The sequence below is a fragment of the Ectobacillus ponti genome (assembly GCF_024294785.1).
Taxonomy (GTDB): Bacteria; Bacillota; Bacilli; order Bacillales; family Bacillaceae_G; genus Ectobacillus; species Ectobacillus ponti.
This window is the reverse complement of the sequence record NZ_JANCLT010000019.1, coordinates 1-55,829: the sequence shown is the minus strand read 5'-3', so window position 1 is coordinate 55,829 and position 55,829 is coordinate 1. Positions and strand designations below refer to the sequence as shown.

General features: G+C 48.9%; 71 protein-coding genes and 2 other annotated features (1 of these 73 running past the window's edge). All 71 genes read right to left on the bottom strand.

From position 1 onward, the window contains the following. A protein-coding gene (salA, locus tag NK662_RS21730) for an iron-sulfur carrier protein/transcriptional regulator SalA (RefSeq protein ID WP_254761074.1) crosses the window boundary here: on the bottom strand, positions 1-429 show its 5' end (the start). The gene continues 624 nt to the left of window position 1, outside the view; 429 of the gene's 1,053 nt are visible here — the first part of the coding sequence; it begins with the start codon at positions 427-429; its stop codon lies beyond the left edge, outside the window. Positions 430-505: 76 nt separating this feature from the next. Then, positions 506-1,219: an N-acetylmuramoyl-L-alanine amidase CwlD gene (cwlD, locus tag NK662_RS21725; RefSeq protein ID WP_254761073.1), complete on the bottom strand. Its 714-nt coding sequence runs from the start codon at positions 1,217-1,219 to the stop codon at positions 506-508. 100 nt (positions 1,220-1,319) lie between these two features. Beyond that, complete coding sequence (locus NK662_RS21720) at positions 1,320-1,760, bottom strand: DUF2521 family protein (protein ID WP_254761081.1); 441 nt, start codon at positions 1,758-1,760, stop codon at positions 1,320-1,322. A 182-nt stretch (positions 1,761-1,942) separates the two neighbouring features. Continuing rightward, positions 1,943-2,335, bottom strand: a complete 393-nt coding sequence (gene rpsI, locus NK662_RS21715; protein ID WP_254761072.1) for a 30S ribosomal protein S9 — start codon at positions 2,333-2,335, stop codon at positions 1,943-1,945. Between the two features lie 20 nt (positions 2,336-2,355). After that, complete coding sequence (gene rplM / locus NK662_RS21710; RefSeq protein WP_254761071.1) at positions 2,356-2,793, bottom strand: 50S ribosomal protein L13; 438 nt, start codon at positions 2,791-2,793, stop codon at positions 2,356-2,358. A gap of 150 nt (positions 2,794-2,943) precedes the next feature. Continuing rightward, a complete protein-coding gene (truA, locus tag NK662_RS21705) occupies positions 2,944-3,687 on the bottom strand; it encodes a tRNA pseudouridine(38-40) synthase TruA (protein WP_254761070.1) in 744 nt (247 codons plus the stop codon). Between the two features lies 1 nt (position 3,688). Next, on the bottom strand, positions 3,689-4,495 hold the full coding sequence (locus tag NK662_RS21700) for an energy-coupling factor transporter transmembrane component T family protein (RefSeq protein WP_254761069.1): 807 nt from the start codon (positions 4,493-4,495) through the stop codon (positions 3,689-3,691). Beyond that, complete coding sequence (locus tag NK662_RS21695; RefSeq protein ID WP_254761068.1) at positions 4,495-5,361, bottom strand: energy-coupling factor ABC transporter ATP-binding protein; 867 nt, start codon at positions 5,359-5,361, stop codon at positions 4,495-4,497. Before NK662_RS21695 ends, NK662_RS21700 begins: the two co-directional genes overlap by 1 nt. Next, complete coding sequence (locus NK662_RS21690) at positions 5,337-6,116, bottom strand: energy-coupling factor ABC transporter ATP-binding protein (protein WP_254761080.1); 780 nt, start codon at positions 6,114-6,116, stop codon at positions 5,337-5,339. Before NK662_RS21690 ends, NK662_RS21695 begins: the two co-directional genes overlap by 25 nt. Positions 6,117-6,282: 166 nt before the next feature. Continuing rightward, on the bottom strand, positions 6,283-6,645 hold the full coding sequence (gene rplQ, locus NK662_RS21685) for a 50S ribosomal protein L17 (protein WP_254761067.1): 363 nt from the start codon (positions 6,643-6,645) through the stop codon (positions 6,283-6,285). A 48-nt stretch (positions 6,646-6,693) separates the two neighbouring features. After that, positions 6,694-7,638, bottom strand: coding sequence for a DNA-directed RNA polymerase subunit alpha (locus tag NK662_RS21680; protein ID WP_254761066.1), 945 nt, complete (start codon positions 7,636-7,638; stop codon positions 6,694-6,696). A gap of 177 nt (positions 7,639-7,815) precedes the next feature. Continuing rightward, positions 7,816-8,208 (bottom strand): 30S ribosomal protein S11, encoded by a 393-nt coding sequence (gene rpsK / locus NK662_RS21675; RefSeq protein ID WP_254761065.1) that lies wholly within the window; start codon positions 8,206-8,208, stop codon positions 7,816-7,818. A gap of 25 nt (positions 8,209-8,233) precedes the next feature. Further along, positions 8,234-8,599, bottom strand: coding sequence for a 30S ribosomal protein S13 (gene rpsM, locus NK662_RS21670; protein WP_254761064.1), 366 nt, complete (start codon positions 8,597-8,599; stop codon positions 8,234-8,236). A gap of 19 nt (positions 8,600-8,618) precedes the next feature. Next, entirely contained in the window at positions 8,619-8,732 is a 114-nt protein-coding gene (gene rpmJ / locus NK662_RS21665; protein WP_000868344.1) for a 50S ribosomal protein L36, read from the bottom strand. Between the two features lie 35 nt (positions 8,733-8,767). Continuing rightward, the gene (gene infA / locus NK662_RS21660) at positions 8,768-8,986 is read right to left on the bottom strand and encodes a translation initiation factor IF-1 (RefSeq protein ID WP_254761063.1); all 219 of its coding nucleotides are present in this window, start codon (positions 8,984-8,986) and stop codon (positions 8,768-8,770) included. A 66-nt stretch (positions 8,987-9,052) separates the two neighbouring features. After that, positions 9,053-9,799, bottom strand: a complete 747-nt coding sequence (map, locus tag NK662_RS21655; RefSeq protein ID WP_254761062.1) for a type I methionyl aminopeptidase — start codon at positions 9,797-9,799, stop codon at positions 9,053-9,055. After that, positions 9,799-10,449, bottom strand: coding sequence for an adenylate kinase (locus NK662_RS21650; protein WP_254761061.1), 651 nt, complete (start codon positions 10,447-10,449; stop codon positions 9,799-9,801). The genes map and NK662_RS21650 overlap by 1 nt, the downstream gene beginning before the upstream one ends. A gap of 53 nt (positions 10,450-10,502) precedes the next feature. Further along, positions 10,503-11,801, bottom strand: a complete 1,299-nt coding sequence (gene secY, locus NK662_RS21645; RefSeq protein WP_254761060.1) for a preprotein translocase subunit SecY — start codon at positions 11,799-11,801, stop codon at positions 10,503-10,505. After that, entirely contained in the window at positions 11,801-12,241 is a 441-nt protein-coding gene (gene rplO, locus NK662_RS21640; RefSeq protein ID WP_254761059.1) for a 50S ribosomal protein L15, read from the bottom strand. The genes secY and rplO overlap by 1 nt, the downstream gene beginning before the upstream one ends. A gap of 34 nt (positions 12,242-12,275) precedes the next feature. Continuing rightward, positions 12,276-12,458 carry a 50S ribosomal protein L30 gene (rpmD, locus tag NK662_RS21635; protein ID WP_254761058.1) on the bottom strand — a complete coding sequence of 61 codons (183 nt, stop codon included), beginning with the start codon at positions 12,456-12,458 and terminating at the stop codon, positions 12,276-12,278. Positions 12,459-12,477: 19 nt separating this feature from the next. Then, positions 12,478-12,978: a 30S ribosomal protein S5 gene (rpsE, locus tag NK662_RS21630; protein WP_254761057.1), complete on the bottom strand. Its 501-nt coding sequence runs from the start codon at positions 12,976-12,978 to the stop codon at positions 12,478-12,480. Between the two features lie 21 nt (positions 12,979-12,999). Further along, the gene (gene rplR / locus NK662_RS21625; RefSeq protein ID WP_254761056.1) at positions 13,000-13,362 is read right to left on the bottom strand and encodes a 50S ribosomal protein L18; all 363 of its coding nucleotides are present in this window, start codon (positions 13,360-13,362) and stop codon (positions 13,000-13,002) included. A 34-nt stretch (positions 13,363-13,396) separates the two neighbouring features. Continuing rightward, positions 13,397-13,936 (bottom strand): 50S ribosomal protein L6, encoded by a 540-nt coding sequence (gene rplF, locus NK662_RS21620; RefSeq protein WP_254761055.1) that lies wholly within the window; start codon positions 13,934-13,936, stop codon positions 13,397-13,399. 29 nt (positions 13,937-13,965) lie between these two features. After that, entirely contained in the window at positions 13,966-14,364 is a 399-nt protein-coding gene (gene rpsH, locus NK662_RS21615) for a 30S ribosomal protein S8 (protein WP_254761054.1), read from the bottom strand. A gap of 29 nt (positions 14,365-14,393) precedes the next feature. After that, positions 14,394-14,579: a type Z 30S ribosomal protein S14 gene (locus NK662_RS21610; RefSeq protein ID WP_254761053.1), complete on the bottom strand. Its 186-nt coding sequence runs from the start codon at positions 14,577-14,579 to the stop codon at positions 14,394-14,396. A 33-nt stretch (positions 14,580-14,612) separates the two neighbouring features. Continuing rightward, positions 14,613-15,152 (bottom strand): 50S ribosomal protein L5, encoded by a 540-nt coding sequence (gene rplE / locus NK662_RS21605; protein WP_254761052.1) that lies wholly within the window; start codon positions 15,150-15,152, stop codon positions 14,613-14,615. Positions 15,153-15,177: 25 nt separating this feature from the next. Continuing rightward, entirely contained in the window at positions 15,178-15,489 is a 312-nt protein-coding gene (rplX, locus tag NK662_RS21600) for a 50S ribosomal protein L24 (protein ID WP_254761051.1), read from the bottom strand. A gap of 38 nt (positions 15,490-15,527) precedes the next feature. Then, positions 15,528-15,896: a 50S ribosomal protein L14 gene (gene rplN, locus NK662_RS21595; RefSeq protein ID WP_254761050.1), complete on the bottom strand. Its 369-nt coding sequence runs from the start codon at positions 15,894-15,896 to the stop codon at positions 15,528-15,530. 44 nt (positions 15,897-15,940) lie between these two features. Beyond that, positions 15,941-16,204, bottom strand: a complete 264-nt coding sequence (rpsQ, locus tag NK662_RS21590; protein ID WP_254761049.1) for a 30S ribosomal protein S17 — start codon at positions 16,202-16,204, stop codon at positions 15,941-15,943. 22 nt (positions 16,205-16,226) lie between these two features. Beyond that, the gene (gene rpmC, locus NK662_RS21585) at positions 16,227-16,427 is read right to left on the bottom strand and encodes a 50S ribosomal protein L29 (RefSeq protein WP_254761048.1); all 201 of its coding nucleotides are present in this window, start codon (positions 16,425-16,427) and stop codon (positions 16,227-16,229) included. Next, the gene (gene rplP, locus NK662_RS21580; RefSeq protein ID WP_254761047.1) at positions 16,417-16,851 is read right to left on the bottom strand and encodes a 50S ribosomal protein L16; all 435 of its coding nucleotides are present in this window, start codon (positions 16,849-16,851) and stop codon (positions 16,417-16,419) included. Before rplP ends, rpmC begins: the two co-directional genes overlap by 11 nt. A gap of 1 nt (position 16,852) precedes the next feature. Further along, positions 16,853-17,512: a 30S ribosomal protein S3 gene (rpsC, locus tag NK662_RS21575; protein ID WP_254761046.1), complete on the bottom strand. Its 660-nt coding sequence runs from the start codon at positions 17,510-17,512 to the stop codon at positions 16,853-16,855. 3 nt (positions 17,513-17,515) lie between these two features. Beyond that, entirely contained in the window at positions 17,516-17,860 is a 345-nt protein-coding gene (gene rplV, locus NK662_RS21570; protein WP_254761045.1) for a 50S ribosomal protein L22, read from the bottom strand. A gap of 17 nt (positions 17,861-17,877) precedes the next feature. After that, positions 17,878-18,156, bottom strand: coding sequence for a 30S ribosomal protein S19 (gene rpsS, locus NK662_RS21565; protein WP_254761044.1), 279 nt, complete (start codon positions 18,154-18,156; stop codon positions 17,878-17,880). Positions 18,157-18,213: 57 nt separating this feature from the next. Further along, the gene (rplB, locus tag NK662_RS21560) at positions 18,214-19,044 is read right to left on the bottom strand and encodes a 50S ribosomal protein L2 (protein ID WP_254761043.1); all 831 of its coding nucleotides are present in this window, start codon (positions 19,042-19,044) and stop codon (positions 18,214-18,216) included. 27 nt (positions 19,045-19,071) lie between these two features. Beyond that, complete coding sequence (rplW, locus tag NK662_RS21555; protein WP_254761042.1) at positions 19,072-19,362, bottom strand: 50S ribosomal protein L23; 291 nt, start codon at positions 19,360-19,362, stop codon at positions 19,072-19,074. Beyond that, positions 19,362-19,985, bottom strand: a complete 624-nt coding sequence (rplD, locus tag NK662_RS21550) for a 50S ribosomal protein L4 (RefSeq protein ID WP_254761041.1) — start codon at positions 19,983-19,985, stop codon at positions 19,362-19,364. The genes rplW and rplD overlap by 1 nt, the downstream gene beginning before the upstream one ends. Positions 19,986-20,011: 26 nt before the next feature. Beyond that, a complete protein-coding gene (gene rplC, locus NK662_RS21545) occupies positions 20,012-20,644 on the bottom strand; it encodes a 50S ribosomal protein L3 (RefSeq protein WP_254761040.1) in 633 nt (210 codons plus the stop codon). Between the two features lie 34 nt (positions 20,645-20,678). After that, positions 20,679-20,987: a 30S ribosomal protein S10 gene (gene rpsJ / locus NK662_RS21540; RefSeq protein ID WP_254761039.1), complete on the bottom strand. Its 309-nt coding sequence runs from the start codon at positions 20,985-20,987 to the stop codon at positions 20,679-20,681. 362 nt (positions 20,988-21,349) lie between these two features. After that, on the bottom strand, positions 21,350-22,555 hold the full coding sequence (locus NK662_RS21535; protein WP_254761038.1) for an acyltransferase family protein: 1,206 nt from the start codon (positions 22,553-22,555) through the stop codon (positions 21,350-21,352). Between the two features lie 143 nt (positions 22,556-22,698). Beyond that, positions 22,699-23,886, bottom strand: a complete 1,188-nt coding sequence (gene tuf / locus NK662_RS21530; protein WP_254761037.1) for an elongation factor Tu — start codon at positions 23,884-23,886, stop codon at positions 22,699-22,701. Between the two features lie 120 nt (positions 23,887-24,006). Then, positions 24,007-26,085, bottom strand: coding sequence for an elongation factor G (gene fusA / locus NK662_RS21525; RefSeq protein ID WP_254761036.1), 2,079 nt, complete (start codon positions 26,083-26,085; stop codon positions 24,007-24,009). Positions 26,086-26,286: 201 nt separating this feature from the next. Next, positions 26,287-26,757 (bottom strand): 30S ribosomal protein S7, encoded by a 471-nt coding sequence (gene rpsG / locus NK662_RS21520; protein WP_254761035.1) that lies wholly within the window; start codon positions 26,755-26,757, stop codon positions 26,287-26,289. 32 nt (positions 26,758-26,789) lie between these two features. Further along, positions 26,790-27,215, bottom strand: a complete 426-nt coding sequence (gene rpsL / locus NK662_RS21515; RefSeq protein WP_254761034.1) for a 30S ribosomal protein S12 — start codon at positions 27,213-27,215, stop codon at positions 26,790-26,792. Between the two features lie 310 nt (positions 27,216-27,525). After that, positions 27,526-31,137 carry a DNA-directed RNA polymerase subunit beta' gene (gene rpoC, locus NK662_RS21510; RefSeq protein ID WP_254761033.1) on the bottom strand — a complete coding sequence of 1,204 codons (3,612 nt, stop codon included), beginning with the start codon at positions 31,135-31,137 and terminating at the stop codon, positions 27,526-27,528. Positions 31,138-31,174: 37 nt separating this feature from the next. Further along, positions 31,175-34,708: a DNA-directed RNA polymerase subunit beta gene (gene rpoB, locus NK662_RS21505; RefSeq protein WP_254761032.1), complete on the bottom strand. Its 3,534-nt coding sequence runs from the start codon at positions 34,706-34,708 to the stop codon at positions 31,175-31,177. Positions 34,709-34,990: 282 nt separating this feature from the next. Next, positions 34,991-35,590, bottom strand: a complete 600-nt coding sequence (locus tag NK662_RS21500) for a class I SAM-dependent methyltransferase (protein ID WP_254761031.1) — start codon at positions 35,588-35,590, stop codon at positions 34,991-34,993. Between the two features lie 83 nt (positions 35,591-35,673). After that, positions 35,674-36,033 (bottom strand): 50S ribosomal protein L7/L12, encoded by a 360-nt coding sequence (gene rplL / locus NK662_RS21495; RefSeq protein WP_254761030.1) that lies wholly within the window; start codon positions 36,031-36,033, stop codon positions 35,674-35,676. A gap of 63 nt (positions 36,034-36,096) precedes the next feature. Then, complete coding sequence (gene rplJ, locus NK662_RS21490) at positions 36,097-36,597, bottom strand: 50S ribosomal protein L10 (RefSeq protein ID WP_254761029.1); 501 nt, start codon at positions 36,595-36,597, stop codon at positions 36,097-36,099. Positions 36,598-36,634: 37 nt separating this feature from the next. Continuing rightward, positions 36,635-36,776: a sequence feature (ribosomal protein L10 leader region), on the bottom strand. A gap of 49 nt (positions 36,777-36,825) precedes the next feature. After that, on the bottom strand, positions 36,826-37,518 hold the full coding sequence (gene rplA / locus NK662_RS21485) for a 50S ribosomal protein L1 (protein ID WP_254761028.1): 693 nt from the start codon (positions 37,516-37,518) through the stop codon (positions 36,826-36,828). 177 nt (positions 37,519-37,695) lie between these two features. Beyond that, positions 37,696-38,121: a 50S ribosomal protein L11 gene (gene rplK, locus NK662_RS21480; protein ID WP_165350875.1), complete on the bottom strand. Its 426-nt coding sequence runs from the start codon at positions 38,119-38,121 to the stop codon at positions 37,696-37,698. 166 nt (positions 38,122-38,287) lie between these two features. After that, positions 38,288-38,821 carry a transcription termination/antitermination protein NusG gene (gene nusG / locus NK662_RS21475; protein ID WP_254761079.1) on the bottom strand — a complete coding sequence of 178 codons (534 nt, stop codon included), beginning with the start codon at positions 38,819-38,821 and terminating at the stop codon, positions 38,288-38,290. A gap of 114 nt (positions 38,822-38,935) precedes the next feature. Next, positions 38,936-39,115, bottom strand: a complete 180-nt coding sequence (secE, locus tag NK662_RS21470; protein ID WP_254761027.1) for a preprotein translocase subunit SecE — start codon at positions 39,113-39,115, stop codon at positions 38,936-38,938. A gap of 30 nt (positions 39,116-39,145) precedes the next feature. Next, positions 39,146-39,292: a 50S ribosomal protein L33 gene (gene rpmG / locus NK662_RS21465; protein ID WP_254761026.1), complete on the bottom strand. Its 147-nt coding sequence runs from the start codon at positions 39,290-39,292 to the stop codon at positions 39,146-39,148. 115 nt (positions 39,293-39,407) lie between these two features. Beyond that, positions 39,408-40,070: an RNA polymerase factor sigma-70 gene (locus NK662_RS21460; RefSeq protein ID WP_254761025.1), complete on the bottom strand. Its 663-nt coding sequence runs from the start codon at positions 40,068-40,070 to the stop codon at positions 39,408-39,410. Between the two features lie 61 nt (positions 40,071-40,131). After that, positions 40,132-40,644 (bottom strand): NYN domain-containing protein, encoded by a 513-nt coding sequence (locus NK662_RS21455; RefSeq protein WP_254761024.1) that lies wholly within the window; start codon positions 40,642-40,644, stop codon positions 40,132-40,134. A gap of 6 nt (positions 40,645-40,650) precedes the next feature. Further along, positions 40,651-41,391, bottom strand: coding sequence for a 23S rRNA (guanosine(2251)-2'-O)-methyltransferase RlmB (rlmB, locus tag NK662_RS21450; RefSeq protein WP_254761023.1), 741 nt, complete (start codon positions 41,389-41,391; stop codon positions 40,651-40,653). Then, on the bottom strand, positions 41,388-41,795 hold the full coding sequence (locus tag NK662_RS21445) for a Mini-ribonuclease 3 (RefSeq protein WP_254761022.1): 408 nt from the start codon (positions 41,793-41,795) through the stop codon (positions 41,388-41,390). The genes rlmB and NK662_RS21445 overlap by 4 nt, the downstream gene beginning before the upstream one ends. Before the next feature lie 2 nt (positions 41,796-41,797). Continuing rightward, a complete protein-coding gene (cysS, locus tag NK662_RS21440) occupies positions 41,798-43,198 on the bottom strand; it encodes a cysteine--tRNA ligase (RefSeq protein WP_254761021.1) in 1,401 nt (466 codons plus the stop codon). Next, a complete protein-coding gene (cysE, locus tag NK662_RS21435; RefSeq protein WP_254761020.1) occupies positions 43,179-43,847 on the bottom strand; it encodes a serine O-acetyltransferase in 669 nt (222 codons plus the stop codon). The genes cysS and cysE overlap by 20 nt, the downstream gene beginning before the upstream one ends. A 52-nt stretch (positions 43,848-43,899) precedes the next feature. After that, positions 43,900-44,111 (bottom strand) — a binding site (T-box leader). Between the two features lie 52 nt (positions 44,112-44,163). After that, positions 44,164-45,621: a glutamate--tRNA ligase gene (gltX, locus tag NK662_RS21430; RefSeq protein WP_254761019.1), complete on the bottom strand. Its 1,458-nt coding sequence runs from the start codon at positions 45,619-45,621 to the stop codon at positions 44,164-44,166. Positions 45,622-45,661: 40 nt separating this feature from the next. Continuing rightward, complete coding sequence (gene ispF / locus NK662_RS21425) at positions 45,662-46,141, bottom strand: 2-C-methyl-D-erythritol 2,4-cyclodiphosphate synthase (RefSeq protein WP_254761018.1); 480 nt, start codon at positions 46,139-46,141, stop codon at positions 45,662-45,664. A gap of 12 nt (positions 46,142-46,153) precedes the next feature. Then, the gene (gene ispD / locus NK662_RS21420) at positions 46,154-46,831 is read right to left on the bottom strand and encodes a 2-C-methyl-D-erythritol 4-phosphate cytidylyltransferase (protein WP_254761017.1); all 678 of its coding nucleotides are present in this window, start codon (positions 46,829-46,831) and stop codon (positions 46,154-46,156) included. 10 nt (positions 46,832-46,841) lie between these two features. After that, positions 46,842-47,942, bottom strand: coding sequence for a PIN/TRAM domain-containing protein (locus NK662_RS21415; RefSeq protein WP_254761016.1), 1,101 nt, complete (start codon positions 47,940-47,942; stop codon positions 46,842-46,844). Between the two features lie 155 nt (positions 47,943-48,097). After that, entirely contained in the window at positions 48,098-49,171 is a 1,074-nt protein-coding gene (gene disA, locus NK662_RS21410; protein WP_254761015.1) for a DNA integrity scanning diadenylate cyclase DisA, read from the bottom strand. Further along, positions 49,172-50,554 (bottom strand): DNA repair protein RadA, encoded by a 1,383-nt coding sequence (gene radA, locus NK662_RS21405; protein ID WP_254761014.1) that lies wholly within the window; start codon positions 50,552-50,554, stop codon positions 49,172-49,174. It lies immediately after the preceding gene. A gap of 97 nt (positions 50,555-50,651) precedes the next feature. Then, positions 50,652-53,087 carry an ATP-dependent protease ATP-binding subunit ClpC gene (gene clpC, locus NK662_RS21400; protein WP_254761013.1) on the bottom strand — a complete coding sequence of 812 codons (2,436 nt, stop codon included), beginning with the start codon at positions 53,085-53,087 and terminating at the stop codon, positions 50,652-50,654. 14 nt (positions 53,088-53,101) lie between these two features. Next, the gene (mcsB, locus tag NK662_RS21395; RefSeq protein ID WP_254761012.1) at positions 53,102-54,175 is read right to left on the bottom strand and encodes a protein-arginine kinase McsB; all 1,074 of its coding nucleotides are present in this window, start codon (positions 54,173-54,175) and stop codon (positions 53,102-53,104) included. A 4-nt stretch (positions 54,176-54,179) separates the two neighbouring features. Next, the gene (mcsA, locus tag NK662_RS21390) at positions 54,180-54,731 is read right to left on the bottom strand and encodes a protein-arginine kinase activator protein McsA (protein WP_254761011.1); all 552 of its coding nucleotides are present in this window, start codon (positions 54,729-54,731) and stop codon (positions 54,180-54,182) included. Between the two features lie 23 nt (positions 54,732-54,754). Further along, positions 54,755-55,216, bottom strand: a complete 462-nt coding sequence (locus NK662_RS21385; protein WP_254761078.1) for a CtsR family transcriptional regulator — start codon at positions 55,214-55,216, stop codon at positions 54,755-54,757. A gap of 248 nt (positions 55,217-55,464) precedes the next feature. Further along, positions 55,465-55,829, bottom strand: a 365-nt coding sequence (locus NK662_RS21380) for a hypothetical protein (protein ID WP_254761010.1), incomplete at its 5' end; no start/stop codon positions are given.

Genomic DNA, 55,829 nt, shown 5'->3' with positions numbered 1-55,829 from the left:
GGCATCCAGAATGCCCACCTTTTTGCCCAAACGCGCCAGAGCGACAGCCAGGTTGACGGAGACCGTAGACTTGCCGACACCGCCCTTGCCGCTGGCTACTGCCAGGAATACTGTTTTGGATCCAGGGGACAGCAGTGTCTGCACTTCCTTTTGCGGAGCGACATGCTTCGCGAGCTCCTCCGGCTCCAGCTCTGTAAAGCGCAGCCCCACTGTTGCCGCTCCCAGCTCCTTCACCAGCTTTACGATTGTACCCTGCAGCTGCATCTGTTCGCCTGTTCCTGTCTTTGCCAATGCGATTTTAATGCTCACGTGAGCCTTTTCCGGCTTCACACTCACTTCTTTGATGGCATTTGTCTCTTTCAGTGTTTTATGTAAAAGCGGATCTGTCAGCTGCTCAAGCGCTTCCACGATTTGTTCTCTTGTAATCATATTCAGTCACCTACCTGTTAGTTAGAATCAATACACTCCTATTAGTATAGCACAGAACACAAAAAATCCTCCGCATTTAGTCCGGAGGATTCCCCTTTTCTGTGAAGTAGCGCAGTGCTCCACGGTATATAGCAGCCGCCACCTTCTTTTGATATTCTTCGGAGTTTAATAAGTAGCGTTCATTGACATTTGAGAGAAAGCCAGCCTCCACCAAAACCCCGGGCACCTTTGAATGCTTCAGCAGATAGACATGGTTGATGGTCTTGGCCAGACGGTGTGTATTTTCCAGACTCGTCCGCAGCTCCGCCTGCACAAATTTGGCCGCCCGCTCATTCTCCACCAGAGAGCGGTAGTAGAAGGTCTGCGCCCCCTTGGAATCGCTGATTGGAATGGCATTCAAGTGAATGCTGATAAAGAGGTCTGCTTTCGAATTGTTAATCAGCTCCACCCGTTCTTTTAAATCCTGTGCTTTCCTGCGGCTATAGCTTTTTGTATCTTCTTCAGCCAGATCTTCATCTTTAATTCTTGTCATAATGACAAGCGCCCCCTGCTCCTGCAGATAATCCCGCAGGTGCTTGGCAATTTCCAGGTTAATATCCTTCTCCACAATATCCTCTCCGCCGACCGCGCCTCCATCAGGTCCGCCATGTCCGGCATCCAGCACAATAATCTTGCCTGACAGCGGCAGGTTCCATGCCCTCCATGACTTGGATAAGTTAAACTCATACCTGACCAGAACGATTAAAATCACGGCCGCCAGCACAAAGGAAATCAGCTTGATCCGCCTCATGTCATCTCCCCTTCGGCCCGTCCTCTACTTAAGATATATGGGACAAGTGGAGGGAATATGAGCGAAAAAGAAAACTTCCCCCAGCCGGGGGAAGCATATGTTAATGAAGCCGCAGCCGATAACGGCGCTCTCCTTTTTCGTAGCCCTCTGTCCACCAGGAAGTGATGAAGCTTTGACAGAGCTCATATAATTGATGCCGCTGCTCCTCTTCCATCTCGGCAATCGGGACATTCTGCATGAAATGGAACAGCAATTCCGTTAAGTCCTGCTCTTCATGACAAGCACGGTCCCGCACCTGCATCAGCGGCTCGCCATAGTAGCCGAATTTGCTGTAGCGGGCACCCAGCAGATAAGATTCAATAGCTAATTCAATACAATATTCCTCACAGTGCCGGCTGAACAGCACACTGTCCGTATAATTTTCAAAGCACTGCTGTATATGTTTGCGGAGCGCTGTCAGTGAAATTTCCTTCAGCATTCTCCGTTCGTATTTCAACTGCTTTTCGCGTCGTTTGTCCTTGAAGGTAGTGATAACATTCATCAATGAGAAACCCTCCCTACTAGCTAGTCTGAGCGTCCGGAAAGGGAACATGCGGCTTAAAATATTCCAAAGCGGCATGAAAAAGACCCTGGAATAAGATGAGGGCCGTTGTTTGATGATATGCAAAACGAAATAAAAAGACTCCCGGGCCAACATGGCCGGGAGTCTCCTGATCGCCAAGATTAACGCTTGGAGAACTGAGGTGCGCGACGAGCGCCTTTGAGACCGTATTTCTTACGCTCTTTCATACGTGCATCACGAGTCAGAAGACCTGCACGCTTCAGAGTCAGACGGTACTCAGGATCAGCTTTCAGCAATGCTCTTGCGATACCGTGACGGATTGCACCAGCTTGGCCAGTGTAGCCGCCGCCGTTTACATTTACAAGAACATCGTAGCCGCCCAAAGTTTCAGTTGCAACAAGAGGTTGCTTTACAACTTCACGCAATGCTGCGAATGGAATGTAGTTTTCAAACTCACGACCGTTGATGATTACGCGGCCTTCGCCTGGAACGAGGCGCACGCGCGCTACTGAACTCTTACGACGTCCAGTGCCATAGTATTGAACCTGTGCCAAATTAAACCCTCCTTAGTAGATTATCCGCGAAGTTCGTAAACTTCTGGTTGTTGTGCTTGGTGTGGATGCTGAGCGCCAGCATACACTTTCAGCTTCTTGATCGTTTGACGGCCAAGGCTGTTCTTTGGAAGCATGCCTTTAACTGCAAGCTCGATCATTTGAACTGGGTAGTTTGTACGCATTTCCAAAGCAGTACGCTGCTTCAGACCGCCTGGATGTTGGCTGTGACGGTAGTAGATTTTATCGTTCAGCTTGTTGCCTGTTAATTGAATCTTCTCAGCGTTGATGATGATTACGTGATCACCAGTGTCAACGTGTGGTGTAAAAGTCGGTTTGTTCTTACCGCGTAAAATAGCAGCAACTTCGCTAGCAAGGCGACCTAGAGTCTGGCCTTCCGCGTCGACAACGTACCATTTACGCTCAACTTCAGTAGCTTTTGCCATAAAAGTCGTACGCATGTGTTTCCCTCCTGCTTAATATAAATAGTTCGCATTTCATTGTTTATCTCTAACACGATAGTTTTCGGGGCTATTCGTGGTTTTAGAAACAATACCATATGTTATGATATCTTGTTGGCAATCCAATGTCAAGCACATGTTACACCAGGATTAGTTGTTATAGTTTACCTGCCATAGATATAGACCGTGGCCTGGTGCAGTATCACCGGAACGGCTGCGATCCCGCTGCTCCAGTATGCTTGGAAGCTCATCCGGTTTAATCTTGCCCCGTCCCACCTCAAGCAGAGTGCCGGTCAGAATGCGGACCATATTATATAGGAAACCATTTCCTACAAAGCGAAGCACAAGCTTGTCCGCCTCCTCCACAATCTCAAGCTCGTAGATGGTGCGAACCTTATCCTCCACTTCTGAACGCGCCGAACAGAACGCGGTAAAGTCATGTGTCCCCACCAAATGGCCGGCTGCCTTCTGCATGGCCGGCAAATCCAATGGAAGCGGATAATAGTAGGCGTAGTGCCGCTGAAACACGTTTCGCTGTGGTGTACGCAGAATATGATAGCGGTACTCCTTGCTCACTACGTCAAAACGGGAGTGGAAATTCGGCTCCACCTTTTCCGCATGCTTCACCACAATGTCAGGCGGCAGCTTGGCATTCAAGGCTGTCGGCCAGCGCTCCGGCGGAATATTGAGCGGAGAATCAAAATGGATGACCTGCCCCTCAGCATGCACAGAAGCGTCTGTCCGGCCTGATCCATGGATGCGTACAGCTTCACCCTTATGCATGGCCTTCAGCACCTTCTCGATCTCCTCCTGCACCGTACGCTGGTCCTGCTGTACCTGATAGCCGGCAAAGCCTGTTCCATCATAGGAAATGACACATTTCCAACGCTGCATATTACTCACCTCCCCATGAACGAACCAAGAGTAAGAGCACTGTTACAATGAGCAGGCTCAGGCAGGCAAGCGTATCAGGCAGGCGCCACTGCAGCAGCCGGAATTTCGTCCGCCCCTCCCCGCCCTGATAGCCTCTCGCTTCCATTGCCACCGCCAGGTCCTCGGCCCGCTTGAAAGCGCCGATGAACAGAGGCACCAGCAGGGACACAATAGCCCGCAGACGCTCTTTAATGGGACCTTCCGCAAAATCAATGCCGCGTGAGGCTTGTGCCTTCATGATCTTCTCTGTCTCCTCCATAAGGGTGGGAATGAAACGGAGAGAAATGCTCATCATCAGTGCGATTTCATGGACAGGCAAGCCGATCCGCTTGAAGGGATGCAGCAAATACTCCAGTCCGTCTGTAATCTCAATGGGTGTTGTCGTAAGTGTTAGAAGTGTCGTCATAAAGATGATGACAATAAACCGGAGGGAGATATACACCCCTTGCTTGATCCCTTCCTCATATACGGTAACCGGCCCCAGCTCAAACAGCAGCGTACCGCCCTTTGTCGCCAGGATGTGCAGCAGGAACGTGAAGAGAAAGATCCATAGAATCGGCTTCAGGCCGTTGATGATATAACGGACCGGCACGCCTGATGTGAGCACGGGGAACAGAATGTACAGACAAAGCACCCCATACGAAAGCGCATTGTTTGCCAGAAACACAACAAACACATATAGAAAGATAATGGACAGCTTGGCCCGCGGATCCATCCTGTGAATCAGTGAATCGCCCGGAATATAGCGCCCGACAATGAGCTGTTGCATTACTTTACCCCTCCCTTACTCCACCATTCAGCAAGCCGGACAGACAGGTCTTCGAGTGTCAGCGGAGCGCCAAAGAGTGAAATGCCTTGCTGCTCAAGCTCCCGCTTATACTGCAGCGGAATCGGCAAAGCAACTCCGATGCTTTCCAACGCTTCAGCGTGCTGAAACACCTCTTCCGGCTTCCCTTGGAGATAGACAGTCCCTTTATGCATGACAGTGATCTCATCCGCATACTTGGCGGCATCCTCCATGTTGTGGGTCACCAGAATGACAGTAAGACCTTTTTCGCGGTGCAGCCGCTGAAACATGTCCATCAGGTCCTGCTGCCCCTTTGGGTCCAGCCCGGCAGTCGGTTCATCCAGCACCAGCACCTCAGGCTCCATGGCCAATACACCTGCAATGGCCACCCGCCGCATTTGTCCGCCGCTCAGTTCAAAGGGAGAACGCTCCAGCAATTCCTCCGGCAGGCCAACCAGCTGCAGCATCTCTTTTGCCTTCTGCTTCGCGGTGTCCTCGGACACCCCAAAGTTCTGCGGCCCAAAGCAAATGTCCTTTTCCACCGTCTCTTCAAACAGCTGATGCTCCGGAAACTGAAAGACAAGCCCCACCCGTTTCCGGACCGCCTTCAGCTGCTTTGCTTTCTGATTTGCGATCATCACCTGCTCCCCAAGCTGCACACGGCCGGCAGTCGGCCGCAGCAGCCCGTTCAGATGCTGAATAATTGTGGATTTTCCTGAGCCTGTATGGCCGATGATGGCATAATACTTGCCGGTTTGAAATGACAGGTTGACATCATGAATCGCCAAGCGCTCAAACGGCGTGTTGCGCTGGTAGCGATGCTCTACTTCTTGGAATGTAATATCCACAGCTCTTTCACCAGGCTTTCCATAGTTAAATGCATATGCTGAAGCGGAATATGCTTTCTTTTCAAGTCATGGGTAAGCTTCACGGAAAACGGTACATCCAGTCCGATCCCTGTCAGTTCATCCATGTGTTCAAAAATCTCTGCAGGTGTCCCCTCACGTAAAATTGAGCCCTGGTTCAGAACAATAATACGGTCGGATTGTGCAGCTTCCTCCAAATCATGTGTGATGGAGAGCACCGTAAGCCCTTTTTGCTGCACCAGCTCCTGCACCGTCCGCAGCACCTCCAGGCGTCCCTTAGGGTCGAGCATGGAGGTTGCCTCATCCAAGATGAGAAGCGATGGCTCCAGCGCCAAGGCGCCTGCAATCGCCACACGCTGCTTTTGGCCGCCGGACAGGGAGTGCGGCTCCTGCAGCTCATACTCCTTCATCCCTACGAGCTCCAGCACGTACTGCAGACGCTCCCGCATCCTTTCCCGCGGCATGCCAATGTTCTCCATGCCAAATACAATATCATCCCGCACGGTCGTGCCTACGAACTGATTATCCGGATTCTGAAAGACCATCCCAATCCGTTTGCGGACATCCCAAACAGTCTGCTCTGAAAGGACAAGCCCATCCACCATAATTGTGCCTTCCTTTGGCAGCAGCAGCCCGTTCAGCAGCCGGGCCAGCGTGGACTTGCCGGAGCCGTTCTGTCCGATGATGGATACCCATTCCCCTTCCCGCACAGCAAACGAAACATCCCGCAATGCCATTGCGGCAGACTGAGGATACTGAAAACTGATTCCATGTACCTGCAGCTTCAATCCTCGACACCCTCTCCCATTATTTCCGGAGAAATAACCCCAATCGACAAATTCTCCGCATACAAAAAAAGGGCCGTGACGAGTTGCTAAGCACTGTCCTGCCCTTTTGCTGTCATTATACTAATTCAATGATTACCATTGGTGCGCCGTCACCGCGACGTGGACCAATTTTAGCGATACGAGTGTATCCGCCTTGGCGTTCTGCATAACGTGGCGCGATGTCAGCAAAAAGCTTTTGAAGAGCATCTTGACCAGTTTCTGCATTTGCAACTTCGTTACGTACGTAAGAAGCTGCCTGACGACGAGCGTGAAGATCGCCGCGCTTTCCTAAAGTAATCATTTTCTCAACTACGGAACGAAGCTCCTTCGCACGTGTTTCAGTAGTCTGGATGCGCTCGTTGATGATCAAATCAGTTGTGAGGTCGCGCAGCATTGCTTTGCGTTGTGCACTTGTGCGGCCTAGCTTTCTGTATGCCATTCGTAGTTCCCTCCTTTGTTAGTAGTCTCGTAACAAAACAAAGAAACCTTAGTCATCTTTGCGTAAGCCTAAACCGAGTTCCTCGAGCTTATGCTTTACTTCTTCTAAGGATTTACGTCCCAAGTTACGAACCTTCATCATGTCTTCTTCTGTTTTATTCGCAAGTTCTTGTACCGTATTGATACCGGCACGCTTCAGGCAGTTGTAAGAACGAACGGAAAGATCCAGCTCCTCGATCGTCATCTCCAGAACCTTTTCCTTCTGATCTTCTTCCTTCTCCACCATGATCTCAGCATTCTGCGCTTCATCAGTCAAGCCGACAAAGATGTTCAAATGCTCAGTCAGGATTTTCGCACCTAAAGAGATTGCTTCTTTTGGTCCGATGCTGCCATCTGTCCATACGTCAAGCGTCAGCTTGTCGTAGTTTGTTACCTGTCCGACACGCGTATTTTCCACTTGGTACGTTACGCGGGACACCGGAGTGTAAATAGAGTCAATAGGAATCACACCTATTGGTTGATCCTCTCTTTTGTTCGCATCAGCGGGCGTATAGCCACGGCCGCGCTTGGCAGTCAGGCGTACACGGAAATGTGCATCCTTCGCCAGCGTTGCAATATGAAGGTCTGGGTTCAGAATCTCCACGTCGCTGTCGTGAGTAATATCCGCAGCTGTTACGACACCCTCGCCCGTAACATCAATTTCGAGCGTCTTATCTTCGTCTGAATAAATCTTCAGGGCCAATTTCTTTATGTTTAAGATAATCGTTGTGACATCCTCCACAACGCCCTCGATCGTAGAAAACTCGTGTAGTACACCATCAATCTGGATAGATGTTACAGCGGCACCAGGGAGTGAGGATAATAGGATACGACGTAAGGAGTTACCCAAAGTAGTACCATACCCACGCTCAAGCGGTTCAATGACGAATTTGCCATACTTGGCATCCTCGTTAATTTCAACCGTTTCGATTTTTGGTTTTTCAATCTCGATCATTATAAACCCTCCTTCAAAACGTCGAAACCCCGGCTAGACAAAAAATTGTCTAACCGAAAGTCCCCCTTAGGCAGTTCCCGATTGTGCACAACAACAAGCAGTATTTCTGTAAGGATTTTTCAAAAAAATTGTATCATATCCCATTATAGACAATGTTGAAAAATCTATACAGAAAAGTTACACACGGCGACGTTTTGGCGGACGGCATCCATTATGAGGAACTGGAGTAACGTCACGGATTGCAGTTACTTCCAGGCCTGCAGCTTGAAGCGCACGAATTGCAGCTTCACGGCCAGAACCAGGACCCTTTACAGTTACCTCTAAAGTTTTCAAGCCATGCTCCATAGATACCTTTGCAGCTGTTTCAGCGGCCATTTGAGCTGCAAATGGAGTGGACTTACGAGAACCCTTGAAACCAAGTGCACCAGCGCTGGACCAAGAGATCGCGTTACCATGAGTGTCAGTGATCGTTACGATTGTGTTGTTGAAAGTAGAGCGGATGTGTGCCACACCAGACTCAATATTCTTTCTTACACGTTTCTTACGAGTATTAGTTTTGCGTGCTGCCATTGTTCGTTCAACCTCCTTTACTTAATTATTTCTTCTTGTTCGCTACAGTACGACGAGGACCTTTACGTGTACGAGCGTTGTTCTTAGTGTTTTGGCCACGAACTGGTAGGCCACGGCGGTGACGAAGACCACGGTAAGAACCAATTTCCATCAGACGCTTGATGTTCAGGGAAACTTCACGGCGAAGATCGCCTTCAACCTTCAGACGGTCGATGATATCACGGATTTTACCAAGTTCTTCTTCTGTCAGATCGCGAACACGAGTATCTTCAGAAACACCAGCTTCTGCAAGAACCTTCTCAGCTGTTGGACGACCAATACCAAATACGTATGTCAAAGAAATAACGACGCGCTTGTCACGCGGAATATCTACACCTGCGATACGTGCCATTAATGGACACCTCCTTCAATTAACCTTGTTTTTGCTTATGCTTAGGGTTTTCACAGATAACCATTACTTTTCCTCTTCTGCGAATAACTTTACATTTTTCGCAAATCGGCTTTACGGATGGTCTTACTTTCATCTCTCTAACCTCCTTAAAGATTACGGAGTGCTATTTTATTTGAAACGGTATGTGATCCGGCCGCGGTTCAAGTCATACGGAGATAATTCTACCGTAACTTTGTCTCCAGGTAAAATACGAATGAAGTTCATGCGGATTTTACCAGAAACGTGTGCCAGCACAACGTGGCCATTCTCTAATTCTACTTTAAACATCGCGTTCGGCAGCGTCTCCACTACCGTGCCTTCCACTTCGATTACATCGTCTTTAGCCATTGCTTGTTCTCCCTTCTTCAAATCAGTGACTGCTTTGACTGCTCTGAAATTCCGGAGAGTTGCTGCTTACAGGGTTGTCAGGATCTCGTATCCTGTTTCTGTAATGGCAATTGTATGCTCGAAATGGGCACACCACTTGCCATCCACAGTCACCACTGTCCAGTCATCAGAGAGCGTTTTGACATAACGTTTGCCAGCGTTCACCATTGGTTCTATGCAAAGCACCATGCCCGGCTTCAGCCTCGGACCTTTATTCGGCGGGCCATAGTGCGGAATCTGCGGGTCTTCATGTAAGTTTTGCCCGATTCCATGACCGACATACTCCCTTACAATTGAAAAGCCGTTTTCTTCCACGTATACCTGGATGGCATGCGAGATGTTAGATAACCGTTCTCCCGCTTTCGCTTGCTCTAGGCCAAGGTACAACGATTTCTCTGTGACATCAAGCAGCTGCTGAACAGATTCTGAGATTGTACCGACTGGATACGTCCATGCCGAATCTCCATGATACCCGTTATATTTCGCACCGATATCAATACTGATGATGTCGCCTTCCTTGAGCCTGCGTTTGCCTGGAATTCCGTGGACAAGCTCGTCGTTCACCGAAGCGCAAATGCTTCCTGGAAAACCGTTGTATCCTTTGAAGGAGGGGGCAGCCCCATGCTTCCGGATGGTTCTCTCTGCGATTTCGTCGAGTTCCTTGGTTGTAATTCCGGGGACAACATGCTTTTTCAACTCTTGGTGAGTCAAAGCCACAATTCTCCCTGCCTCACGCATAATCTCAATTTCACGAGGCGTCTTGCAAATGATCATTACGCTAAGCCTCCGATGAGGGCGTCGATATCTGCAAATACTGCATCCATCTCCTGCTCGCCGTCAATGCTGCGCAGGTAGCCGAGCTCTTCATAGAAGTGCAGCAACGGTTCAGATTGCTTAATGTTCACTTCCAGGCGAGTTGCCACTGTTGCTTCATTGTCGTCAGAGCGCTGATACAGTTCCCCGCCACACTTATCGCACACACCTTCTGTCGCAGGCGGATTGAAAATCAGGTGGTAGGTTGCGCCGCAATCCTTGCAGATGCGACGGCCTGTCAGTCTCTTCAGCAGTAATGATGGATCTACTTGGATATTCACCACATAATCAATCTTCTTATTCAGACTGCCTGTGATGTCCTCCAAAGCAGATGCTTGTGCGACTGTACGCGGGAAGCCGTCCAGCAAGAAGCCCTTCTCGCAGTCAGACTTGCTGAGACGTTCACGAACGATGCCGATCGTGACTTCATCCGGCACGAGCTCGCCTTTATCCATGAAAGACTTGGCTTGCAGGCCTAATGCGGTTCCTTCTTTAATAGCAGCGCGGAACATGTCACCTGTCGAGATATGAGGGATGTTATACTTTGCTATAATTCTTTCAGCCTGAGTGCCTTTGCCGGCGCCAGGAAGACCCATCAAAATCAAATTCATCACGATTTCCCCCTATTAAATGAGCATGCGGGGAAGAAGATTCTTCCCTAAGCTCATTGTTTAATAAAGCCTTTATAATGACGCTTTACTAGTTGGCTCTCTAGCTGCTTCATTGTTTCCAATGCCACGCCTACTACGATGAGCAAGCTGGTTCCGCCAATTTGTGCAGATTGCGGAAGATTAGCAATTTGAATGAATAGGACAGGTAGAATGGCAATCACTGCTAAGAATATGGAACCTACAAATGTCAATCGGTATAAGATACTCGTCAAGTACTGTTCCGTGTTTTTGCCAGGGCGAATTCCCGGAACATACCCGCCTTGCTTGTTCAGGTTCTCAGCCATCTGTTCAGGGTTTACTTGAACAAAGGCATAGAAATATGAGAAGGCAACGATCAGTGCAACATAGATAATCATTCCCACGGGATGAGAATAGTTAAAGTTCTTGATAATCCATTGCGATACAGCATGATTCGGGAAGAACTGAGCAATTGTCGGCGGTGTAATCAAGAAAGAAACAGCGAAGATGACTGGAATAACGCCTGCACTGTTCACCTTTAAAGGCAAATGTGTGTTGCGGGACCCAACATAGCCGCCGGTTCCAGAAGCGCGCTTGGCGTACTGGATCGGAATCTTTCTTGTTGCCTGTTGAATATAGATAACACCGATGATTACTGCCAAAATAGCAATGACAATGAGTGCTACCTTTACAATCCGGATGAACAGCTGATCACCCGCATCCTGGAACTGCTGCATGTAAATCTGGTTGATTACATTCGGAATTGCCGCTGTGATACCTGCAAAAATGATGATCGAAATTCCGTTTCCGACACCCTTTGCAGTGATCTGTTCTCCCAGCCACATTAAAAAGGCCGTGCCGGCAGTGAGAACAACAGCAATGTACATGTACGTTGTCCAGCCCGGATTCACAATAAGCTGTCCGCCAGCCAGGTTGTTGAATCCGATCGACATGCCGATTGCTTGAATGAAGGCCAGGACAATTGTAAAGTAGCGGGTAAACTGAGCTAATTTACGGCGGCCCATCTCACCTTGCTTCGACCATTCTGTAAACTTAGGAACAACATCCATCTGCAGAAGCTGCACGATGATGGATGCTGTAATATAAGGCATAATTCCCATCGCGAAGATTGAGAAGTTCTTTAACGCCCCACCGCCGAATGTATTGAGAATCCCCAACACATTCAGTGAATCCTGAGCTTTAAGAACATCCGCGTTGACGTTTGGCACCGGAATAAAGGTTCCGATGCGAAAAACGACCAACATCGCTAAGGTGAAAAGGATTTTATTTCTTATCTCAGCAACGCGCATAAAGTTGGAGATTGAGCGAAACATTAAATCACCTCAGTTTTTCCGCCAGCAGCTTCAATTGCTTCCTTCGCAGTTGAAGAGAATTTATGAGCCTTTACAGTAAGCTTCTTCTCTAACGCACCGTTAGCAAGAATCTTCACGCCGTTGTTCAACTTGCTGATAACGCCAGTTTCAAGAAGAAGTTCTGGTGTTACTTCAGTTCCGTCTTCGAAGCGGTTCAACGCATCCAGGTTTACGATTGCAAACTCTTTACGGTTGATGTTTGTGAAACCGCGCTTAGGCAGACGGCGGAACAATGGAGTTTGACCACCTTCAAAGCCAAGACGAACACCGCCGCCAGAACGGGCGTTTTGTCCTTTATGACCTTTACCAGCAGTTTTACCAGTACCAGAACCGATACCGCGGCCGATACGCTTGCGCTCTTTACGAGAACCTTCAGCAGGTTTTAATTCATGAAGTTTCATTCCGAGGCACCTCCTTAATTAGATTGATCTATCATTAAACTTCTTTAACTGTTACCAGGTGAGAAACTTTGTTGATCATGCCAGTGATTGCAGCATTCTCTTCCTTCACCACTGTTTGGTGAAGCTTTTTCAGACCTAGAGCTTCTACAGTCGCACGTTGATCTTGTGGACGACCGATCAAACTACGAGTGAGGGTGATTTCTAACTTCTTTGTCATGTTCTTTCCCTCCTTCTTATTAGCCTAGCAGCTCTTCTACAGTTTTACCGCGTAGTTTCGCTACATCCTCAGCACGCTTCAGCTGCTTCAAACCGTTCAAAGTAGCACGAATCATGTTGATAGGAGTGTTGGATCCCAGGGATTTGGAAAGGATATCTTGAACACCCGCCAATTCCAATACCGCACGAACTGGTCCGCCCGCGATAACTCCAGTACCTTCAGAAGCCGGCTTCATGAATACTTCACCTGCTCCGAACTGTCCAAGAATCTGGTGTGGAATTGTAGTACCAACTAGAGGTACGTTGATCAGGTTCTTCTTTGCATCTTCAATTGCTTTGCGGATTGCTTCTGGCACTTCTTGAGCTTTACCAGTACCGAATCCTACGTGACCGTTCTTGTCGCCTACTACAACAAGTGCAGCAAAGCGGAAACGACGACCACCCTTAACAACTTTCGCAACACGGTTAACCGTGACTACGCGCTCTTCAAGTTCTAATTTGCTTGGGTCAATGCGACGCATCAGTTTTCCCTCCTTTTACTATTAAAATTGCAGGCCAGCTTCACGAGCAGCTTCTGCCAACGCTTTTACACGACCATGATACAGGTATCCTCCGCGGTCAAATACCACTTCAGAAACGCCTTTCTCAACCGCACGCTTTGCAACCAGCTCGCCAACCTTTTGAGCAGCAGCTACGTTGCCAGCACCATCAAGAGAAAGCTCTTTATCAAGTGTAGATGCACTTGCTAGAGTAACTCCGTTCGCATCATCGATTACTTGAGCGTAGATGTGTTGGTTAGAACGGAACACGTTCAGACGAGGACGCTGAGCAGTACCAGAAAGCTTTGTGCGTACACGTGCATGTCTTTTCTTACGAACCGCATTCTTATCAGCTTTATTGATCATGTTTATGTCACTCCTTTCCTTTTACCTAGCAGGCTTACTTACCTGTTTTACCTTCTTTGCGGCGTACAACTTCGCCTTCGTAACGAATACCTTTGCCCTTGTATGGCTCTGGCGCACGTACAGCGCGGATGTTGGCAGCCAAAGCGCCTACGCGCTCTTTGTCGATGCCTTTAACGATAATCTTTGTGTTAGCTGGAACATCGATTTCGATGCCGGCTTCCGGTGTGATTTCAACTGGATGAGAGTAACCAACGTTCAGCACAAGCTTGTTGCCTTGCTTGGACGCACGGTAACCAACCCCGATCAGCTCAAGGCCGCGTTGGAATCCGTTTGTTACGCCTTCTACCATGTTGCCAAGAAGCGCACGAGTTGTACCGTGCAGAGCGCGGTGCTCCTTCTGGTCAGATGGGCGAGTTACAGTCAGCGTATTTTCCTCAATGTTGATAGTAATATCAGAGTGGAAAGTACGAGTCAATTCACCTTTAGGTCCTTTTACAGTTACTGTGTTGTCATCAGCGATTGTGATTGTAACACCTGCAGGGATTTCAAGAATCTTTTTACCAATACGAGACATTCATTACACCTCCGTTCGTTTAGGAATGATTACCAAACGTATGCAAGCACTTCTCCACCAGTTTGTACTTGACGAGCTTCTTTGTCCGTCATTACGCCCTTGGATGTAGAAACGATTGCGATACCTAATCCGTTCAGTACGCGTGGAACTTCATCAGCTTTCGCATATACGCGCAAGCCAGGCTTGCTGATACGCTTCAGGCCAGTGATTACACGCTCGTTGTTTGGACCGTACTTCAAGAAGATACGCAGGATACCTTGCTTGTTGTCCTCAATAAGTTCTACGTCACGCACGAAACCTTCACGCTTCAGGATTTCTGCGATTTCCTTCTTCATTTTTGAAGCAGGAACTTCTAATTTCTCATGACGTACCATGTTCGCATTACGGATGCGAGTAAGCAAATCTGCAATAGGATCTGTCATTACCATTTGTTTTACCTCCTTCCCATTCTCGGGTATTACCAGCTAGCTTTCTTAACGCCAGGAATCTGACCTTTGTATGCAAGTTCACGGAAACAAATACGGCAAAGTTTAAATTTGCGGTATACAGAGTGCGGACGGCCACAGCGTTCGCAACGTGTGTACGCCTGAACTTCAAACTTTGGAGCACGTTTTTGTTTCGCAATCATAGATTTCTTAGCCACGTTTTCGCCTCCTCTATTTAGCGCTTGGCTCCATTACTTTTGGAATGGCATACCGAATTGTGTCAACAGTTCACGAGCTTCTTCGTCAGTGTTTGCAGTTGTAACGATAACGATGTCCATACCGCGAACCTTGCTGACTTTATCATAATCGATCTCAGGGAAGATCAATTGCTCTTTAACACCCAGCGTGTAGTTACCACGGCCGTCAAATGACTTCTTGGATACACCACGGAAGTCACGAACGCGTGGAAGAGACACAGATACCAATTTGTCGAAGAATTCGTACATGCGCTCACCGCGAAGAGTAACTTTCGCACCGATCGGCATACCTTCACGAAGACGGAAGCCAGCGATAGACTTTTTCGCACGAGTTACTACAGGCTTTTGACCTGTGATGTTTGCCAGCTCTTCTACAGCGTTGTCAAGAGCTTTCGCGTTCTGTACTGCATCACCTACACCCATGTTGATTACAATCTTCTCAAGCTTAGGCACTTGCATTACAGATGTATAGTTAAACTTGCCCATCAGAGCAGGTGTGATTTCTTTTTGGAACTTTTCTTTCAGGCGATTCATGTAAGGGACCTCCTTTCAAAAGAGATTATTTATCTAATACTTCACCAGATTTTTTCGCTACGCGAACCTTCTTGCCGTCTACCAGCTTGTAGCCTACACGAGTAGGTACGCCGGATTTTGGATCTAATGGCATAACATTAGATACATGGATTGGCGCTTCTTTCGTGATGATTCCGCCTTGCGGATTCAATTGAGAAGGCTTGGAGTGCTTCTTCACGACGTTCACACCTTCAACGATTACACGGTTTTGCTTCGGGAACGCAGCCAGGATTACACCTTGCTTGCCCTTGTCTTTACCAGTGATTACTTGAACCTTGTCACCTTTTTTAACATGCATCTTTCTTGTGCACCTCCTTAGAAAGGCAATACCTCGAATTATAGAACTTCTGGAGCAAGAGAAACGATCTTCATGAAGTTGTTGTCACGCAGTTCACGTGCAACTGGTCCGAAGATACGAGTACCACGTGGGCTCTTGTCTTCTTTGATAATAACCGCAGCGTTCTCATCGAAACGGATGTAAGAACCGTCTGGACGACGAGCACCAGTCTTTGTACGAACAACTACTGCTTTAACAACGTCACCCTTTTTAACAACGCCACCTGGTGTTGCTTGCTTTACGGAAGCAACGATGATGTCACCGATGTTCGCATACTTACGGCCAGAACCACCAAGTACTTTAATTGTTAAAAGTTCACGTGCACCAGAGTTGTCAGCAACTTTCAAACGAGTTTCTTGTTGAATCATGTTATGGAACCTCCCTTCGGATTATCATTCGATCCGATTGCTTATTAGATGATAACAGCTTCTTCAACGACTTCAACTAAACGGAAACGCTTAGTAGCGGAAAGCGGGCGAGTTTCCATAATCTTTACGATATCGCCAACTTTTGCTTGGTTTAGCTCATCGTGTGCTTTGTACTTCTTAGAATACTTAACGCGCTTGCCGTACAGTTCGTGCTTCTTGTAAGTTTCGACAACAACAGTGATTGTTTTGTCCATCTTATCGGAAACAACGCGGCCAGTGTATACCTTACGTTGGTTACGTTCGCTCACAATGCAAACCTCCCCTCAAATTTTATCCGTTAATACCGATCTCTCTTTGGCGAACAACAGTCTTCATGCGTGCGATCGCTTTGCGAACTTCACGGATGCGGGCTGTGTTTTCTAGTTGGCCTGTAGCCAGTTGGAAGCGAAGGTTGAAAAGCTCTTCTTTCAGTGCTTTCACCTTTGTTTCGATTTCAGCAGTGGTTAACTCACGAATGTCATTAGTTTTCATTAGATTCACCACCATTTTCTTGACGTTTTACAAACTTGCACTTTACAGGCAGTTTGTGAGCAGCAAGACGCAGTGCTTCGCGTGCCACTTCTTCAGATACGCCGGCGATCTCGAACATAACCTTACCAGGCTTTACTACAGCTACCCAACCCTCAGGAGCACCTTTACCGGAACCCATGCGCACTTCAAGCGGCTTCGCAGTGTAAGGCTTAGAAGGGAAAATTTTGATCCATACTTTACCGCCACGTTTCATGTAACGAGTCATCGCACGACGTGCAGCTTCGATTTGACGGTTTGTAATCCAAGAAGCTTCCAGGGATTGCAGACCGAATTCACCGAAATGAACCTCTTTGCCGCCCTTAGCTTCACCACGCATCTTTCCGCGGTGTTCACGACGATATTTTACGCGTTTTGGCAATAACATATTATTTTCCTCCTTCCTCAGAAGCTTTCTTTTTAGTTGGAAGGACTTCACCACGGTAGATCCATACTTTTACGCCCAGCTTACCGTATGTTGTATCAGCTTCAGCTGTTGCATAGTCGATGTCAGCGCGAAGTGTATGAAGTGGAACAGTTCCTTCACTGTAAGATTCAGCACGAGCGATGTCCGCTCCGCCCAGACGGCCGGATACTTGAGTTTTGATACCTTTAGCACCTACACGGATTGCACGCTGGATTGCTTGCTTCTGTGCGCGGCGGAAAGATACGCGGTTTTCTAGTTGGCGAGCGATGTTCTCAGCAACCAGCTTCGCATCAAGGTCAGCCTTCTTGATTTCAAGGATATTGATGTGTACACGCTTGCCAGTCAGTTCGTTCAGAGCTTTACGAAGTGCTTCAACTTCTGTACCACCCTTACCAATTACCATACCAGGCTTTGCAGTGTGGATTGTAATGTTAACACGGTTTGCAGCGCGCTCGATTTCCACTTTAGAAACAGAAGCATCCTTCAAACGAGTGCTGATGTATTCACGGATCTTGATGTCTTCGTGCAGAAGAGTTGCGAAATCCTTGTCAGCGTACCACTTGGATTCCCAGTCGCGGATAATACCAACGCGAAGACCTACTGGACTTACCTTTTGACCCATCGATTATCCCTCCTTCTTTTCAGATACCACGATTGTGATGTGGCTTGTGCGTTTGTTAATCGCGCTTGCACGGCCCATTGCACGAGGGCGGAAACGCTTCAAAGTTGGACCTTCGTCAACGAATGCTGTTTGAACAACCAGGTTGTTGATGTCCATTTCGTAGTTGTGCTCTGCGTTTGCGATTGCAGATTTCAAAACTTTCTCTACAACTGGAGAAGCAGTCTTTGGTGTGTGGTTCAGGATTGCGATCGCTTCACCAACTTGCTTTCCTCGAATCAAGTCTACTACAAGACGTACTTTACGAGGAGCAATACGAACTGTTCTCGCTACTGCTTTAGCTTGTTGCATTCAAATGCCTCCTCTCGTTATCTTCTTGTTTTCTTATCGTCAGCAGCATGGCCTTTGTAAGTACGAGTAGGTGCGAATTCGCCCAACTTGTGACCAACCATGTCTTCTGTTACAAACACAGGAACGTGCTTACGACCATCGTATACCGCGATTGTGTGTCCGATGAATTGCGGGAAGATTGTAGAACGACGGGACCAAGTCTTGATAACTTGCTTGGATTCTGTTTCGTTCAGCTTCTCAACCTTATTCATTAAGTGATCATCGATAAATGGTCCTTTTTTCAAGCTGCGAGCCATTGTGGTACCTCCCTTCGTGATTGACGTACGGTTCGGCTGAACCGTACTACAACCCCGTTATTTTTTACGACGACGAACGATAAACTTATCAGAAGCTTTGTTCTTCTTGCGAGTCTTCGCTCCAAGAGTCGGCTTGCCCCATGGAGACATAGGAGACTTACGACCGATTGGTGAGCGGCCTTCACCACCACCGTGTGGGTGATCAACTGGGTTCATTACGGAACCACGAACAGTAGGGCGCTTGCCCAACCAGCGGGAACGACCAGCTTTACCGATCTTGATAAGCTCATGGTGCTCGTTGCCCACTTGGCCAACTGTAGCACGGCAAGTAGCAAGGATCAGGCGAACTTCACCAGAAGTCAAACGTACCAGTACGTATTTGCCTTCCTTACCAAGTACTTGTGCAGAAGAACCAGCAGAACGAACCAGCTGTCCGCCTTTGCCAGGCTTCAACTCGATGTTGTGTACGACTGTACCAACTGGAATGTTTGCAAGTGGAAGTGCGTTTCCTACTTTAATGTCAGCATCTGGGCCGGACACGATTGTAGTTCCTACTTCCAGGTTCTTAGGAGCCAGGATGTAACGCTTTTCACCATCAACGTAGTTGATCAAAGCGATGTTCGCAGAACGGTTTGGATCGTATTCGATCGTAGCAACGCGGCCTGGAATTCCATCTTTGTCACGCTTGAAGTCGATGATACGGTATTGACGCTTATGGCCACCGCCTTGGTGACGCACAGTGATTTTACCTTGGTTGTTGCGGCCAGCTTTTTTGCTGAGAGGCGCAAGCAAGGATTTCTCCGGTCTGTCAGTAGTGATTTCTGCAAAATCAGATGCAGTCATACCACGGCGACCGTTGGATGTCGGTTTGTACTTTTTGATTGCCATCAGAGTTTCCCTCCTTCTCTAGTAGAATTAAACACCTTGGAAGATTTCGATTTCTTTGCTGTCAGCAGTAAGCTTTACGATCGCTTTTCTGCGGCGGTTAGTCAAGCCAGTGTAACGGCCAACGCGCTTGGACTTCGGCTTGTAGTTCATGATGTTGACTTTCTCAACTTGAACGCCAAAGATTGCTTCGATCGCATCTTTAACTTCAGTCTTGTTAGCCTTCACGTCTACATCGAAGGTATATTTCTTTTCATTCATAGCTTCCATGGAACGTTCAGTGATAACTGGGCGCTTAATGATATCACGAGGATCTTTCATTATGCAAGCACCTCCTCTACTTTTTCCACTGCCGCTTTCGTCATGATCAGCTTGTCATGATGAAGCACGTCTAGGACGTTCACGCCGTTTGCAGTGATTACAGTTACGCCAGGAATGTTGCGAGCAGACAGCTCAACAGCTTCGTTTGCGTCAGCAGTCACGATCAGAGTTTTCTTCTCAACAGGAAGGCTCTTCAGAACTGCTACCATGTCCTTTGTCTTTGGTGCGTTCAGTACCAAATCCTCAAGAACGATCAGGTTGTTTTCAAGCACCTTGGAAGACAGTGCAGAACGCACAGCCAGACGGCGTACCTTCTTAGGAAGCTTGTAAGAGTAAGAACGTGGAGTCGGTCCGAATACGATACCGCCGCCGCGCCATTGTGGAGAACGGATGGAGCCTTGACGAGCGCGTCCAGTTCCCTTTTGGCGCCATGGCTTACGTCCGCCGCCGCTTACTTCAGAACGATTTTTTACTTTATGAGTACCTTGACGCAGAGATGCACGTTGCATCAGTACAGCATCAAAAAGAACAGCTTCGTTTGGCACGATACCGAATACAGACTCAGCTAATTCGATTTGACCAACTTCAGCTCCAGTTTGGTTGAATAAAGTTACTTGTGGCATGAATGTTCCTCCTTTCTATCAGGAAATTATTTGCTTGCTTTAACAGCGCCGCGTACCACTACAAGGGACTTCTTAGCGCCAGGAACGTTGCCTTTTACCAACAGCAGGTTACGCTCAGCGTCAACCTTCACGATTTGCAGGTTTTGAACCGTTACACGGTCTCCACCCATACGGCCAGCAAGGTTTTTACCCTTGAATACACGGTTTGGCGCAATTGCACCCATAGAACCAGGACGACGGTGGTAACGGGAACCGTGGGACATAGGTCCGCGGGATTGTCCGTGACGCTTGATTACACCCTGGAATCCTTTACCTTTGGAAGTGCCAGTTACGTCAACTGTTTCTCCCTCAGCAAAGATTTCTACTTTAACCTCTTGACCAACTTCGTAGCTCGCTACGTCTGCATCGCGGAATTCGCGAATGAAGCGCTTAGGAGCAGTATTTGCTTTTGCAACATGACCTTGCTCTGGCTTGTTGGACAGCTTCGCGCGCTTGTCGTCAAAGCCCAGCTGAATTGCATTGTAACCGTCTGTCTCAGCAGTCTTCTTTTGAAGAACTACGTTCGGAGCAGCTTCGATAACTGTTACAGGAATCAGCTCGCCATTTTCAGCAAATACTTGTGTCATACCGATCTTTCTTCCTAAGATTCCTTTGGTCATGAGTTACACCTCCTACAATGTTTACTGTTTTAATTTATAGTTTAATTTCGATATCTACGCCAGATGGCAGATCCAGACGCATAAGTGAATCAACTGTTTGTGGAGTTGGGTTCACGATGTCAATCAGACGCTTGTGTGTACGCATTTCGAATTGCTCACGGGAATCCTTGTATTTGTGCACCGCACGCAGGATTGTGTAAACTGTCTTCTCAGTTGGAAGTGGAATCGGACCAGATACAGCAGCACCGGAACGCTTCGCAGTTTCCACGATTTTCTCTGCAGATTGATCAAGGATACGGTGATCGTAAGCCTTCAAACGAATACGAATTTTTTCTTTTGCCATTATTTTCCCTCCTTCTTCGCCTATTTTAAAAAATAGACATTCTCCACGGAAATTTCCTCACACTCGCCATGGCAAAGCGGCCGGGTGTGTCAGCAACCTTCCGTTTCATCGCAGTCAAAGACCAACATTGTCTATTATACACTAACTAAATGGGATATGCAAGGGCAATTTCGGGAATGTCCCGTTTTGCCGTACTTTGTTATTATACATAGTCTAATCAGCATTTTCAAGCATAGGCTTGCAGGATTTGTCGGTATACAGCATGGATAATTATTTCCAGTCTCCTTTGCGGCGAGTTTCTTCTATTATATAGATACAACTGCAGCGCACTCTATTATATAGAAGAAACTCGCCATCCTCATTTAAAGGATCCGTTTGAAATATGGCATGCGCCGTATCACAAAATGGCTCAACGCAAAGCTGCAGCTGATCCCCAACACAACGGACAGAATAAATTGCACAAGCATGGAAACCGGCAGTGCGCCAAGCATATATTGCAGAACAACCAATACCGGCACATGGATGATGTACACAGCAAATGCGTTCTCCGTCAGGCGCTTCAGAAATGAGGTGGAGGAGCTGGCGAATACCCGGAACAAATAAATCAGACCAACACAAAGCCCCGTACACATAAATGTCTCATAGCACGCAAACACAAGGTTATCTGTATTCCATCCAGACCTTGTTTGCACTTGAATGCCTCCCAGGTAATATGTAAGAGCCAGAGATACGCCTATCAAGAGCCAGGTTAAGCCAACCCTTCTTGTTAAAGTCATCATCCAATTGTTCCGCCTTGCCACTAGTCCGACTATAAAAAACGCCGCATACTGTGGTACATGAAAGAATTCAGCCTGTATAAAGCCCAAGAATCCAAACCAGTAATCCAAATCAAACCGAATGCGCACTGCGGCAGTCACCAGTGCAAGCCCTGCTGCGAATGCTGCAATGGTTACGCTGCGAAGCGGCTTTTCTCCCTCTTGCATAATCGGCCGCCTTACAATCCACTTTCGTACTATTGTATAGACAACCGCGTAGAACAGTAAGTGCTCCAAAAACCATAAGTGCGCAAACTGCATATCTGGCCAGCTTGGTCCGGTCCATCCGGCAGGCTTCTCCTCCAAGCCAAAGCATACATTCAGGTAATATGCCCAAAATGATATATTTCCGTATCCCCGAAAATTGACATAGTAGGCATACATCATTATCGGAACCACAAATAGAAAGCCCAGCAGCGCTGGAACACCGAGACGCTCCAACCGGTCCTTCAGGAATCCGCCTGCGCCCTTTCTTTCATAAGAAGCCGGCAGAAAATAAGCCGAAATAAGAAAGAAAAGACTCATAAAAAAGCCGGCATTGACTGAAAAAAACCTGCCAAGCTGCAGCTCCGGCCCTCCTTCCGGCTGATAGTACCAAAATCCGCCTGATCCTCCATAGGGCTGCCCGGCATGATGGGCAATCACCAAACAGGTCAATGCCACCTTAAGGTTATCTAAAAAATACAGCCTTGATGCAGCAGCAGCCAGCGGCAACTGTGTTATCTCTTTCCTTCTTGCCATTTGTCCACTCAAGCATACACTCCCCCTTTCCATTAACCATATAATACCAGATGGTGGAAGTGCAATATAAAAAAGCTACTATATTAAAAACTTCTGATTTCTGGAAAGCACAAAAAACCCTCAGGGACGAATCCCCGAGGGTTTTTATATCAAGATTACTCTTGGATTGTAGCTACAACGCCCGCGCCTACTGTACGGCCGCCTTCACGGATGGAGAACTTAGTACCTTCTTCAACCGCGATTGGAGCGATCAGTTCAACAGTCATTTCGATGTTGTCGCCAGGCATAACCATCTCTACGCCTTCTGGCAGCTGAACGATGCCAGTTACGTCAGTTGTACGGAAGTAGAACTGTGGACGGTAGTTTGTGAAGAATGGAGTGTGACGTCCGCCTTCTTCTTTGGACAGAACGTAAACTTCTGCTTTGAACTTAGTGTGTTGCTTAACGGAACCTGGCTTAGCAAGTACTTGGCCACGTTGGATGTCGTCACGAGCTACACCGCGAAGCAGTGCGCCGATGTTGTCACCAGCTTGAGCTTGGTCAAGAAGCTTACGGAACATTTCAACGCCAGTTACAGTTGTGTTCTTTGGCTCTTCAGCAAGACCAACGATTTCTACAACTTCACCAACTTTAACAGTACCGCGCTCTACGCGACCTGTAGCAACTGTACCACGGCCAGTGATGGAGAATACGTCCTCAACAGGCATCAGGAATGGACGGTCAGTTGCACGCTCTGGAGTTGGGATGTAAGCATCAACTTCAGCCATCAGCTCGTTGATTTTAGCTTCCCACTCTGCATCGCCTTCAAGAGCTCTCAGTGCAGAACCCTTAACAACTGGAATGTCGTCGCCTGGGAAGTCATACTCGGACAGAAGGTCACGAACTTCCATTTCAACCAGTTCAAGAAGCTCTTCGTCGTCTACCATGTCGCACTTGTTCAAGAATACTACGATGTAAGGTACGCCTACCTGACGGGACAGCAGGATGTGCTCACGAGTTTGTGGCATTGGGCCGTCTGCAGCAGATACTACCAGGATAGCGCCGTCCATTTGAGCAGCACCAGTGATCATGTTCTTAACATAGTCAGCGTGTCCTGGGCAGTCAACGTGCGCATAGTGGCGAGTTTCTGTTTCGTACTCTACGTGTGCAGTAGAGATTGTGATACCGCGCTCGCGCTCTTCTGGAGCAGCGTCGATTTGGTCGTAAGCGCGTGCTTCAGCACCGCCAGCCTTTGCAAGAACTGTAGTGATAGCAGCTGTCAAAGTTGTTTTACCATGGTCAACGTGGCCGATTGTACCAATGTTAACGTGTGGCTTGGAGCGTTCGAATTTAGCTTTACCCATTGTAATAGCCTCCCTAAAGTTTCAATGTTATATAGGTTGCCCGAAAGTGGGACGGCATAACCCGTTTCCACTTTCTAGGCGTACATAAGTAGTTATACTTGATGCTTGGTCAAAAATCAATTATTGACCCTTATTTTTTTTGATGATCTCTTCGGAGATTGTGCGTGGCACCTCTTCATAGTGGTCGAACACCATGGAGAATGTACCGCGGCCTTGCGTGTTAGAACGCAGGGACGTTGCGTATCCGAACATTTCAGAAAGTGGAACCATTGCGCGGACAACTTGAGCGTTACCGCGTGCTTCCATACCTTCTACACGACCGCGACGGGAAGTGATATCACCCATGATGTCACCAAGGTACTCATCAGGGATTACAACTTCAACCTTCATGATTGGCTCAAGGATTACTGGGTTACACTTAGAAGCACCAGCTTTAAGTGCCATGGACGCAGCAATCTTAAACGCCATTTCAGAGGAGTCAACGTCATGGTAAGAACCATCAACCAGTGCAGCTTTGATGTCTACCAGAGGGTAGCCAGCAAGTACACCGTTTTTCAGTGCGTCTTCGAGACCAGCTTGTACAGCAGGGATGTATTCACGTGGAACCACACCGCCGACAATCTTGTTCTCGAACTCGAAGCCTTTTCCTTCTTCGTTCGGCTCGAACTCGATCCAAACGTGTCCGAATTGACCGCGACCACCGGACTGACGTGCGAATTTACCTTCAACACGCGCAGCTGCACGGAATGTTTCACGGTAAGCTACCTGAGGAGCACCTACGTTAGCTTCTACTTTGAACTCGCGACGCATACGGTCAACGATGATGTCAAGGTGAAGCTCACCCATACCGGAGATGATCGTTTGGCCAGTCTCTTGGTCAGTATGAGCACGGAATGTTGGATCTTCTTCAGAAAGCTTTACAAGTGCTGTACCCATCTTATCCTGGTCAGCCTTGGACTTCGGCTCGATCGCAACAGAGATAACTGGCTCTGGGAATGTCATAGACTCAAGAACTACTTGGTTTTTGTCATCACATAGAGTGTCGCCAGTTGTTGTATCTTTTAAACCTACAGCTGCCGCGATGTCACCGGAGTAACATACAGCAATCTCTTGACGGGAGTTTGCGTGCATCTGCAGGATACGGCCAAGACGCTCACGCTTGCCCTTAGTGGAGTTGATTACGTAAGAGCCTGCTTCTGCTTTACCGGAGTAAACGCGGAAGAATGTCAGCTTACCAACGTAAGGGTCAGTCATGATTTTGAATGCAAGAGCAGAGAATGGACCGTTGTCATCAGCAGGACGCTCTACTTCTTCATCAGTATCAGGAACGATACCTTTGATCGCAGGAACATCAAGCGGAGATGGCAGGTAGTCGATTACTGCATCCAGCATCAGCTGTACGCCTTTGTTTTTGAAGGCGGAACCGCACACTACAGGGAAGAACTCAACGCTCAGCGTAGCCTTACGGATCGCTGCTTTCAGCTCTTCTACTGTAACTTCTTCGCCCTCAAGGTATTTCATCATCAGTTCCTCATCGAAGTCAGCCAGTGCTTCAATCAGGGAGCCGCGAAGCTCTTCTGCTTGATCTTGGAATTCTTCTGGAACGTCTACGACTTGGATGTCAGTACCTAGGTCATTTGTGTACATATGCGCTTTCATTTCAATGATATCGATGATACCGCTGAACTGATCTTCCGCGCCGATTGGCAGCTGGATTGGGTGCGCATTTGCTTGCAGACGGTCATGCAGTGTCTTTACAGAGTACAGGAAGTCTGCACCGATCTTGTCCATCTTGTTAACGAACACGATACGAGGTACACCATAAGTTGTAGCTTGGCGCCAAACTGTTTCAGTTTGAGGCTCTACGCCGGATTGAGCATCCAGAACTGCTACAGCACCGTCAAGTACGCGCAGGGAACGTTCTACTTCAACTGTGAAGTCTACGTGTCCTGGTGTATCGATGATGTTTACGCGGTTGCCTTTCCATTGAGCTGTTGTCGCAGCAGATGTGATCGTGATACCACGCTCTTGCTCCTGCTCCATCCAGTCCATTGTAGCAGCACCCTCGTGAACCTCACCAATCTTGTGTACACGGCCTGTATAGAACAGGATACGCTCAGTCGTCGTTGTCTTACCAGCGTCGATGTGAGCCATGATACCAATATTGCGAGTTTTGTCTAAGGAGAACTCTCTTGCCATTTGGTATTTTCTCCTTCCTAAAGAGGATTGGTTTTTTTAATATGGGAGCATATTTTCACCTTAATCGTCATACATGGTAAGTATATCCTGAACGATTCCAATTATGTAAATGGACGTTCATGGAAGAGAGAGGAATTTCTTCCTCTCCACACTTCTATGAACGACATATAAAGGCTATCTATGCATATGCTAAAGTTAATCTTACCAGCGGTAGTGAGCGAATGCTTTGTTCGCTTCTGCCATCTTGTGTGTGTCTTCGCGCTTCTTCACAGATGCACCAGTGTTGTTTGCTGCATCCATGATTTCGTTCGCAAGACGTTGCTCCATTGTCTTCTCACCGCGAAGACGAGCATAGTTTACCAACCAACGCAGACCAAGAGTCGTACGGCGGTCAGGGCGAACTTCTACCGGTACTTGGTAGTTTGCACCGCCGACACGGCGTGCACGTACTTCAAGAACTGGCATGATGTTCTTAAGGGCTTGCTCAAACACTTCCATTGGATCGTTACCAGTACGGTCACGTACGATATCGAACGCATTGTACAGGATTGTTTGAGATTTCCCTCTCTTACCGTCGATCATCATTTTGTTGATCAGACGGGATACAAGCTTGGAGTTATAAATTGGATCTGGTAAAACGTCGCGCTTTGCAACAGGTCCTTTACGAGGCATGTATAGTTCCTCCTTTCAATCTGGGATTTCTATTATTTCTTCTTAGCTGCTTTAGGTCGCTTCGTACCGTATTTAGAACGGCCTTGCATACGGTTGTTAACACCAGCTGTGTCAAGCGCACCGCGAACGATGTGGTAACGTACACCCGGTAAGTCCTTTACACGGCCGCCGCGGATAAGCACTACACTGTGCTCTTGCAGGTTGTGGCCGATACCAGGGATGTAAGCAGTAACCTCGATACCGTTTGTCAAACGTACACGCGCATATTTACGCAATGCGGAGTTTGGCTTCTTTGGAGTCATAGTACCAACACGTGTGCAAACACCACGTTTTTGTGGAGCAGACAGGTCAGTAGCTTTCTTCTTCAAAGAGTTGAAACCCTTGTTCAACGCAGGGGATTTAGATTTCCATACTTTATCAGTACGTCCTTTTCTTACTAATTGGCTGATAGTAGGCATGATTTGTCCTCCCTTCATGTCTTTTATAAGACCACACATCCAGGTGGTTCATTATAAGTTGAAAACAAAGTTCTTGCAAAGCAAAGCATACGCATCCTTCACAAAAACAGTTTTAACCGTAAATTAGGTTCTTTCGAAGCTCCAGCTGCAGGTTCTGCAGGTTCATCCTTTGCTTGTCTCATTTCTGGACTGGCTTCCGGCGAGAATGCTTGACGCATCTCCAAGAGCAACCTTGCTTATATTAACATTTTACATGGCGCAGTGTCAACTGCGCCATGCATGTTTTACACATTTTTTATTTTGGGAATTTTTAGTGCTCTACGAACACTTCGTCATTGCGGCTGCCGCTCTCGTCCGCGGATGTCTTAATGAGATCCACCTTGCGATAACGGTTCATGCCTGTACCCGCAGGAACAAGCTTACCGATAATGACGTTCTCCTTCAGACCAAGCAGCTCATCGCGCTTGCCCTTGATTGCCGCATCAGTCAGGACACGAGTTGTTTCCTGGAAGGATGCTGCAGACAGGAAGGAGTCAGTTTCCAGGGACGCCTTGGTAATACCAAGCAGGACAGAGCGTGCCGTAGCCGGCTGCTTGCCTTCAAGGAGAACCTTCGCGTTTGCATCTGTAAACTGATGCACATCCAGAAGTGTGCCCGGCAATACATCTGTATCACCCGCATCTTTCACACGCACTTTGCGAAGCATCTGGCGTACCATTACCTCTACGTGCTTGTCACCGATTTCTACACCCTGCATGCGGTATACCTTTTGTACTTCACGGAGCAGGTACTCTTGCACAGCAGTAATATCCTTGACCTTAAGCAGCTCTTTCGGGTCGATGGAACCCTCTGTAAGCTCTTGGCCGCGGTTTACCTGCTGGCCTTCTGCAACCTTCACACGGGCGCCGTAAGGGATTGTATACGTACGTGCTTCCACGCTTCCCTGTACCACAATCTCTTGACGGTCTTTTACATCATTGATGGACGCAACTGTGCCGTCAATCTCCGTAATAACCGCCTGGCCCTTCGGATTACGCGCTTCGAACAATTCCTGAATACGCGGCAAACCTTGTGTGATATCGTCTCCTGCAACACCGCCTGTGTGGAACGTACGCATCGTCAGCTGTGTTCCTGGTTCCCCGATGGATTGAGCCGCAATAATACCTACTGCTTCCCCAACCTCAACGTCAGTTCCAGTCGCCAAGTTGCGTCCGTAGCACTTCTTACATACGCCGTGGCGTGTGTTGCATGTGAATGCGGAACGAATATGAACATGTGTAATGCCGGCTGCGTCGATTACATCCGCAAGGTCCTCTGTAATCAGCTCATTCTCAGCTACAAGAACTTCGCCAGTTTGAGGATGCTTGATGGCGCGTCTTGCAAAACGTCCGACTAAGCGGTCATACAGCGTTTCAATGACTTCATTGCCTTCTTTGATCGCCGCAACAAGCAGACCTTTGTCTGTGCCGCAATCATCTTCACGGACGATAACGTCCTGCGCCACATCTACGAGACGGCGGGTCAGGTAACCGGAGTCCGCTGTCTTCAAGGCAGTATCCGCCAGACCTTTACGTGCACCGTGCGTGGAGATAAAGTATTCCAATACCGTCAGACCTTCACGGAAGCTGGACTTGATTGGAAGTTCGATGATTCGTCCGGACGGATTCGCCATCAATCCGCGCATACCCGCAAGCTGCGTGAAGTTAGAGGCGTTACCACGGGCACCGGAGTCACTCATCATGAAGATTGGGTTGCGCTTATCCAAGGATTTCATCAGCATACCCTGAATAACATCCTTCGCATTGCTCCAGATGGAGATGACACGGTCGTAGCGCTCTTCCTCCGTAATCAAACCGCGGCGGAACTGCTTCGTTACTGTGTCTACCTTCGCCTGTGCTTCCTGCAGGATTTGATCCTTCTCGCCCAATACCACGATGTCAGATACACCTACAGTGATACCTGCCTTTGTGGAGTAGCGGAAGCCCAAGTTCTTCATGCGGTCAAGCATACGGGATGTTTCCGTAATCTTGAAGCGCTTGAACACCTCGGCAATGATGTTACCAAGGATTTTCTTCTTAAATGGCGCTACTTCTTCACGCTCTGCGATAATCGCTCTTACATCCGCACCTTTTGGAACGAAATATTTCAATGGAGTTTCTCTCTCCAGGTTTTCTCTCGTCGGTTCGTTAATGTAAGGGAAGGACTTCGGCAGAATTTCGTTGAAGACCAGCTTACCCACTGTTGTCAGAAGCAGCATGCCGTTCTGCTCTTCTGTGAATGTTTCGTTATTAAGAGAGCCTGCCGCCACCGCAACACGCGTGTGCAGATGCACATAGCCGTTTGCGTAAGCAATCAATGCTTCGTTTGTATCTTTAAATACCATACCTTCACCCACAGCGCCGGCGCGCTCAAGAGTCAGATAGTAGTTACCCAATACCATATCCTGGGACGGTGTAACAACCGGCTTGCCATCCTTCGGGTTCAGGATGTTCTGTGCCGCCAGCATGAGCAGGCGCGCTTCAGCTTGTGCCTCAGAAGAAAGCGGAACGTGAACCGCCATCTGATCGCCGTCGAAGTCAGCGTTGTAGGCTGTACATACGAGCGGGTGCAGACGGATTGCACGGCCTTCTACGAGCGTTGGCTCGAATGCCTGGATACCGAGACGGTGCAAAGTCGGGGCACGGTTCAACAGAACCGGGTGCTCCCTGATTACAGATTCAAGGACATCCCATACTTCAGGCTGTACGCGTTCGATTTTGCGCTTCGCACTCTTAATGTTATGCGCGAGGCCTTTTTCCACCAATTCCTTCATGACAAACGGCTTGAACAGCTCCAATGCCATTTCCTTCGGCAGGCCGCACTGGTACATCTTCAGGTTCGGGCCTACAACGATAACGGAACGGCCGGAGTAGTCAACACGCTTACCAAGAAGGTTTTGACGGAAGCGTCCTTGCTTACCCTTCAGCATATGGGACAGAGACTTCAATGGACGGTTGCCTGGTCCTGTAACCGGACGGCCGCGGCGGCCATTGTCGATCAGAGCGTCTACAGCTTCCTGAAGCATACGCTTCTCGTTTTGCACGATGATGCTTGGCGCACCAAGGTCAAGGAGGCGCTTCAGACGGTTGTTGCGGTTGATGACACGGCGATACAGGTCGTTCAGGTCAGACGTTGCGAAACGTCCGCCATCCAGCTGTACCATCGGACGAAGCTCCGGCGGGATCACCGGCAGAACATCCATTACCATCCAATGCGGATCGTTGCCGGAGCCGCGGAAGGCTTCCAGCACTTCCAGACGCTTGATGGCACGCGTACGGCGCTGTCCCTGCGCTGTCTTCAGTTCTTCCTTCAGATAATCTACTTCTTTGTCAAGATCGATATCCTGAAGGAGCTTCTTGATTGCTTCCGCACCCATTGCCGCCTGGAATGTGCTGCCGTAACGCTCACGGTATGCACGGTATTCCTTTTCAGACAGCAGCTGCTTCTTTTCAAGCGGTGTATCACCGCTTTCCGTCACAACATAGGATGCGAAGTAAATGATTTCTTCCAAAGCGCGGGGGGACATGTCTAAGACAAGTCCCATCCGGCTTGGGATACCCTTGAAGTACCAAATGTGAGATACAGGAGCAGCCAGTTCAATATGGCCCATGCGCTCACGGCGCACCTTTGCACGTGTTACCTCTACGCCGCAACGGTCACATACAACGCCCTTGTAGCGGACACGCTTGTATTTGCCGCAATGGCATTCCCAGTCCTTTGTCGGTCCGAAAATGCGTTCGCAGAACAAGCCGTCCTTTTCAGGCTTCAATGTACGATAGTTAATCGTTTCTGGTTTCTTTACTTCTCCGTAAGACCAGGAGCGGATCTTATCGGGAGAAGCAAGTCCAATCTTCATATATTCAAAGTTGTTTACATCTATCAAGGGGCCTACCTCCCTTTAGTCTACAGGTTATACCCAATTATTCTTTCGTTGTCTCAACTTCGATGTTCAACTTGTCTGCAGATTGATGGTCATCATCATCGTCCGTGTCACGCATTTCGATTTCCTTATCTTCGATGGACATCATCTTCACGTCCATACCCAAGCTCTGCAATTCTTTGATCAATACCTTGAAGGATTCAGGAACACCTGGCTCCGGCACATTTTCGCCTTTTACAATTGCTTCGTACGTCTTCACACGGCCGACTACGTCATCGGACTTCACTGTCAAGATTTCCTGCAACGTATAAGCGGCACCGTATGCTTCAAGCGCCCAAACCTCCATCTCACCGAAGCGCTGGCCGCCGAACTGAGCTTTACCGCCCAGAGGCTGCTGCGTAACGAGTGAGTATGGTCCAGTAGAACGTGCGTGGAGCTTATCGTCAACCATGTGCGCCAGCTTGATCATGTACATGATGCCGACAGATACACGGTTATCGAACGCTTCGCCTGTACGGCCATCATACAGAACGGTCTTCGCATCGCGAGCCATGCCCGCCTCTTCCAATGTTTCCCATACGTCTTCCTCACGCGCTCCATCGAATACCGGTGTTGCCACGTGAATGCCAAGGCGGCGGGCAGCCATACCAAGGTGAAGCTCGAGCACCTGACCGATGTTCATACGGGAAGGTACGCCCAGAGGGTTCAACATGATATCAATCGGCGTGCCGTCCGGCAGGAATGGCATATCCTCTTCCGGAAGAATACGGGAGATAACACCCTTGTTGCCGTGGCGTCCGGCCATCTTGTCACCTTCAGAGATTTTACGCTTCTGAACGATGTATACACGTACAAGCTGGTTCACGCCTGGAGGCAGTTCGTCGCCGTCTTCACGGTTGAACACCTTCACGTCCAGGATGATGCCGCCGCCGCCGTGCGGTACACGGAGGGATGTATCACGAACTTCACGCGCTTTCTCGCCGAAGATGGCATGCAGCAGGCGCTCTTCTGCAGTCAGCTCTGTTACGCCCTTAGGTGTAACCTTGCCGACGAGCAGATCGCCGTCTTTTACCTCTGCACCGATGCGCACGATACCGCGCTCATCCAGGTTGCGAAGGGCATCTTCCCCAACGTTTGGAATGTCGCGTGTAATTTCTTCTGGTCCCAGCTTTGTATCACGAGCTTCGGATTCGTATTCTTCGATATGGATAGAAGTGTATACGTCATCCTTCACAAGACGCTCGCTCATGATGATGGCATCCTCGTAGTTGTAGCCGTCCCATGTCATGAAGCCGACAAGAACGTTGCGGCCAAGAGCCAGTTCACCCTTCTCCATGGAAGGACCGTCAGCCAGGATTTCTCCTCTTACCACTTCGTCGCCTACACTTACGATTGGACGCTGGTTATAGCATGTTCCTTGGTTGGAACGAATGAACTTCAGCATTCTGTAGCGGTCCAGATCACCTTTTACCTTCTGGCCGTCTACATCAATATAACGGCGAACCCAAACTTCCTTCGCCTCAACACGCTCTACCACGCCAGGGTGCTTACAGATGACTGCTGCACCGGAGTCTTTGGCAGACACATATTCCATACCTGTACCAACAAGCGGTGACTCAGGGTTTAACAGAGGCACTGCCTGACGCTGCATGTTCGCGCCCATGAGCGCACGGTTGGAGTCGTCATTCTCCAAGAACGGAATGCATGCTGTCGCCGCAGATACAACCTGCTTTGGAGATACGTCCATATAGTCAACACGGTTGCGTTTTACTACAATGTTTTCACCGCGGAAACGCGCAATGATGTCTTCGTCAATGAAGTCACCCTCGTCGGACAAGCGCATGTTCGCCTGTGCTACAACGTAGTTATCTTCTTCATCCGCAGTCAGGTAGTCTACACGGCTTGTCACACGGCCTGTTTCCGGATCTACACGGCGGTAAGGAGCTTCGATGAATCCGAACTCGTTTACCTTCGCGAAGGAGGACAGGGAGTTGATCAAACCGATGTTTGGACCTTCCGGCGTTTCAATTGGACACATACGGCCATAGTGGGAGTAGTGAACGTCACGCACTTCAAAGCCTGCGCGCTCACGCGTCAAACCGCCCGGTCCGAGTGCAGACAGTCTTCGCTTATGCGTAAGCTCTGCCAACGGGTTCGTCTGGTCCATGAACTGGGACAGCTGGGAGCTTCCGAAGAACTCCTTGATGGAGGCGATAACAGGACGGATGTTGATCAGCGCCTGCGGCGTAATCGCGTTTGTATCCTGAATGGACATTCTTTCGCGTACAACACGCTCCATCCGGGAAAGACCAATCCGGAATTGGTTCTGCAGCAATTCACCAACAGAACGAAGACGGCGGTTTCCAAGGTGGTCGATGTCGTCTGTGTCGCCTACTTTGTACAGCAGGTTGAAGAAGTAGCTGATTGATGCCAGAATATCCGCCGGAGCGATATGCTTCACATTGCGGTCAATATTGGCATTGCCCAGCACATTAATGACTTGCTCGCTGTCGGATTCCGGAGCGAAAATCTTAATGGACTGCATCAAAATCTCATCTTCTACAACACCGCCTGCCGGTCTTGCAGTCTTGAAGCCAATATTGCGCTCCAGGTACGGCAGAATACGGTCAAGCGTACGGCGGTCCAGAATGGTTCCTTCTGTTACCAGGATTTCACCTGTTTCCGGATCAACCAGTGTCTCAGCAAGGCGCTGATTGAACAATCTATTTTTAATATGAAGCTTCTTGTTAATTTTGTAGCGTCCGACATTCGCCAAGTCATAACGCTTCGGATCGAAGAAGCGGGATACAAGCAAGCTCTTGGCGTTATCAACTGTCGGCGGCTCACCCGGGCGAAGACGCTCGTAGATTTCCAGCAAAGCTTTTTCTGTGCTGTCTGTGTTGTCCTTCTCAAGGGTGTTGCGCAAGTATTCATTCTCGCCCAACAGCTCGATGATTTCTTGATCAGACCCGAATCCCAGCGCGCGCAGCAATACTGTTACAGGCAGCTTGCGCGTGCGGTCGATGCGTACGTATACAACATCCTTCGCATCTGTTTCGTACTCCAGCCAAGCACCGCGGTTTGGAATAACAGTGGCTGTAAAGCCGCGTTTTCCGTTCTTATCAATCTTGCCGCTGTAGTATACGCTTGGAGAACGAACAAGCTGTGAAACGATAACACGCTCCGCACCATTGATGACGAATGTACCCGTTTCGGTCATAAGCGGGAAGTCACCCATGAATACGTCCTGTTCCTTCACTTCACCTGTTTCTTTATTGATGAGACGCACCTTTACCCGCAGCGGTGCCGCGTAGGTTACGTCGCGCTCCTTACATTCTTCTACCGAGTACTTAGGCTCACCTAAGCTGTAATCGATAAACTCAAGTGATAGATTTCCTGTAAAGTCTTCGATTGGAGAAATATCCTGGAACATTTCCCGCAAACCCTCATCAAGAAACCATTGATAAGAAGAGGTTTGGATTTCGATAAGATTTGGTAACTCCAATACTTCACTAATACGGGCATAACTTCTTCGTTGGCGGTGGCGTCCGTATTGAACTAGTTGACCTGTCAACTGCTTCACCCCTCAAATCATGAGTATTATATAATGCAAATAGTTTGCAAAAGCACAACCTAAAGATGGCTGACGCTCTTAAAGGCGCAGCCTTGCCTTGGGCACATCCTTATATCTTCGTGACGCAAAAAGAAAAATGGCTTCTCATAGAAAAACCATCATTCTGTTTCGTCTCTTACCGATTTTATTAGCTTTCCCAAGTTAGACAAAATTATACATATTTCCTAACTTAAAAAATCACACATTGGCATTGTATAATGTTAACATAACCAAAAATAACCGTCAACGTTTTTTTGATTTTATGATATAATACCCTTTGCTTTTTTCTACCACTTCTACTTCCAGGTATATCTCTTCCAGCTTTGCCAATGCCGATGGTGCCCCTTGCTTCTTCTGGATGACGATCCAAAGCTCGCCTCCTGAAACAAGGTGGTCATTTGCCCGCTCCAAAATCTCGTGCACAACCTGTTTTCCAGCCCGGATCGGCGGATTCGACAGAATTGCCGCGAACTGGCCGGTTACGTTCTCATAGACACTGCTTTTGTAAATCTTCACATTCTCTACGCGATTCAGCACCGCGTTTTCCTTCGCCAGCTCCATGGCCCGTTCATTCACGTCCACCATTTCAACCTGCCGGGACGGATAGGCTTTTCCCAAAGACAGGCCGATTGGCCCATAGCCGCAGCCGACATCCAAAAAAGCGCCTTCCACTTCCGGGGCCTGAAAGGCTTCAATTAAAAGGCGGGAACCAAAGTCCACCTCATTTTTCGAAAACACACCGTGGTCCGAGAAGAATGTAAAAGCTTGACCGCGCAAATCAAACTTCCACTTTTTCTTGTCGCTTTTACTGGTTGGAGAATTGGAATAATAATGGTCTGCCATCCTGTATTCCTCCTTTACGAGATCTTCAGGTAAAAAAAAAGCCCGCGCACGGGCGAGCTTTTTTCTGCAGCGTATGGCTGAAATTACTTAACTTCAACAACTGCTCCAACTTCTTCAAGCTTAGCTTTGATTTCTTCAGCCTCTTCCTTAGAAGCGCCTTCTTTAACAGCTTTAGGAGTGTTGTCAACCAGGTCTTTTGCTTCTTTCAAGCCAAGGCCAGTCAGTTCGCGAACTACTTTGATAACCTTGATCTTTTGAGCGCCTGCGCTAGCAAGTACTACGTCGAATTCTGTTTGCTCAGCAGCTTCAGCAGCGCCACCAGCTACAACAGCTACTGGAGCAGCAGCAGTTACGCCGAACTCTTCTTCGATTGCTTTTACTAGGTCGTTCAGTTCTAAAACAGTCATGTTTTTAACTGCTTCAATGATTTGTTCTTTAGTCATTTGAATATCCTCCTTGTTTTTCGTTTTCCAGTTTATGAATAACTGAGAATGAATGTTTGGTAATTACGCGCCTTGCTCTTCCTTCTGGTCCGCCACAGCCTTGGCAGCAAGTGCCAGGTTGCGGATTGGAGCTTGAAGAACGCTAAGCAACATAGAAAGCAAGCCTTCGCGGGATGGAAGTTCAGCAATTGCCTTCACTTCAGCCGCATTAGCCAGTTGGCCTTCGATCACACCAGCTTTGATTTCCAAAGCATCGTGCTTCTTGGCAAAATCGTTCAACACTTTTGCAGGAGTTACAACGTCGTCGTTGCCAAACGCGATTGCGTTAGGACCTGTCAAGAATGCGTTGATATCTGCTACACCTGCTTCTTCAGCAGCGCGGCGAGTCATGGAGTTCTTGTAAACCTTGAACTCAATGCCTGCTTCACGCAATTGCTTACGAAGTTCAGTTACTTCTGCTACTGTTAAACCGCGGTAGTCAACTACGATAGTAGATTTGCTAGCGCGCAGCTTATCAGCGATTTCAGTTACAACGTGTTTTTTAGCTTCAATCGCTTTGCTCATCATTACACCTCCTGTAGGTTTGTTGTACCGACACCGAAAGTGCATTAAAAAACCTTCATGCCTGGTGTAGACATGAAGGCAGTAAGTGTCACAGAATGATCCGTTCCTCTATACAACACCTCGGTAGGATGTTTAAGCCCGGGGGCACCTACTGTCTACGGTACACTTATTAAATTCACAACGTAGATGATTATATCGAAACTTCGTTATGAAGTCAACTTCCAATTATTAGCCGATTGTAGAAGCGTCTACTTTCACGCCAGGGCCCATTGTAGAAGCAACTGTTACGTTCTTCATGTAAGTGCCTTTTGCAGCAGCTGGCTTCGCCTTCACAAGAGCTTCTTGAACTGTTGCCAGGTTCTCAGCAAGCTTTGTGCTGTCGAAGGATACCTTACCGATTGGAACGTGGATGTTGCCCGCTTTGTCAACGCGGTATTCAACTTTACCAGCTTTGATGTCGTTAACAGCCTTCGTTACATCGAAAGTAACTGTGCCTGTCTTAGGGTTTGGCATCAGGCCTTTAGGACCCAATACGCGGCCAAGGCGGCCTACTTCACCCATCATGTCTGGAGTTGCCACTACTACGTCAAAGTCGAACCAGCCTTGCTGGATCTTGTTGATGTAGTCTGCATCGCCTACGAAGTCAGCGCCAGCAGCTTCTGCTTCTTTCGCCTTCTCACCGCGTGCGAATACAAGTACGCGTTGCACTTTACCAGTACCGTGCGGCAGAACAACTGCGCCACGGATTTGCTGGTCAGCTTTCTTAGGGTCAACGCCAAGACGGAATGCAGCTTCTACGCTCGCATCAAACTTAGCGATGTTTGTTTTCTTTACTAGCTCGATTGCATCTGTTACAGAGTAAGCAGTTGCGCGGTCTACAAGCTTCGCAGCTTCTAGATACTTCTTGCCTCTTTTCGCCATTTTCATTTCCTCCTCGATGTGGTTTTAGCGGAATAACCTCCCACGTGTCTCCCTCTGCTATGCAGATTCTGCCGAAGCAACGGGCCGGAGCATGCCCTGTATATCAAAAATACAGTTGGTTACGTTAATAAAGGTTGCGAATTGGATTTCCAGACCCGCAACCCCCAAAAAATCGAATTAGTCTTCGATTACGATACCCATGCTGCGTGCAGTACCTTCAACCATGCGCATTGCAGCTTCTACGCTAGCAGCGTTAAGGTCAGGCATCTTTTGTTCTGCGATTTCGCGAACTTTATCACGCTTCACTGTTGCCACTTTATTACGGTTCGGCACGCCAGAACCAGACTGGATACCAGCTACAACCTTCAGCAGAACTGCCGCTGGCGGAGTCTTTGTAATGAAAGTGAAGGAACGGTCTTCAAATACCGTAATTTCAACAGGGATGATAAGACCAGCTTGGTCAGCTGTACGAGCGTTGAACTCTTTACAGAAGCCCATGATGTTCACACCTGCTTGTCCAAGTGCCGGACCAACTGGTGGAGCTGGGTTTGCTTTACCTGCAGGAATTTGTAGTTTTACAACTTTAATTACCTTTTTAGCCACGAGACACACCTCCTTAAGTCCGTGATGTGGTAAATGGGCTGTCTGCCCTCCCACTCTTCTTCTATCTGCAATGAGATACAAGCCTTTGGTAAGTTGCCCTCAATACTGAAGACATACTGACCTAAAAGATATTATCACTTTTTACATTTCATTTCAAGTTATTCGTTTATAATTTTTCAACCTGGGCAAAATCAAGCTCAACTGGCGTCTCGCGGCCGAACATGTCAACGAGCACCTTCACCTTCTGCTTCTCCATGTCGATCTCTTCGATGGCGCCTGTATAGTTCGCAAATGGACCTTCCTTCACGCGCACTGTTTCACGCAGTTCGAAGTCGAAGTCCACCTTGTCTGTTTCCACGCCCATGCGCTTCAGGATAACAGCCACTTCCTCCTCCAGCAGCGGAGTCGGCTTGGAGCCGGAGCCGGCAGAGCCTACGAAGCCTGTTACACCTGGTGTATTACGCACTACATACCAGGAATCGTCTGTCATGACGAGCTCTACGATGACATAGCCAGGGAATACCTTGCGCTTTGTCAGCTTTTCCTTGCCATTCTTCATTTCCACTTCTGTTTCCTCCGGCACTACGACGCGGAAGATTTTATCTTGCATGCCCATGGACTCGACACGTTTCTCTAAGTTTGTTTTTACCTTGTTTTCATATCCTGAGTACGTATGTACTACATACCAACGTTTTTCCATCATGTAGGACGAACGTCCTTCCCTCCCTGTTTTTACGCAAATTAAAAAACCCGTGGACCGGGTTTTCAACACAGTAGTCTGTATAGCTATCATTATATCATGGAAAAGTGCTTCTTATTCAAGAATTAGGCGAATTAATGAGGAAATGCCCAAGTCAAGCACTGCGAAGAAAACAGCAAAGAAGGCAACTGTCGCAATAACAGTAAGAGTGGAGCGGAACAATTCGCCTCGCTTCGGCCAGCTTACTTTTTTCATTTCGCGTGCGACGTTGCGGAAAAAGTCAGTCAAACGCATGTACGGAACCTCCAGTGTGAGTCGAGAGTATTATTTTGTTTCTCTGTGCATTGTATGTTCATTGCAAACCTTGCAAAATTTTTTCGTTTCCAAGCGCTCGTGATTGCTTGTACTCTTCGTAGTGGAGTAGTTTCTGCTGTTGCATTCCGAGCATGCGAGCACAACTTTTTTGGTCATTGTTTACACCAGCCTCTGAGCACTATGTCTTTAAAAATGTAACATATTTAAAAAGAGACTGTCAATGAGAGGTCATGCGCGGATAAAAAATGAGATGCCTTCAGGCACCTCATCCTCACGCTAAGGCTGTACTTTCCCTCATTTCAACGTAGCGCTCGAGCTTGCGCTTGACGCGCTGCAGGGCATTGTCGATGGACTTGACATGGCGGTTCAGCTGCTCGGAAATCTCCTGGTAGGAGCGCCCATCCAGGTACAAGGAAAGAACCTTTCTTTCCAAATCGCTCAATAATTCTGAAATTTTGAGCTCGATGTCGACATATTCCTCTTGGTTGATAATCATTTCCTCCGGATCCATCACCTTTGTTTCTGAAATGACATCCAAAAGGGTACGGTCAGACTCCTCATCATAAATAGGCTTGTCCAATGATACATACGAGTTCAGCGGAATATGCTTCTGTCTTGTTGCTGTTTTAATCGCTGTGATGATCTGGCGCGTAATGCAGAGCTCCGCAAAGGCCTTGAAGGAAGACAGCTTGTCCTCTTTATAATCGCGTATCGCCTTAAAAAGCCCGATCATTCCTTCCTGCACAATATCCTCCCGGTCTGCGCCGACAAGAAAATACGATCTCGATTTTGCCCGAACGAAGTTCTTATACTTATGAATCAAGTATTCCAGCGCTTCATTCTGTCCTTGCTTCACTAATTCTACAATCTCTTCGTCCTCAAGACCCAGGTATTTCATGCCGCTTTCGTTTAAGATGTCTGCTTCCACTCTCATCACCCCGACCGCTGCTAAGATAGAAATATTATACAGTAATGACAAAAAGAGCGTCAATGGCTTAACGCTCTCCCCGCCTTAATTTTTCTAATTTTTCTGTAACTTCTTTACTGAACAGCGAACGAAAGGCCGGCTTTTGCTCATTCTTCTCGCGAATATTGCTCCGGACCTGCCCTTCCATCGACTGCACTTCAATCTCCAGCTCCCGGGCGGACTTGCGCAAAGCGCCTTGTCCAAAAATCACCCACTGCTCTGTAAAATCAGATGTTGCCACATGGATGCGGGTATCAATGCTCCGCAGTTCAATGGCCAGCTGTTCAATCCGCTCATCCGCCGTCTGGTTCTTCCGGGTGAAAATCACCTCAACCTTGGCCTGCTTCAGCTTCTTCTCCGTGCCCTGCACATAATGGGCGTCAAATACGATAATGACGCGCGTGCCGGTGTACCCTTGATATTCCGCCATCTTATCAATCAGCAGGTCGCGCGCCGCCTGCAGGTCATTGTCCTTCAGCTTCCGCAAATCCGCCCAAGCTCCAATAATATTGTAGCCGTCAACAACCAGGATTTCCTTCATGCCGGCTCACCCGAGCGGATGGCGCTTTCGATATACCTCATACATAAGCAGGCTTGCCGCTACAGAAGCATTTAAGGATGTGACCTTGCCGGCCATTGGAAGCTGCACAAGGAAGTCGCATGTATCACGCACAAGACGGCTCATGCCGCGTCCCTCGCTGCCGATGACAAGTCCGATTGGCATCATGCCATCCAGGTTGCGGTAGTCATCCTTCCCCTTTGCATCGGTTCCGGCAATCCATACGCCGCGCTCCTTCAATTCCTCCATGGTGCGGACCATGTTCGTCACGCGCACGACCGGGATGTATTCAATCGCACCCGTGGAAGACTTCGCAACCGTTGCCGTCAGGCCAACTGCCCGGCGCTTTGGAATGATGATGCCATGGGCACCTGCTGCATCCGCCGTCCGCATGATGGACCCCAGATTGTGCGGATCTTCGATTTCATCCAGCAGCAGGAAAAATGGCGCTTCATTCCGTTCCTCTGCCACGCGGAACAGATCGTCCAGCTCTGCGTACTGATAGGCTGCCACCTGGGCAATGACTCCCTGATGGTTGCCCTCCACCATCTGGTCCAGCTTCTTCTTCGGAGACTGCTGGATGATGACGCCATTTTCCTTCGCCAGCTGCAGGACAACCTGAATCTGCCCCTTGGCCGCCCCTTCCGCCACCCATATTTTATTAATATCCCGTCCGGACCTAAGCGCCTCGATGACAGGATTTCTGCCGATAATATATTCCTGGCTCATTGCTTGATTCCTTCTTCCTGTTGTTCTATGACTGCAATGGCTGCAGTCATCAGCTGCTGCAGCCGCTCTTCATGGTGCGACAGATAATGATAGCCGATCAGAGCTTCAAAAGCTGTCCCATACCGGTATGTTTGCACATCTGTGTTCTTTGGCACCGAGCCTGATTTGGCGTTGCGTCCCCGCATCACCACGGCTCTTTCCTCTTCTGTCAGCATGTCCGTCTCCAGCCAGGCGCGCACGATTTTCGCCTGCGCCTTTGCCGACACATACTGGGTGCTGAGGCGGTGCAGCTGATTCGGCCGCACCGTCCCCAGTGACAGCAGGTGATGCCGCACCTGCTGCTCATACACAGCATCACCCATGTATGCCAAAGCTAAACTGTTCAGCTGCTTCGGGTCAATCATACTCATCCTCGTTTCCAGCGTACGCCCTGCGCTGTGTCCTCCAGAATGATGTTGCGCGCCTTCAGCTCATCGCGGATTTGGTCTGCCAAAGCAAAATCCCGGTTTTTACGGGCTTGCACGCGCTGCTCAATCATCGCTTCAATCTCCTCATCCAGCAGCTCTTCGGACTTCATCACATCAAGGCCGAGGACACCGAATAAGGCGTCAAACTCCTTCATGTATGCTTCAATGACGGCTGCGGATGTATGCTGCTCCAGCAGGTACTGATTGGCGTGGTTTGCCAAATTGTACAGCTCCGTTACCGCATTTGCCGTATTAAAATCATCATCCATTGCTTTTTCGAAAGCCGGACGGAAGGCCTGCAGCTCAGACAGCCACTTCTGGTCTTCATCCGTCAGGTTCGTGCTGCTTTCCATGCGGTGCTTCAGGTTCTCATACGCATTGCGGATGCGCTCCAGCCCTTTTTGCGTGCTCTGCAGCAGCTCTTCGCTGAAGTTGATCGGATGGCGGTAGTGCACGGACAGCATGAAGAAACGAATCAGCTGCGGATCATATTGCTTGATGATATCATGCACCAGGATGAAGTTCCCCAATGATTTGGACATCTTCTCATTGTCGATGTTGATATAGCCGTTATGCATCCAATAGTTCGCAAATGTCTTACCGTTCAGCGCTTCAGACTGCGCAATTTCATTTTCATGGTGCGGGAAGGCCAAATCCTGTCCGCCAGCATGGATATCAATGGTATCACCCAGATATTTCTTCGCCATGGCAGAGCACTCGATATGCCAGCCCGGACGCCCCTTGCCCCATGGGCTCTCCCAGAAAATCTCGCCTTCCTTCGCCGCCTTCCAAAGCACGAAGTCGAGCGGATCTTGCTTTCTTTCATCGACTTCAATGCGGGCACCGTGGCGCAGCTCGGCAATCGACTGGTGGGACAGCTTGCCGTACTCTTTAAATTCCTTTGTTCTGTAATACACATCGCCGCCGGACTCATAGGCAAAGCCCTTGTCAATCAGCTGTGCGATAAAATCAATGATAATATCCATGCTCTCCGTGACCCGCGGATGCACATCGGCATGGCGGCAGCCCAGCGCTGTCACGTCCTCAAAGTAGGCATTGATGAAGCGCTCCGCAATCACCGGCACTTCTTCCCCCAGTTGATTGGCGGCCTTGATGAGCTTATCGTCCACATCTGTAAAATTGGACACATACCGCACCTCATAGCCCTTATATTCGAGGTAACGGCGCACTGTATCGAACACAATGGCCGGACGGGCATTTCCGATATGGATATAGTTATACACGGTCGGTCCACACACATACATCTTGACCTTGCCCTCTTCAAGCGGCACGAACTTCTCCTTTTTACGGCTTAAGGTGTTATAGAGATAAATAGTCATTTGAATCCTTCCCTTCCTTTACATCCTTCAATTGCTCCTTGAGCTGCTGAATTTCCAGTTCCATGACCCGAAGCTTATCAGCCACCGGATCCGGGAGGTTACAGTGATCAAGGTCCCGCTGCGCCACCTTAATTCCATTCTGGATCACAACCTTGCCCGGAATTCCTACCACTGTGGAGTTTGGCGGAACCTCCTTCAGCACAACAGAGCCTGCACCAACTTTGGAATTCTCGCCTACTGTAATGGAGCCAAGCACCTTGGCGCCGGTTGCGATTAACACATTATCTTTAATTGTCGGATGCCGCTTTCCTTTTTCCTTGCCGGTCCCCCCAAGTGTCACACCCTGATAGATAGTAACATTATCGCCAATTTCGCAGGTTTCCCCCACTACAACTCCCATGCCATGGTCGATGAAGAAGCGCCTGCCGATTTTTGCGCCCGGATGAATTTCAATACCGGTGAAAAAGCGGCTGATTTGGGAAATGGCCCGGGCGATAAAAAAGAAACGCCGCTTATAAAATGCATGAGCCACACGATAAGCCCAGATCGCATGCAGCCCGGAATACGTCAGGATTACCTCTATATAGGTTCTGGCGGCCGGGTCCTGCTCAAAAATAACCTCAATGTCCTCCTTCATCCGCTTCAGCACGGCAGTTCCCCCTTCTCATTTCAAGAAAAATAAAAAGACGCCTCTGTACAACGACAGAGACGCCTTTGGCGCGGTTCCACTCTGATTGGGCTGATGAGCCCCAACTCATGCACGGTAACGGCGTGTGGCCGCTTCTGCCTACTTAGAGTTCAGCAGAAGACTCAAAGGCGCATTTCACAGGACCTCTCTTAAACCGCTCACAGCCCAAGGCGGTTCTCTCTGAAAAGAAAGGGTCCAGCTACTTCTCCTTCTCGTCGCTTTTTCTGGATATGCGTATACGTAATGTTCTTATTATATGACACAGCCCGGCAAAATGTTAACCAATTACGCTCTGAATTCTGGCCGCAATTTTTTCCTTGCCAAGCAAAGCGAGAGACTTCGGCAGGTCACGGCCATGTGTCTGGCCTGTTGTCGCCACACGGACAGGCATGAACAGCTTCTTGCCCTTTTGCCCCGTCTGCTTCTGCACGGCCTTCAGGGCGGCCTGTGCCGCTTCTGCGGTCAGCTGCTCCGCTGCTTCCACTTCTGCCAGGAAGGCGCGCAGCACCTCTGGCACCTGCTCCTCTGCCAGGATGTCCTTTGCCTCTTCCTCGAATACAACCTCATCCCGGAAGAACAGCTGGGACAGCTCAATGATTTCCGCACCGTAGCTGAGCTGCTCGTGGTACAAGTCCACCAGGTCACGCACCCAGGCTGCTTCCTGCTCCGTCATTTCTTCCTTCACAAGACCGGCCTTCACAAGATGAGGCAGGCATACCTCAACCACACGGTCCAGGCTCTGCATCTTCATATACTGGTTGTTCATCCATGTCAGCTTCTGCGTGTCAAAGACAGCCGGAGACTTGGACAAGCGCGCCGGATCAAACATTTCAATGAATTGGCCGCTTGTGAAAATCTCTTCCTCGCCGCCCGGAGACCAGCCCAACAGGCCGATGAAGTTGAACATGGCCTCAGGCAGGTAGCCGAGGTCCGCATACTGCTGGATGAACTGAATGACAGACTCATCACGCTTGCTCAGCTTCTTGCGGTTTTCGTTCACAATCAGCGTCATATGGCCGAATTGCGGTGCTTCCCAACCGAACACTTCGTAAATCATCAGCTGCTTCGGCGTGTTGGAAATATGCTCTTCCCCGCGCAGGACATGCGTAATTTCCATCAGATAGTCATCCACGACAACCGCATAGTTGTAAGTCGGAATGCCGTCCTTTTTCACGATGACAAAGTCACCCATTTCATCGGACTCGAAGGAGATTGCCCCTTTTACAAGGTCTGTGAACGTGTATGTCTTGCCCTTTGGCACAATAAAGCGGATGCTTGGCACACGGCCTTCCGCCTCGTAAGCTGCCTTCTGCTCTGCTGTCAGATGGCGGCACTTGCCGGAATATTGCGGGTTCGCCCCCTGCTCCTGCAGTGCTTCACGCTCTGCCTCCAGCTCTTCCTCTGTGCAATAGCACTTATAAACAAGGCCTTTCTCGAGCAGCTCATCTGTATAGCGCTGATAAATATCCAGGCGCTCTGTCTGGCGGTAAGGGCCGTATGCGCCCGGCTTGTCGATGCTTTCATCCCACTCGACACCCAGCCATCTCAGGTTCTTCAGCTGGCTCTCTTCTCCGCCGGCAATATTGCGCTTCAAGTCTGTATCTTCAATGCGGATCACAAAATCCCCGCCCTGATTCTTCGCAAACAAATAATTGAACAATGCCGTTCTGGCGTTGCCGATATGCAGATGTCCCGTTGGACTCGGAGCATACCGGAGTCGTACTCGTTTTGACATAAATGACACCTTCCGCGTTAAAATATATACCTTGTCCAGTTTAGCCTCTTTTTTTCAACAAAACAACAGCCTGAGCCGCAATTCCTTCTTCCCGTCCTGTAAAGCCCAGCTTTTCTGTTGTGGTCGCCTTCACATTCACATTCTCTGCCGAGGTTCCCAGCAGCTCGCTGATGCGTGACCGCATGGCTTCAATGTGAGGCGCCATCTTCGGGCGCTGCGCAATAATGGTGCAATCCAAATTGGCGAGCTCATAGCCATGCTCATTCACGATCTCCCATACCCGCTCCAGCAGGACAGCCGAATCGGCGTCCTTGAAGGCAGGGTCTGTATCAGGGAAATGCTTGCCGATGTCTCCTGCGGCAATTGCGCCCAGGCAGGCATCCGCAATCGTATGCAGCAGCACGTCAGCGTCTGAATGGCCAAGAAGCCCCTTTTCGTACGGAATGGTAATGCCGCCGATGATGAGCGGGCGCCCTTCTGCAAATGCATGGACATCAAAGCCTTGTCCGATTCGAAACATGATGTATCCTCCTTATGCGTTGTTCAAAAAACTCTCCGCCACAATCAAATCGTCGGGAGTCGTCACTTTTATGTTGTAATAGCTGCCAAGCGTGACCGCAACCCGCTCTCCCATCCGCTCCACCAGACTGGCATCATCCGTCCCAAGAAATGCCGCTTGCTTCGCCGCTTCATGGGCAGCCAGCAGAATCCCGGCGCGAAAGCCCTGCGGCGTTTGGACAGACCAAAGACTGGAGCGGTCTATCGTTTCCACCGCCATGCCGTCCTGCACCCTTTTCACGGTATCCTTGACAGGCACCGCACATGTGGCAGCCCCGCATTCGATTGCCATATGCAGCACCTCATCGATGACCTGCTGTGTGACGAACGGGCGGGCGCCGTCATGCACCAGGATATACTCCGCAGACTCCGCCATTAAAACGCCTTGATATACACTGTCCTGACGCTCTGCACCGCCGGCGGCGAACAGCACCGGCTTTTGAACCCTGTATTCCTGCAGCAACCGTGCAAATAAAGCCTTCTCCTCCGGGTTGATTACCAGCACAATCTTCTCGCATTGCGCATCCTGTTCAAAAGCCCGCAAGGTATGGATAATGAGCGGAACGGAACGAACCGGCAGCAGCAGCTTATTCTTCCCTGCCCCCATCCGTTTCCCCTGTCCTGCCGCTGGAATTACTAATGTATATTTCATAGTCAGGCTCCTATAATGCTTTCTCCAACTGCTTGCGTTTTGCAAAAATCATTCTTCCCGCAGAGGTTTGCAGTACACTTGTCACCAACACATCGAGCTGCGAGCCGATATATTCCCTGCCGTCCTCCACGACAATCATGGTGCCGTCGTCAAGGTACGCCACACCCTGGTTATGCTCTTTCCCGTCCTTTACCACATAGACGCGGAGCTCTTCTCCAGGCAGAACCACCGGTTTGATTGCATTGGCCAAATCATTGATATTCAGCACTTGAACCCCCTGCAGCTCACATACCTTATTGAGGTTGAAATCGTTTGTGACAACAGTCCCATTGAGCACCTTGGCCAGTTTGACCAGCTTGCTGTCGACCTCCTGCACGTCTTCAAAATCTCCCTCATAAATCTCCACCGGAATGGCCAGCTCTTTTTGGATCCGATTCAAGATATCCAAACCGCGGCGGCCGCGGTTTCGCTTCAGTGTGTCTGATGAATCTGCGATATGCTGCAGCTCCTCCAGCACAAACTGCGGAATGACAATGGTTCCTTCAAGAAATCTTGTCTGGCAGATATCGGCAATACGCCCATCGATAATGACGCTGGTGTCCAAAATTTTCATGTTGGCCGCCGGAATGGCAACCTCAATTTCCTCGCCGCTGTTATTTTTTCGCTTTACAACACGCTGCGGCAATGAAAATAGTGCTACGAGCTCATTCCGTTTCTTGAAACCGACTTGAAATCCAAGGTAGCCGAGCAAAAGAGTTACAAAGATTTGCAACACCGTACTAATGACTTGAATACTGATAAATCGGATCGGAATAAGAATTAAATAAGCAAAGATAAGTCCAAAAATCAAGCCAAGACTTCCGAATAAAACAGCTGTGACAGGTGCTTTTACAAGGGACTCCTCAACATGCTTAATCAAATGAACAATATAGTCCACGAGCCAAAATGTGGTAACGAACAAAACAATTGCTCCAATAATGGCACGAATATAGGACTCCTCCAGCCATGCCACCGAATTTACATTCAGCAAATCCACTACCTGAGGAATGAATGCAATCCCCAAGGCTCCTCCTACTGCTAAAAAGAACAGCTGCACAAGTCGTTTTAACATGCAACCACCTCCTACTCATTATGAACAGTCTGCCATGATTGAAAACACGGGATAAACAAGCTGATTTCTTGTGGTTTTATTTCCCACCCGTCTATCATACCACATCTAGCAGATGTTGGGAGACCGCAATCCCATTCTGTCTCCTAATTCACAAATCAATTATGCCGGCTTATGTACAGGTGCTCTTGAATCCGCTTCAGGCCATCCCGGATTTTTCTGGCCCGGACTTCCCCGATTCCCTCAACCTCATCCAGATCATCAATCGTTGCCCGGCAGATTTCCTGCAGGTTCTTGAAACGGGCAATCAGGTTCTCAATGACAAGCGGAGGCAGCCGCGAAATCTTTCCAAGAATACGGTAACCCCTTGGCATGACAATCTCTTCCAGATTGGTTTGTCCGGAGTAGCCAAGCAGCTTGGTTAGATCCTGGTCCTCCAAAAGCTCAATGTTGGAAAGCTCCTGCAGCTTCTTGAGGATATGATAATGATCCTGTGTTTTTTCCCGGTGATAATCCTTGATCAGCAAGGCGGCCTCTTCCTCCAAATCAGCCAACAATTCTGTCATTTGCAGCCGGATGAGCCGGCTTTCCGTCCCGAGTTCATGTATGTAATTGAAAATTTCATTCTTAATGCGCAGCACCATTTCCACGCTGTGCAGTACGTGCAGCACCTCTGACAGTGTGACGCCCTCTTCAAACTCCAGTACGCCAAGATGCGTAATCCCTTCGTTCCAGACCGCTTTGTATTTCTCCAGCGTCTGAATGGCCTGGTTTGCCTTTGTCAAAATGACGCCGATATCCTTTAAGGTATAGCGTATATTTCCATGGTACAGTGTAATCACATTGCGGCGCTGTGAAATGGCAATGACCAAGCCGCCTGTCTGCTTGGCGACACGCTCCGCGGTCCGGTGGCGCATCCCTGTTTCCGTTGATTCAATGGAGGAGTCCGGCATCAGCTGGGCATTGGCAAACAAAATTTTGCTGGCCGTTTCATTTAGAATCAGGGCGCCATCCATCTTTGCCAGCTCGTAGAGGCTGGCCGGCGAGAAAGCACAATTAATGTAAAACCCGCCGTCCACAATCTCCTTAATTTGTTCATTATAGCCGAGCACAATCAGACCGCCTGTTTGCGCGCGCAGCACATTATCAATGCCCTCCCGCAGCGGTGTGCCGGGTGAGACAAGCTGTAAGATTTGAATGATGCTTTTTGGGCGTTGCTTATTGTCTTCCATTTACGATGTTCCTCCTAGTGTATATCGAAGCGCTTCTCCGATATTGGAAACTCCAATGACTTCAATCCCCTCCGGAATTGTCCAGCCCCCCAGGTTTTTCTTTGGAATAATCGCTCTTTTAAATCCCAGCTTGGCAGCCTCCTGCACGCGCTGGTCAATGCGGGACACCCGCCGCACCTCGCCGGTCAGGCCCACCTCGCCAATCATGACATCTGTCGGCGCCGAGGCTTTATCTCTGAAGCTTGATGCGATGCTGACAGCGACTGCCAGGTCAATTGCCGGCTCATCCAGCTTCAGCCCTCCAGCCACCTTCAGATAGGCGTCCTGGTTCTGCAGCAGCATACCGGCCCGCTTCTCCAGCACAGCCATGATGAGGGATACCCGATTGTGATCCAATCCGGTGGCCATCCTTCTCGGATTGCCGAAGCTTGTAGGTGAAATCAAGGATTGAATTTCCACCAGAACCGGCCTTGTCCCCTCCATGGAGGCAACAACCGTCGATCCCGCCACCCCGACCGGACGTTCTTCCAAGAAAATCTCTGATGGATTCAATACCTCCTGCAGCCCCAACTCCTTCATCTCAAAAATGCCAATTTCGTTTGTAGAACCAAAACGGTTCTTTACCGCACGCAAAATCCGGTACGTATGATGACGCTCCCCTTCGAAGTAGAGGACGGCATCCACCATATGCTCCAGCATACGGGGACCGGCGATGGCCCCCTCTTTTGTAACATGGCCTACAATAAAAATAGGAATCCCCTTAATCTTTGCCAGCTTCATGAGCTCTGCCGTACATTCCCGCACCTGTGAAACACTGCCCGGTGCAGAGGTCACTTCAGGCAGATGAATGGTCTGGATGGAGTCAATGACAACAAAAGAAGGCAGCATGTCGTCAATATAACGGGCAATCCGCTGCAGGTCCGTCTCAGACAAAACAAACAGATTGTTGCTTGTGACATCCAGACGGTCCGCGCGCAGCTTAATTTGCTTGGCCGACTCCTCGCCTGATATATATAAAACCTTATAATCGCTGTTTGCCAGCTGTGAAGATACCTGCAGCAGCAGCGTGGATTTTCCGATTCCCGGGTCGCCCCCGATCAGAACGAGGGAACCGTCGACAATGCCGCCGCCCAATACCCGGTTCAGCTCCTGGAACTTTGTTACAATCCGGGCCTCTGTCTTTGTCTCCACTTGCGTAATGGGCCTCGGCTGTGAGACTTCTGCGGTGAGCGCAGCTGCAAAGCCCAGCCTGTTTGAGGACGCAGTTTCTTCTATTTCCTCTACCATTGTGTTCCATGAACCGCAGCCAGGACATTTCCCCATAAACTTTGGCGAATGGTATCCGCACTCTTGGCAGACAAACTTTGTTTTCTTCTTGGCCATCCTGTCCCTCACTTCTATTTCATTCTTTCTCTTATCATATCCGAAATCAGCACATATGCAAAAAGGGGCTCCTCATGCAAGCCCCTTTTTGTTTCTATCATTTTACCTTCTCAGCGCTGCGGATGACAAATGTTTCTCCTTCTGCATCGAAGATCACAGTCTGCCCTTTTTCAATTGTTCCCTTCAGCAGCTCCTCGGAGAGACGGTCCTCCACGTGCTTCTGGATGGCTCTGCGAAGCGGACGGGCACCGTACTCGGCATCGTAGCCTTTGTCAGCCAGCTGCTCCAGCGCGGCTTCTGTCAGCTCCAGGTCGATTTCCTGCTCGACAAGACGCTTCTTCAGCTGATTGCCCATCAGGCTGACGATTTCCTTGATATGCTTCTTCTCCAGCGGATGGAAGACGATAATTTCATCAATACGGTTCAGGAACTCCGGACGGAAGGCCTTCTTCAGCTCTTCCATTACCTTGCCCTTCATGTCTGTGTATTGACGGTCGCCATCCTGCACATTGAAGCCCATATGCTTGCTGCGCTTCAGGGCATCAGCCCCGACGTTGGAGGTCATGATTACGATTGTATTGCGGAAGTCAACCGTGCGGCCTTTGGAATCTGTCAAACGGCCATCCTCAAGCACCTGCAGCAGAATGTTGAATACATCCGGATGCGCCTTCTCCACTTCATCCAGCAGGATGACAGAGTATGGCTTACGGCGTACCTTCTCAGTCAATTGTCCGCCTTCTTCATAGCCGACATAGCCCGGAGGCGAACCAACCAGACGGGACGTGGAGTGCTTCTCCATGTACTCGGACATATCAATGCGGATCATTGCATCTTCATCTCCGAACATGGACTCTGCCAACGCGCGCGCCAGCTCTGTTTTACCAACGCCTGTCGGGCCGAGGAAGATGAAGGAGCCAATTGGACGCTTCGGATCCTTCAAGCCTGCTCTCGCACGGCGTACGGCTTTGGATACTGCCACAACTGCTTCCTCCTGGCCGATGAGACGGTCATGTAAAATATTTTCCAGGTTCAACAGCTTATCTGTTTCTGTCTGTGCCAGCTTGGATACAGGAATCCGTGTCCATGTGGATACAACATTCGCAATATCCTCCACGGTCACTTCAGAGTTCTCTTTGCCCTGCTTTTCCTTCCATTGGCGCTTCGTATCCTCCAGCTGTTCGCGGAGGCGCTGTTCTGTGTCGCGCAGGGATGCCGCCTTTTCAAACTCCTGGCTCTGTACAGCCGCGTCCTTCTCTTTGCGCACTTCCTCCAGCTTCACTTCCAGCTCCTTCAGGTTTGGCGGTGCAGTGTAGGAGCGGAGACGCACCTTGGAAGCTGCCTCGTCAATCAAGTCAATGGCCTTATCCGGCAGGAAGCGGTCTGTGATATAACGGTCCGCCAGCTTCACCGCTGCGTCAATGGATTCATCAGTAATGGATACACGATGGTGTGCTTCATAACGGTCACGAAGACCTTTTAAAATTTGAATGGATTCATCCAATGTTGGCTCATCCACCTGAATTGGCTGGAAGCGGCGCTCCAAGGCAGCATCCTTTTCAATGTACTTGCGGTACTCATCCAGTGTTGTCGCGCCGATACATTGCAGTTCGCCGCGTGCCAGAGACGGCTTCAGGATGTTGGAGGCATCAATTGCCCCTTCCGCTCCGCCGGCGCCAATCAAGGTATGCAGCTCATCAATGAACAAAATGATATTCCCGGCCTGGCGAATCTCATCCATCACCTTCTTCAGCCGGTCTTCAAATTCACCGCGGTACTTGGTTCCGGCTACCACTGTACCCATATCCAGCGTCATAACGCGCTTATCGCGAAGTGTTTCCGGAACCTCGTTATTGATAATTTGCTGTGCCAAGCCTTCAGCAATGGCCGTTTTACCAACCCCAGGCTCACCAATCAGCACTGGATTGTTTTTCGTGCGGCGGCTCAACACTTCAATTACGCGCTGAATCTCTTTGCTTCGCCCGATGACCGGATCCAGGCGGCCTTCACGGGCAATGGCAGTCAAATCTCGTGCCAGGCTATCCAATGTCGGTGTATTGGCATTCGCGGCAGCCCCGCCCTGATGGCCGGAGGATGCTTCATTGCTTCCGAGCAGCTGCAGCACCTGTTGTCTTGCTTTGTTCAGGCTCACACCCAAGTTGTTCAGCACACGGGCCGCAACTCCTTCGCCTTCACGAATGAGCCCGAGCAGGATGTGCTCTGTTCCCACATAGGAATGGCCCAGCTTTCTTGCTTCGTCCATGGACAGCTCAATGACCTTTTTGGCGCGGGGTGTATAATGCACTGTCTGGGTCCCCTCCGTGCCCCGGCCAATGAGAGCCTCCACTTCCTTCTGAATCTTCTCCGGGCTCAGGCCGAGTGCAATCAGTGCCTTTGCCGCTATGCCTTCCCCCTCGCGTACAAGTCCGAGTAAGATGTGTTCTGTTCCAATATTATTATGACCGATGCGGATTGCTTCTTCCTGTGATAAAGCCAACACTTTCTGTGCGCGCTCTGTGAATCTTCCAAACATCATACGAATCAGCCTCCTCATTCATTTTTATTATGTTCAAGCGACAATCTTTCGCGAATTAATGCTGCCCGGCGGTAATCCCGCTCTTCGGGGCGCAGCGGGCCACCTGCATATTGCTGCAGAATACCCGGCTGCATCAGTACCATTAATTCAGTTAAAATATGTTTTGACAATGACTTGATATATCCTAAATCAATGCCAAGGCGGAGGTCCGACAAGCATCCCGCAGCTTCTCCAGATTCAATTAATCTACTGTTGGCCAGGATACCATAAGAGCGGTATACCTTATCCTCAAGCTGCAGGCTGGATGTCTTCAGCAGCGCTTCCCGTGCCCCCCGCTCCTGCTGAATCAGCTGCTTCACTACACTTTTTAAATCCTCCACAATATCCTGTTCGGATTTTCCAAGTGTAATTTGATTGGAAACCTGAAAGATGTTGCCCAATGCTTCGCTGCCTTCCCCGTAAATGCCCCTTACAACGAGGCCCAACTGATTAATGGCCGGGATAATGCGCCTCATTTGCTTTGTCAGCGCCAAAGCTGGAAGGTGCATCATTACGGAGGCGCGCAGCCCTGTCCCTGCATTTGTAGGGCAGCTTGTTAAGTATCCTCTTGTTTCGTTAAAGGCAAATTCAATCTGCCCCTCGAGCCAGTCATCTGTCCGGCTGGCTACATCCAAAGCTTCTGATAATTGAAACCCCGGGAATAAGCATTGTATGCGCACATGGTCTTCTTCATTAATCATGATGCTAATTTGTTCGTTTTCTGATAAGAGACAGGCCCCGAAAGGAGTATCGGCCAAGTCAGGACTAATTAAATGCTTCTCGACGAGAACACGCCGATGAATGGGCTGCATGCCTGCCATCTTCAGCATTTCGAGCCTGCCGAATGAAAACAATTCCCGGCCGGCGAACTTCTCTTCAAATAGTTCAATGACCCGCGCAGCCTCGTCATCTGAGATAAGCGTAGGGAACGTATAATCCTGCAGATTGCGGGCCAAGCGGACACGCGTACTCAAAACAATATCAGAGTCAGGTCCATTCTCATTCATCCATGGGCTGATTGCCTGGTTCATAATACGGTCCAGTGACATAGAATTAGTCCTCCTTTCTATGATCACTTAATTGTTTCTCGATTTGGCGGATCGTATCTCTCGCCTCAGCAGCCTTCTCAAACTCTTCCTGCTGAATGTATTGCAGCAGCTGCTGTTTTAACTCATCTAATTCTTTACGCAGATGCAAATTTCCTCCCATGCGCTTCGGGATCTTTCCATGATGAACAGTATTGCCGCTATGCAGCCGCTTTAAAATCGGATTCAGCTGAGATTGGAAGGTTTCATAGCAACGTGCACAGCCAAATCTGCCCAGCTTGGAGAAACGCTGATAGGTCATATGACAATGCGGGCATTGCATAGTATATTCTGCTGCCGGTTGATTTGCTTTCTTCTCTATAAACTGCGAATGGTCCGCATGCAACAAACCGGACAACAAATTGTGGAAGGAGAAATTATTGCCCGAAGAAAAGAACATTGCGGAATGACCCTGCTCCTGGGCGCATTGCTCGCAAATATGCGTCTCCGTTTTTTCCCCGTTCACAATTTTTGTGAAGTGCAGTGTTGCCGGCCTTGTTTTGCACTCTTCACAAATCATGATACATCCCTGTCCTTTCGCTACTACTTATATTTTAATGCCGTCAGCATTGCCATCAGCATCCGCGCTCTCAGTTCGTCGCGATGCGGCAAATCTGTCAGAAGCACAGACCGATCTAAGACGCTCATCATAAGCTTTGCTTCCCGCACAGTAATGATCTGTTCTTCAGCCAGCCGCCTGATCATGCTTTCCGCATTGCTTTGGGATATGGCATTCTTGACAAGGTTCATCATTTGGTCAATTGTGTGCACTTCATCATGAAGTGTCACTTTCGTGATGCGGATATACCCGCCGCCGCCCCGCTTGCTTTCGACAATGAAGCCCCGTTCCAGAGTGAACCTTGTATTAATCACATAATTGATCTGCGAAGGCACACAGTCAAACTTGTCAGCAATTTCGTTTCGTTTGATCTCAGCTACATGATCCCCGCTGACATCAATAACCTGCTTTAAGTAATGTTCGATAATATCAGATATATTTCTCATCTTATCTGGCTTCATATTGCAACCTTCCTGTCATAAATATATGAACCGCAGGTAAACATATAAGAACCAGTTTCTCCTCCTTTCCAACCTGAACACTGCAGCCTGTTCAAGTTCATTTTGTTTTGTTGAAAGAAGCAGTATGTGCTGTATCCACTGACTTTGACTATCTTTGACTTTAATTATATACTCATTTGGATGTTTTGCAACTATTTTGCATATGTCTTTAGTTTCTCCACGTTTCAGCACTCTTAATCGGCAAATGGCCGGTTCCTTTTAGACAAAAACAGCGCAAAGAATGCATGGAATGCACTGTTGCGCGTTTGTTGTTTTATACAGTAAAATTCCCCTTCTGTATGAACAGAAAGGGGTTCTTTTTTGCCGCTTTTGGAGAAATGAGCTGATATATGGCGGGGAGAGGAAAAGCTCCCGGCAGGAATTGTTTCACTTCTTGAAGTGATTGTTTCATTTTTCGATTTTTTTGTTTCATTTTTGAAAAAGATTGTTTCACTTTTTGATTTTTTTGTTCCACTGCCGGAAATTTGATGGTTGTGATTGTTCCATTTCTCCCTGTTTTGTTCCACTACACAGCGTATTGTTTCATCACATGACCACA

Bases quoted from the DNA above. Each gene is read 5' to 3' on its own strand.
- NK662_RS21415 (WP_254761016.1), bottom strand. From the start codon at position 47,942: ATGTTAAAACGACTTGTGCAGCTGTTCTTTTTAGCAGTAGGAGGAGCC.
- disA (WP_254761015.1), bottom strand. From the start codon at position 49,171: ATGGAAGACAATAAGCAACGCCCAAAAAGCATCATTCAAATCTTACAG.
- rpmJ (WP_000868344.1), bottom strand. From the start codon at position 8,732: ATGAAAGTAAGACCATCCGTAAAGCCGATTTGCGAAAAATGTAAAGTT.
- rpsS (WP_254761044.1), bottom strand. From the start codon at position 18,156: ATGGCTCGCAGCTTGAAAAAAGGACCATTTATCGATGATCACTTAATG.
- ispD (WP_254761017.1), bottom strand. From the start codon at position 46,831: ATGAAATATACATTAGTAATTCCAGCGGCAGGACAGGGGAAACGGATG.
- rplE (WP_254761052.1), bottom strand. From the start codon at position 15,152: ATGAATCGCCTGAAAGAAAAGTTCCAAAAAGAAATCACACCTGCTCTG.
- ispF (WP_254761018.1), bottom strand. From the start codon at position 46,141: ATGTTTCGAATCGGACAAGGCTTTGATGTCCATGCATTTGCAGAAGGG.
- NK662_RS21500 (WP_254761031.1), bottom strand. From the start codon at position 35,590: ATGGCAGACCATTATTATTCCAATTCTCCAACCAGTAAAAGCGACAAG.
- tuf (WP_254761037.1), bottom strand. From the start codon at position 23,886: ATGGGTAAAGCTAAATTCGAACGCTCCAAGCCACACGTTAACATTGGT.
- rpsJ (WP_254761039.1), bottom strand. From the start codon at position 20,987: ATGGCAAAAGAAAAAATTCGTATTCGTTTGAAGGCTTACGATCACCGT.
- rpsG (WP_254761035.1), bottom strand. From the start codon at position 26,757: ATGCCTCGTAAAGGACCTGTTGCAAAGCGCGACGTTTTACCAGATCCA.
- rplF (WP_254761055.1), bottom strand. From the start codon at position 13,936: ATGTCTCGTATTGGTAAAAAGATTCTTGAAATCCCTGCAGGTGTTACA.
- rpsK (WP_254761065.1), bottom strand. From the start codon at position 8,208: ATGGCAGCACGCAAAACTAATACTCGTAAGAAACGTGTAAGAAAGAAT.
- rplJ (WP_254761029.1), bottom strand. From the start codon at position 36,597: ATGAGCAAAGCGATTGAAGCTAAAAAACACGTTGTAACTGAAATCGCT.
- rpsH (WP_254761054.1), bottom strand. From the start codon at position 14,364: ATGGTAATGACAGATCCTATTGCAGATTTGCTTACTCGCATCCGTAAT.
- NK662_RS21460 (WP_254761025.1), bottom strand. From the start codon at position 40,070: ATGAGAGTGGAAGCAGACATCTTAAACGAAAGCGGCATGAAATACCTG.
- infA (WP_254761063.1), bottom strand. From the start codon at position 8,986: ATGGCTAAAGACGATGTAATCGAAGTGGAAGGCACGGTAGTGGAGACG.
- NK662_RS21650 (WP_254761061.1), bottom strand. From the start codon at position 10,449: ATGAATTTGATTTTGATGGGTCTTCCTGGCGCCGGCAAAGGCACTCAG.
- rplR (WP_254761056.1), bottom strand. From the start codon at position 13,362: ATGATCAATAAAGCTGATAAGAATGCGGTTCGTAAGAAAAGACATGCA.
- rplQ (WP_254761067.1), bottom strand. From the start codon at position 6,645: ATGGCATACAGAAAGCTAGGCCGCACAAGTGCACAACGCAAAGCAATG.
- NK662_RS21720 (WP_254761081.1), bottom strand. From the start codon at position 1,760: ATGAATGTTATCACTACCTTCAAGGACAAACGACGCGAAAAGCAGTTG.
- NK662_RS21455 (WP_254761024.1), bottom strand. From the start codon at position 40,644: ATGAAGGAAATCCTGGTTGTTGACGGCTACAATATTATTGGAGCTTGG.
- rplO (WP_254761059.1), bottom strand. From the start codon at position 12,241: ATGAAACTTCATGAATTAAAACCTGCTGAAGGTTCTCGTAAAGAGCGC.
- rpsM (WP_254761064.1), bottom strand. From the start codon at position 8,599: ATGGCACGTATCGCAGGTGTAGATATTCCGCGTGACAAGCGCGTCGTT.
- secY (WP_254761060.1), bottom strand. From the start codon at position 11,801: ATGTTTCGCTCAATCTCCAACTTTATGCGCGTTGCTGAGATAAGAAAT.
- cysS (WP_254761021.1), bottom strand. From the start codon at position 43,198: ATGACTATTTATCTCTATAACACCTTAAGCCGTAAAAAGGAGAAGTTC.
- rplV (WP_254761045.1), bottom strand. From the start codon at position 17,860: ATGCAACAAGCTAAAGCAGTAGCGAGAACAGTTCGTATTGCTCCTCGT.
- clpC (WP_254761013.1), bottom strand. From the start codon at position 53,087: ATGATGTTTGGAAGATTCACAGAGCGCGCACAGAAAGTGTTGGCTTTA.
- rplB (WP_254761043.1), bottom strand. From the start codon at position 19,044: ATGGCAATCAAAAAGTACAAACCGACATCCAACGGTCGCCGTGGTATG.
- rplM (WP_254761071.1), bottom strand. From the start codon at position 2,793: ATGCGTACGACTTTTATGGCAAAAGCTACTGAAGTTGAGCGTAAATGG.
- NK662_RS21700 (WP_254761069.1), bottom strand. From the start codon at position 4,495: ATGCAACAGCTCATTGTCGGGCGCTATATTCCGGGCGATTCACTGATT.
- mcsB (WP_254761012.1), bottom strand. From the start codon at position 54,175: ATGTCACTGGACCGTATTATGAACCAGGCAATCAGCCCATGGATGAAT.
- rpmG (WP_254761026.1), bottom strand. From the start codon at position 39,292: ATGACCAAAAAAGTTGTGCTCGCATGCTCGGAATGCAACAGCAGAAAC.
- rpsC (WP_254761046.1), bottom strand. From the start codon at position 17,512: ATGGGTCAAAAGGTAAGTCCAGTAGGTCTTCGCGTTGGTATTATCCGC.
- NK662_RS21680 (WP_254761066.1), bottom strand. From the start codon at position 7,638: ATGATCGAGATTGAAAAACCAAAAATCGAAACGGTTGAAATTAACGAG.
- rplD (WP_254761041.1), bottom strand. From the start codon at position 19,985: ATGCCACAAGTAACTTTATTCAACCAAACTGGAGCTGAAGTTGGTCAA.
- nusG (WP_254761079.1), bottom strand. From the start codon at position 38,821: ATGGAAAAACGTTGGTATGTAGTACATACGTACTCAGGATATGAAAAC.
- rplW (WP_254761042.1), bottom strand. From the start codon at position 19,362: ATGAAAGATCCTCGTGATATCATTAAGCGCCCAGTTATCACTGAACGT.
- rplA (WP_254761028.1), bottom strand. From the start codon at position 37,518: ATGGCGAAAAGAGGCAAGAAGTATCTAGAAGCTGCGAAGCTTGTAGAC.
- mcsA (WP_254761011.1), bottom strand. From the start codon at position 54,731: ATGATTTGTGAAGAGTGCAAAACAAGGCCGGCAACACTGCACTTCACA.
- truA (WP_254761070.1), bottom strand. From the start codon at position 3,687: ATGCAGCGTTGGAAATGTGTCATTTCCTATGATGGAACAGGCTTTGCC.
- map (WP_254761062.1), bottom strand. From the start codon at position 9,799: ATGATCATTTGCAAGACGCCTCGTGAAATTGAGATTATGCGTGAGGCA.
- NK662_RS21445 (WP_254761022.1), bottom strand. From the start codon at position 41,795: ATGATTGACCCGAAGCAGCTGAACAGTTTAGCTTTGGCATACATGGGT.
- NK662_RS21690 (WP_254761080.1), bottom strand. From the start codon at position 6,116: ATGGCATTGCGGGATGTTTCGTTTGCTGTGCGGGAAGGGGAATGGGTA.
- radA (WP_254761014.1), bottom strand. From the start codon at position 50,554: ATGGCCAAGAAGAAAACAAAGTTTGTCTGCCAAGAGTGCGGATACCAT.
- gltX (WP_254761019.1), bottom strand. From the start codon at position 45,621: ATGTCAAAACGAGTACGACTCCGGTATGCTCCGAGTCCAACGGGACAT.
- NK662_RS21385 (WP_254761078.1), bottom strand. From the start codon at position 55,216: ATGAGAAATATATCTGATATTATCGAACATTACTTAAAGCAGGTTATT.
- rplP (WP_254761047.1), bottom strand. From the start codon at position 16,851: ATGTTATTGCCAAAACGCGTAAAATATCGTCGTGAACACCGCGGAAAG.
- fusA (WP_254761036.1), bottom strand. From the start codon at position 26,085: ATGGCAAGAGAGTTCTCCTTAGACAAAACTCGCAATATTGGTATCATG.
- rlmB (WP_254761023.1), bottom strand. From the start codon at position 41,391: ATGAGCCAGGAATATATTATCGGCAGAAATCCTGTCATCGAGGCGCTT.
- rplL (WP_254761030.1), bottom strand. From the start codon at position 36,033: ATGACTAAAGAACAAATCATTGAAGCAGTTAAAAACATGACTGTTTTA.
- rpmC (WP_254761048.1), bottom strand. From the start codon at position 16,427: ATGAAAACTAATGACATTCGTGAGTTAACCACTGCTGAAATCGAAACA.
- rplC (WP_254761040.1), bottom strand. From the start codon at position 20,644: ATGACCAAAGGAATCTTAGGAAGAAAGATCGGTATGACACAAGTATTT.
- secE (WP_254761027.1), bottom strand. From the start codon at position 39,115: ATGCGTTTGACTGACTTTTTCCGCAACGTCGCACGCGAAATGAAAAAA.
- rpsE (WP_254761057.1), bottom strand. From the start codon at position 12,978: ATGCGTCGCATTGACCCAAGCAAATTAGAACTTGAAGAGCGCGTAGTC.
- rpmD (WP_254761058.1), bottom strand. From the start codon at position 12,458: ATGACAAAGAAGTTAGAAATCACCCTCACTCGTAGTTTGATCGGTCGT.
- cwlD (WP_254761073.1), bottom strand. From the start codon at position 1,219: ATGAGGCGGATCAAGCTGATTTCCTTTGTGCTGGCGGCCGTGATTTTA.
- rpsL (WP_254761034.1), bottom strand. From the start codon at position 27,215: ATGCCTACTATCAGCCAATTAGTAAGAAAAGGACGTACTGATAAAGTA.
- rplN (WP_254761050.1), bottom strand. From the start codon at position 15,896: ATGATTCAACAAGAAACTCGTTTGAAAGTTGCTGACAACTCTGGTGCA.
- rplX (WP_254761051.1), bottom strand. From the start codon at position 15,489: ATGCATGTTAAAAAAGGTGACAAGGTTCAAGTAATCACTGGTAAAGAC.